The organism is Mycobacterium riyadhense, assembly GCF_963853645.1.
Lineage (GTDB): Bacteria > Actinomycetota > Actinomycetes > Mycobacteriales > Mycobacteriaceae > Mycobacterium > Mycobacterium riyadhense.
Map to the genome: position 1 here is coordinate 4,132,989 of NZ_OY970456.1, position 57,671 is coordinate 4,190,659.

General features: G+C 64.5%; 46 protein-coding genes and 2 tRNA genes (2 of these 48 cut by a window edge). 10 read left to right on the top strand and 38 right to left on the bottom strand.

The window, feature by feature from the left end:
* On the bottom strand, window positions 1–479 hold the beginning of the coding sequence (locus tag AADZ78_RS18205) for an NAD(+) synthase (RefSeq protein ID WP_085250756.1). Its footprint begins 1,564 nt before the window's first position; 479 of the gene's 2,043 nt are visible here — the first part of the coding sequence; it begins with the start codon at window positions 477–479; the stop codon falls past the left edge of the window.
* A gap of 67 nt (window positions 480–546) precedes the next feature.
* On the opposite strand from AADZ78_RS18205, the gene AADZ78_RS18210 reads away from it, so the two are divergent.
* Window positions 547–1,392, top strand: coding sequence for an NAD-dependent protein deacetylase (locus AADZ78_RS18210; protein ID WP_085250757.1), 846 nt, complete (start codon window positions 547–549; stop codon window positions 1,390–1,392).
* 80 nt (window positions 1,393–1,472) lie between these two features.
* Here the strand turns inward: AADZ78_RS18210 and AADZ78_RS18215 are convergent, their stop codons facing one another.
* The 5 genes from AADZ78_RS18215 to rplU all read right to left on the bottom strand — a co-directional run bounded on the left by AADZ78_RS18215 (window position 1,473) and on the right by rplU (window position 6,752).
* Window positions 1,473–3,269, bottom strand: a complete 1,797-nt coding sequence (locus tag AADZ78_RS18215; RefSeq protein WP_420873311.1) for an IS1634 family transposase — start codon at window positions 3,267–3,269, stop codon at window positions 1,473–1,475.
* A 227-nt stretch (window positions 3,270–3,496) separates the two neighbouring features.
* Window positions 3,497–4,615, bottom strand: a complete 1,119-nt coding sequence (gene proB, locus AADZ78_RS18220) for a glutamate 5-kinase (RefSeq protein ID WP_085253215.1) — start codon at window positions 4,613–4,615, stop codon at window positions 3,497–3,499.
* Entirely contained in the window at window positions 4,615–6,066 is a 1,452-nt protein-coding gene (gene obgE, locus AADZ78_RS18225; protein ID WP_085253214.1) for a GTPase ObgE, read from the bottom strand. Before obgE ends, proB begins: the two co-directional genes overlap by 1 nt.
* Before the next feature lie 90 nt (window positions 6,067–6,156).
* Complete coding sequence (gene rpmA / locus AADZ78_RS18230; protein WP_085253213.1) at window positions 6,157–6,426, bottom strand: 50S ribosomal protein L27; 270 nt, start codon at window positions 6,424–6,426, stop codon at window positions 6,157–6,159.
* Between the two features lie 14 nt (window positions 6,427–6,440).
* Window positions 6,441–6,752, bottom strand: a complete 312-nt coding sequence (gene rplU, locus AADZ78_RS18235) for a 50S ribosomal protein L21 (protein ID WP_085253212.1) — start codon at window positions 6,750–6,752, stop codon at window positions 6,441–6,443.
* 293 nt (window positions 6,753–7,045) lie between these two features.
* Here rplU and AADZ78_RS18240 point away from each other — a divergent pair, with 293 nt between their 5' ends.
* Window positions 7,046–8,344, top strand: a complete 1,299-nt coding sequence (locus AADZ78_RS18240; protein ID WP_204080106.1) for an integrase catalytic domain-containing protein — start codon at window positions 7,046–7,048, stop codon at window positions 8,342–8,344.
* A gap of 140 nt (window positions 8,345–8,484) precedes the next feature.
* Here the strand turns inward: AADZ78_RS18240 and AADZ78_RS18245 are convergent, their stop codons facing one another.
* The 9 genes from AADZ78_RS18245 to AADZ78_RS18285 all read right to left on the bottom strand — a co-directional run bounded on the left by AADZ78_RS18245 (window position 8,485) and on the right by AADZ78_RS18285 (window position 21,692).
* Window positions 8,485–10,629, bottom strand: a complete 2,145-nt coding sequence (locus tag AADZ78_RS18245; protein WP_085249490.1) for a PPE family protein — start codon at window positions 10,627–10,629, stop codon at window positions 8,485–8,487.
* 194 nt (window positions 10,630–10,823) lie between these two features.
* Window positions 10,824–13,631, bottom strand: a complete 2,808-nt coding sequence (locus AADZ78_RS18250; protein WP_085249491.1) for an Rne/Rng family ribonuclease — start codon at window positions 13,629–13,631, stop codon at window positions 10,824–10,826.
* A gap of 327 nt (window positions 13,632–13,958) precedes the next feature.
* On the bottom strand, window positions 13,959–14,369 hold the full coding sequence (gene ndk / locus AADZ78_RS18255) for a nucleoside-diphosphate kinase (RefSeq protein ID WP_085249492.1): 411 nt from the start codon (window positions 14,367–14,369) through the stop codon (window positions 13,959–13,961).
* Window positions 14,370–14,430: 61 nt separating this feature from the next.
* The gene (locus AADZ78_RS18260; RefSeq protein ID WP_085249493.1) at window positions 14,431–14,835 is read right to left on the bottom strand and encodes a DUF4233 domain-containing protein; all 405 of its coding nucleotides are present in this window, start codon (window positions 14,833–14,835) and stop codon (window positions 14,431–14,433) included.
* Window positions 14,832–16,274 (bottom strand): bifunctional tetrahydrofolate synthase/dihydrofolate synthase, encoded by a 1,443-nt coding sequence (gene folC, locus AADZ78_RS18265; protein ID WP_085249494.1) that lies wholly within the window; start codon window positions 16,272–16,274, stop codon window positions 14,832–14,834. Before folC ends, AADZ78_RS18260 begins: the two co-directional genes overlap by 4 nt.
* The gene (locus AADZ78_RS18270; protein ID WP_085249495.1) at window positions 16,271–18,931 is read right to left on the bottom strand and encodes a valine--tRNA ligase; all 2,661 of its coding nucleotides are present in this window, start codon (window positions 18,929–18,931) and stop codon (window positions 16,271–16,273) included. Before AADZ78_RS18270 ends, folC begins: the two co-directional genes overlap by 4 nt.
* A 79-nt stretch (window positions 18,932–19,010) precedes the next feature.
* Entirely contained in the window at window positions 19,011–19,640 is a 630-nt protein-coding gene (locus tag AADZ78_RS18275; protein WP_085249496.1) for a LysM peptidoglycan-binding domain-containing protein, read from the bottom strand.
* 101 nt (window positions 19,641–19,741) lie between these two features.
* Window positions 19,742–20,329, bottom strand: a complete 588-nt coding sequence (locus AADZ78_RS18280) for a DUF937 domain-containing protein (protein ID WP_085249541.1) — start codon at window positions 20,327–20,329, stop codon at window positions 19,742–19,744.
* A gap of 106 nt (window positions 20,330–20,435) precedes the next feature.
* The gene (locus AADZ78_RS18285) at window positions 20,436–21,692 is read right to left on the bottom strand and encodes a saccharopine dehydrogenase family protein (protein ID WP_085249497.1); all 1,257 of its coding nucleotides are present in this window, start codon (window positions 21,690–21,692) and stop codon (window positions 20,436–20,438) included.
* A 54-nt stretch (window positions 21,693–21,746) separates the two neighbouring features.
* Here AADZ78_RS18285 and AADZ78_RS18290 point away from each other — a divergent pair, with 54 nt between their 5' ends.
* Window positions 21,747–22,895: an FAD-dependent oxidoreductase gene (locus AADZ78_RS18290; protein WP_085249498.1), complete on the top strand. Its 1,149-nt coding sequence runs from the start codon at window positions 21,747–21,749 to the stop codon at window positions 22,893–22,895.
* An 86-nt stretch (window positions 22,896–22,981) separates the two neighbouring features.
* Here AADZ78_RS18290 and AADZ78_RS18295 read toward each other — a convergent pair whose 3' ends face one another.
* The 5 genes from AADZ78_RS18295 to clpX form a co-directional block, all read right to left on the bottom strand.
* On the bottom strand, window positions 22,982–23,578 hold the full coding sequence (locus AADZ78_RS18295; protein ID WP_085249542.1) for a transglycosylase family protein: 597 nt from the start codon (window positions 23,576–23,578) through the stop codon (window positions 22,982–22,984).
* 1,087 nt (window positions 23,579–24,665) lie between these two features.
* Window positions 24,666–25,256: a molybdenum cofactor guanylyltransferase gene (gene mobA / locus AADZ78_RS18300; protein WP_264033510.1), complete on the bottom strand. Its 591-nt coding sequence runs from the start codon at window positions 25,254–25,256 to the stop codon at window positions 24,666–24,668.
* Between the two features lies 1 nt (window position 25,257).
* Complete coding sequence (locus tag AADZ78_RS18305; RefSeq protein ID WP_085249500.1) at window positions 25,258–26,340, bottom strand: 2-oxoacid:ferredoxin oxidoreductase subunit beta; 1,083 nt, start codon at window positions 26,338–26,340, stop codon at window positions 25,258–25,260.
* A complete protein-coding gene (locus AADZ78_RS18310) occupies window positions 26,337–28,298 on the bottom strand; it encodes a 2-oxoacid:acceptor oxidoreductase subunit alpha (protein ID WP_139828565.1) in 1,962 nt (653 codons plus the stop codon). The genes AADZ78_RS18305 and AADZ78_RS18310 overlap by 4 nt, the downstream gene beginning before the upstream one ends.
* 296 nt (window positions 28,299–28,594) lie before the next feature.
* Entirely contained in the window at window positions 28,595–29,875 is a 1,281-nt protein-coding gene (gene clpX, locus AADZ78_RS18315; RefSeq protein WP_085249502.1) for an ATP-dependent Clp protease ATP-binding subunit ClpX, read from the bottom strand.
* A gap of 279 nt (window positions 29,876–30,154) precedes the next feature.
* On the opposite strand from clpX, the gene mmuM reads away from it, so the two are divergent.
* Window positions 30,155–31,033, top strand: a complete 879-nt coding sequence (mmuM, locus tag AADZ78_RS18320) for a homocysteine S-methyltransferase (protein WP_085249503.1) — start codon at window positions 30,155–30,157, stop codon at window positions 31,031–31,033.
* 63 nt (window positions 31,034–31,096) lie between these two features.
* Here mmuM and clpP2 read toward each other — a convergent pair whose 3' ends face one another.
* From clpP2 to AADZ78_RS18340, 4 genes are all read right to left on the bottom strand, one after another.
* Entirely contained in the window at window positions 31,097–31,732 is a 636-nt protein-coding gene (clpP2, locus tag AADZ78_RS18325) for an ATP-dependent CLP protease proteolytic subunit ClpP2 (protein WP_085249504.1), read from the bottom strand.
* Window positions 31,729–32,313 (bottom strand): ATP-dependent CLP protease proteolytic subunit ClpP1, encoded by a 585-nt coding sequence (gene clpP1 / locus AADZ78_RS18330; protein WP_085249505.1) that lies wholly within the window; start codon window positions 32,311–32,313, stop codon window positions 31,729–31,731. Before clpP1 ends, clpP2 begins: the two co-directional genes overlap by 4 nt.
* A gap of 118 nt (window positions 32,314–32,431) precedes the next feature.
* The gene (gene tig / locus AADZ78_RS18335) at window positions 32,432–33,853 is read right to left on the bottom strand and encodes a trigger factor (RefSeq protein ID WP_204081262.1); all 1,422 of its coding nucleotides are present in this window, start codon (window positions 33,851–33,853) and stop codon (window positions 32,432–32,434) included.
* A gap of 55 nt (window positions 33,854–33,908) precedes the next feature.
* Window positions 33,909–33,985, bottom strand: a tRNA-Pro gene (locus AADZ78_RS18340).
* A 144-nt stretch (window positions 33,986–34,129) separates the two neighbouring features.
* On the opposite strand from AADZ78_RS18340, the gene AADZ78_RS18345 reads away from it, so the two are divergent.
* Together AADZ78_RS18345 and AADZ78_RS18350 are read left to right on the top strand one after the other, a co-directional pair.
* Window positions 34,130–34,200 (top strand) — tRNA-Gly (locus AADZ78_RS18345).
* A gap of 31 nt (window positions 34,201–34,231) precedes the next feature.
* The gene (locus AADZ78_RS18350) at window positions 34,232–35,413 is read left to right on the top strand and encodes a serine hydrolase domain-containing protein (protein WP_085249507.1); all 1,182 of its coding nucleotides are present in this window, start codon (window positions 34,232–34,234) and stop codon (window positions 35,411–35,413) included.
* A gap of 6 nt (window positions 35,414–35,419) precedes the next feature.
* Here the strand turns inward: AADZ78_RS18350 and AADZ78_RS18355 are convergent, their stop codons facing one another.
* The 3 genes from AADZ78_RS18355 to AADZ78_RS18365 are packed head-to-tail and all read right to left on the bottom strand — an operon-like array spanning window position 35,420 to window position 37,387.
* Window positions 35,420–36,226 (bottom strand): Fpg/Nei family DNA glycosylase, encoded by an 807-nt coding sequence (locus tag AADZ78_RS18355; RefSeq protein WP_085249508.1) that lies wholly within the window; start codon window positions 36,224–36,226, stop codon window positions 35,420–35,422.
* A gap of 9 nt (window positions 36,227–36,235) precedes the next feature.
* Window positions 36,236–36,715 (bottom strand): ribose-5-phosphate isomerase, encoded by a 480-nt coding sequence (locus AADZ78_RS18360; RefSeq protein WP_085249543.1) that lies wholly within the window; start codon window positions 36,713–36,715, stop codon window positions 36,236–36,238.
* Window positions 36,716–36,763: 48 nt separating this feature from the next.
* Window positions 36,764–37,387: an Rv2466c family mycothiol-dependent reductase gene (locus AADZ78_RS18365; protein ID WP_085249509.1), complete on the bottom strand. Its 624-nt coding sequence runs from the start codon at window positions 37,385–37,387 to the stop codon at window positions 36,764–36,766.
* 118 nt (window positions 37,388–37,505) lie between these two features.
* Here AADZ78_RS18365 and pepN point away from each other — a divergent pair, with 118 nt between their 5' ends.
* Window positions 37,506–40,088 (top strand): aminopeptidase N, encoded by a 2,583-nt coding sequence (gene pepN / locus AADZ78_RS18370; RefSeq protein ID WP_085249510.1) that lies wholly within the window; start codon window positions 37,506–37,508, stop codon window positions 40,086–40,088.
* Between the two features lie 73 nt (window positions 40,089–40,161).
* Here pepN and AADZ78_RS18375 read toward each other — a convergent pair whose 3' ends face one another.
* The 3 genes from AADZ78_RS18375 to AADZ78_RS18385 all read right to left on the bottom strand — a co-directional run bounded on the left by AADZ78_RS18375 (window position 40,162) and on the right by AADZ78_RS18385 (window position 41,581).
* On the bottom strand, window positions 40,162–40,629 hold the full coding sequence (locus AADZ78_RS18375) for a DUF5130 domain-containing protein (RefSeq protein WP_085249511.1): 468 nt from the start codon (window positions 40,627–40,629) through the stop codon (window positions 40,162–40,164).
* Complete coding sequence (locus AADZ78_RS18380) at window positions 40,616–40,852, bottom strand: hypothetical protein (RefSeq protein ID WP_085249512.1); 237 nt, start codon at window positions 40,850–40,852, stop codon at window positions 40,616–40,618. Before AADZ78_RS18380 ends, AADZ78_RS18375 begins: the two co-directional genes overlap by 14 nt.
* Window positions 40,853–40,939: 87 nt before the next feature.
* Window positions 40,940–41,581, bottom strand: coding sequence for an HNH endonuclease (locus tag AADZ78_RS18385; RefSeq protein WP_085249544.1), 642 nt, complete (start codon window positions 41,579–41,581; stop codon window positions 40,940–40,942).
* 130 nt (window positions 41,582–41,711) lie between these two features.
* On the opposite strand from AADZ78_RS18385, the gene AADZ78_RS18390 reads away from it, so the two are divergent.
* From AADZ78_RS18390 to AADZ78_RS18400, 3 genes are read left to right on the top strand one after another with little or no spacing between them, the layout of a single operon-like run.
* Window positions 41,712–42,107, top strand: coding sequence for a globin (locus AADZ78_RS18390; RefSeq protein ID WP_085249513.1), 396 nt, complete (start codon window positions 41,712–41,714; stop codon window positions 42,105–42,107).
* A complete protein-coding gene (locus AADZ78_RS18395; protein WP_085249514.1) occupies window positions 42,107–43,690 on the top strand; it encodes a glycoside hydrolase family 13 protein in 1,584 nt (527 codons plus the stop codon). The genes AADZ78_RS18390 and AADZ78_RS18395 overlap by 1 nt, the downstream gene beginning before the upstream one ends.
* Before the next feature lie 3 nt (window positions 43,691–43,693).
* Complete coding sequence (locus AADZ78_RS18400) at window positions 43,694–43,945, top strand: type II toxin-antitoxin system PemK/MazF family toxin (protein WP_085249515.1); 252 nt, start codon at window positions 43,694–43,696, stop codon at window positions 43,943–43,945.
* A gap of 16 nt (window positions 43,946–43,961) precedes the next feature.
* Here AADZ78_RS18400 and AADZ78_RS18405 read toward each other — a convergent pair whose 3' ends face one another.
* From AADZ78_RS18405 to AADZ78_RS18440, 8 genes are all read right to left on the bottom strand, one after another.
* A complete protein-coding gene (locus AADZ78_RS18405; RefSeq protein ID WP_085249545.1) occupies window positions 43,962–44,633 on the bottom strand; it encodes a hypothetical protein in 672 nt (223 codons plus the stop codon).
* A complete protein-coding gene (locus tag AADZ78_RS18410) occupies window positions 44,630–45,046 on the bottom strand; it encodes an acyl-CoA thioesterase (protein ID WP_085249516.1) in 417 nt (138 codons plus the stop codon). The genes AADZ78_RS18405 and AADZ78_RS18410 overlap by 4 nt, the downstream gene beginning before the upstream one ends.
* Window positions 45,043–49,872 (bottom strand): NAD-glutamate dehydrogenase, encoded by a 4,830-nt coding sequence (locus AADZ78_RS18415; RefSeq protein ID WP_085249517.1) that lies wholly within the window; start codon window positions 49,870–49,872, stop codon window positions 45,043–45,045. Before AADZ78_RS18415 ends, AADZ78_RS18410 begins: the two co-directional genes overlap by 4 nt.
* Before the next feature lie 56 nt (window positions 49,873–49,928).
* Window positions 49,929–51,605, bottom strand: coding sequence for an energy-dependent translational throttle protein EttA (ettA, locus tag AADZ78_RS18420; protein WP_085249518.1), 1,677 nt, complete (start codon window positions 51,603–51,605; stop codon window positions 49,929–49,931).
* 68 nt (window positions 51,606–51,673) lie between these two features.
* The gene (locus AADZ78_RS18425) at window positions 51,674–52,147 is read right to left on the bottom strand and encodes a single-stranded DNA-binding protein (RefSeq protein ID WP_085249519.1); all 474 of its coding nucleotides are present in this window, start codon (window positions 52,145–52,147) and stop codon (window positions 51,674–51,676) included.
* A gap of 190 nt (window positions 52,148–52,337) precedes the next feature.
* Window positions 52,338–54,707, bottom strand: coding sequence for a glycerol-3-phosphate 1-O-acyltransferase (locus tag AADZ78_RS18430; protein ID WP_085249520.1), 2,370 nt, complete (start codon window positions 54,705–54,707; stop codon window positions 52,338–52,340).
* A complete protein-coding gene (locus AADZ78_RS18435; RefSeq protein WP_276063569.1) occupies window positions 54,704–56,419 on the bottom strand; it encodes an HAD-IB family hydrolase/lysophospholipid acyltransferase family protein in 1,716 nt (571 codons plus the stop codon). The genes AADZ78_RS18430 and AADZ78_RS18435 overlap by 4 nt, the downstream gene beginning before the upstream one ends.
* A 77-nt stretch (window positions 56,420–56,496) precedes the next feature.
* Window positions 56,497–57,671, bottom strand: partial view of a WS/DGAT/MGAT family O-acyltransferase gene (locus AADZ78_RS18440; protein WP_085249546.1) — the 3' portion only. Its footprint extends 298 nt past the window's final position; only the last 1,175 of its 1,473 coding nucleotides appear in the window; the start codon falls outside the window, past its right edge; its stop codon occupies window positions 56,497–56,499.

The following is a 57,671-nucleotide window of genomic DNA, read 5'->3' on the forward strand; positions in this document are numbered from 1 at the left end:
AGCAGGTCCGGGCCGAATGGAACCTCGGTGGCGCCGACACGAATGGTGCCACGCTCGTCGTCTCCGGGCGCAATCTGACGATGCTCGTAAAACTCCCGATAGGTGGGCAAGTACGACTTGGGGGCCACCCCGAGCGCGACACCGCGATGGATGACGACAGCGGTGTTGTAGATACGGTGCCCGTGGCGCAGTGGCGCGCCGACCACCAAAACCGGTAGTAGCCCGGCGGACGCGGCGACGATCTCGCGCAGCGCTGCTTCGACGGCGTCCAGCAGGGCATCCTGCAGCAGGATGTCCTCGATGGAGTAGCCCGACAGCGTCAGCTCGGGAAAGACGGCCAGCGCCACGCCGTCGTCGTGGCACTCGCGCGCCAGTCCCAGGACCGCTGCGGCATTGGCCGCGGGGTCACCAATCGTGGTGTGGTGCGTGCATGCGGCGACGCGCACGAACCCGTGCTGGTATGCGGAATAGAAGCTCATCGCCCTCTATTGTTGCGTGGCCGGGCCCAGACGCCGAATTTTCCGCCAAGGCCCCTATGCTCGGCTTGTGGATTCGCCCGAACTTGTCGCGGTGCTGACCGGTCGCCGCATCGCCGTGTTGACCGGCGCGGGGATCTCCACCGACTCGGGCATTCCGGACTACCGTGGCCCCGATTCGCCGCCCAGCAACCCCATGACCATCCGCCAGTTCACCTCAGATCCGGTGTTCCGGCAGCGGTACTGGGCACGCAATCACGTTGGCTGGCGGCACATGGACGACACCCAGCCAAATGCCGGGCATCGGGCGCTGGCCGCGCTCGAGCACGCCGGCCTGGTGACCGGCGTGATCACCCAAAACGTTGACCTGCTGCACACCAAGGCGGGCAGCGCAAATGTGGTCAACCTGCACGGCAGCTACGCGCAGGTGACGTGCTTGACCTGTAGCTACACCATCAGCCGAGCCGCGCTGGCCGAACGGCTCGAGGCACTCAACCCGGGATTCATCGAGCGCGCCGAGGCCGTTGGCGGGCTGGCGGTGGCGCCGGACGCGGACGCCGTAGTCGCCGATACCGCCTCGTTCCGCTGTCTCGACTGCCCGTCCTGCGCCGGCATGCTCAAGCCCGACATCGTGTACTTCGGCGAAACCGTTCCCAAAGAGCGTGTGGCTCAAGCTTATTCACTTGTCGACCAAGCTGACGCGCTGTTGGTCGCGGGCTCGTCGCTGACCGTGTTCTCTGGCTACCGATTCGTGCGTCACGCCGCGGCACTCGGCATCCCCATCGCGATCGTCAACCGGGGCCGCACCCGCGGCGACGACTTGGCCACCGTCAAGGTCGACGGCGGGTGTTCGGAGTTGCTGGTACTGCTGGCCAACGAGTTGCGGGAAGCACTTTCGGCGATACCCCGGCGCTAGCCCGAAGTTAAGGTTGTTGAACTAGGTGAATTCCCTGGTTGACCTGGGGATTGGCTGGTTTGGGTGGGTGGTGGTTCTGGCTACGCGGCGATGGTGAGGGGGATCGGAGCGTCAATGAGGTCGAAGGCGCGGCGCTGGGTGGGGGTGGGCTCGGTGAGTTTGTCGATTTCGATGTTGGTCTGGTGGTAGCGGATCCGGTCGCGGGTGAGGGTGGCCAGGTGATTGAGCAGGTCGCGGAAGCTTCGTACCGGGTTGCCAGCCGCGTCGTGTTTGGTGGAGGCTTTGGCGTGTGCGGCTGGGGAGCGCTGCGCGGGGGCGACGGGGTTGTCCCGATGCGGCGGTGTTTCGTCGGTGAATGTCAGTGGCGCCCAGGCCTTGCGCAGGTGCCAGATGAGGTAGCAGGCCAGCATGCAGATCAGCACGTGGGCTTTGACGCGGTCCTCGAGGCGGTGGTGGATGGGGCGTAGGTCGAGGTCGTCGGTCTTGATGATGCGAAAGTCGCGTTCGATGTTGGCGAGGTTTTTGTAACCCTCCACCACGGCGGCGGGGTCGAGGACCTTGGTGTTGACGCTGGTGCGCAGCACGTAGATGCCGTCGAGGGCGGCTTGGGCGTCGATGGCGGCCTGGTCGCGGTGGTAGGTGAACTCGGTGTCGGTGATCGTGAGGTGGAAGAGCTGGCCCACCTTGAATTTTCCGCTGACCTTGCCGACTGCGATGCCGATCTTGTCGGCGCCGGACAGGGTGGCTTTGGTGACGCGTTGGGCGATGTGGGCCAGTTCCTTCTCGGTGGCAGCCAGCAGGTCGTGGCGTTTGCGGGCACGTTCGGCGGCCAGGGCGGGGTTGCGGCAGGCGATCAGCCGTTCACCGGGGTAGTCGGGGTGGGTGATCTCGGCGAGGTCCTGGGTATCGAACAGGCTCATCTGCAGCGGCCCGTCGTCGCGGGCGAGTTTGGCGATCGCGGGTGCGCGTAGCGCGGTGATCCAATCGAAGGCGGTTGGGGTGTCGGGGTTGTCGTTGAGTTCGCGCAGCGCGTCGATGCGGGCGGTGGTGATCATGCCGCGATCGCCGACCAGCACCAGCCGCTGGATGGCGAGCTTGTCCTTGATCACCTGCACGATCTGGGTGAACGCGGTCGGGTCGGCGGTGGCACCGGAAAACACGCGCACCGCGACCGGGCGGCCCTCAGGGTCGGTGAGCACCCCGTATTCGATCTGCTCGCAGCCCTTCTTGCCGTCGCGGGAGTAGCCGCGCGCGGCCAGCTCGCAGCATCGGCCGGTCACCCACGAGGAAGTCAGGTCGAACAACGCCATCCGGCCCGGGTTCACCGACTCGTTTAAATGCTTTGCCGCCAGCTTCTTTTCGATCCTATCCTGTCGGTCGGCCAGCCAGTCCATCCCGGCGTAGATCTCGTCGGTGGAGGCCTCGGCCACCCCCAAATCGACGCCGAGGGTGGTGTTGGGCCACCACGACAGGGTGGACAGCTTCGACTTGGGCCGCACCACCCGCGAGATGATCAACGCGAGCACGATATCGCGGGCTCGGCACGGCGGGCCCAGCACTGCGGCCAGCTCGAGCTTGCGCGCCATCGCGGCCACCGCCGCCACGTCCCCGTGTGGCAGCGACCGGGACTTGCTGAACTCGGAGCCGGCCGGCACCAGCGTGTGGCCCTTCAGCGTCGCCTCGATCGCATCGACGGCCTGCGGCGGCAGCATCGACAGGTTGGCCACGGTCTCGTTGCGCACCTTGGCCCCGTCTCGGTAGGTGCGGCGCAACAGTACAGACTCATAGACGCGCTCGTGGCCTTGCTTATCCACGTGAGTCTTCTTAACTCTGACTACGTGAGCTTTGCCGGTATTGCGTGGCACACCAAGAATCATAGCTGGATTCCGCTGCATTGATAGAAACGACACGCATCTATTCGTGACTACATATGAGCACACAACAACGCCCATATTGTCAGTTCAGACCACCAATACTCAGTCAAAACCATCGCAACTTCGGGCTAGCAGGAGCAGGGCAGCTAGGCAACCTAGCCGGCGACCAGGGCACAACCGGTCAACAGGGCAACCTCGGCTTTCCCAGCTGACCCGTTACGACGCGCACATCACCGCGCTGCGCACACCGCAACCAGGTCGTCGGCGTGCACCGCGGGCCGGCGCATCTCGCCGGGCAACTCGGACGTGGACCGGCCCATCATGCCGGCAAGTTCGGTCGCGTCGTAGGCAACCACGCCACGGGCGACCATGGCCGCGTCCGGTCCCACCAATTCGACGACGTCGCCGCCGAAAAACCGGCCCGACACCGCCGTGATACCCGCCGGCAGCAGCGAGCGGCGTTGCCGCACGACGGCGCGCACCGCGCCCGCGTCCAGCGTCAGCGAACCCGCAGACTCGGCGGCGTAACGCACCCAGAACCGGCGCGCCGACATGCGCTCGGAGCGGGCGGCAAACACCGTCCCCACCGACGCGTCAGTGAGCGCGGTCGCGGCATCGGCGGCCGGCGCCAACAGCACCGGCACCCCGGCATCGGCGGCCAGCAACGCCGACGACACCTTCGACGCCATGCCACCGGTACCCAAATGGCTACTGCGGCCGGCGATTACACCCGCCAGATCCGCCGGCCCGGACACCTCGGGAATAAACCGGGCGCCGGCCTTCTTTCGCGGATCAGAGTCGTAGAGGCCGTCGATGTCAGACAGCAGGACTAGGGCGTCCGCACCCACCAAATGGGCCACCAACGCCGAAAGGCGGTCGTTGTCACCGAAGCGAATCTCGTTGGTGGCCACCGTGTCGTTCTCGTTGACAATCGCCACCGCATGCAGCGACCGCAACCTGTCCAGGGTGCGCTGGGCATTGGTGTGCTGCACTCGCATCGAAATATCGTGTGCGGTCAACAGCACCTGGCCCACGGTGCGGCCATACCGGGCGAACGCCGCGCTCCACGAATTCACCAGCGCGACCTGGCCGACGCTGGCCGCAGCCTGCTTGGTAGCCAAATCATTTGGGCGACGGGATAATCCGAGCGGTTCGATGCCGGCGGCGATAGCGCCCGAGGACACGATGACGACGTCGGAGCCGGCCTTCATGCGCGCCTCGATGGCGTCGGCCAGCCCGGCCAGCCGGCTGGCGTCGAACATTCCCGTTGCCGTGGTCAGCGCCGTGGTCCCGACTTTGACGACGAGACTGCGGGCGGTGCGGACGCTTTCCCGGTGCGAGGTGGTCATCAGACTCCACCGTTTTGAGGACCGCGTTCCCGGCGCTGCCGCCGGGCCGCCTTGCGTTCGGCGGCACCGACCCGCTCGTTGCGTTCCAGCCGCGCATCGCTGCCGCGGCCGGACATCGCGACGTGATCTCCGGCGGGGGTTTGTGGCTCCCAGTCGAAGGTCATCTCGCCGATGGTCACCGCGCAGCCGGGTTTGGCGCCGAGTCGCAGCAGTTCCTCCTCGACGCCCAGGCGAGCCAGGCGGTCGGCCAGATAGCCGACCGCTTCGTCGTTGTCGAAGTTGGTCTGGCTGATCCACCGCTCGGGCCGGGCGCCGGTGACCACGAAGCCGCCCTCCCCGTCCGGCTGGACCGTGAATCCGCTGTCGTCCACGGGCACCGGACGAAGCACCGGCCGGCGCGGCACCGGTTCTGGCCGCGCGGCGTTGTATTCGGAGACCATCTGCCACAGCCCGAAGATCAAGGGCTGCAGGTTTTCCCGGGTAACGGTCGACACGCAGAACACCGGCCAGCCACTTTCGGCGATCTCGTCGCGGACGAACTCAGCAAGCTCGCGCGCCTCGGGGACGTCAATCTTGTTGAGCACCACCGCACGCGGCCGCTCCGCAAGGTCGCCCAGCGTCGCGTCCCCGCGCAGCGTGGGCGTGTAGGCCGCGAGTTCTGCTTCCAGCGCGTCGATGTCGGAGATCGGGTCGCGGCCCGGCTCACCCGTGGCGCAGTCCACGACATGCACCAGCACCGCGCAACGCTCGATGTGCCGCAGGAAATCAAGGCCCAGACCGCGGCCCTGCGACGCGCCCGGGATCAAACCGGGAACATCGGCGACGGTGAACGCGTGCTCGCCGGCCGAGACAACGCCGAGGTTGGGGACCAGGGTGGTGAACGGATAGTCGGCAACCTTCGGCTTGGCCGCCGAAATCACGGACACCAGAGAGGATTTTCCGGCCGATGGGAACCCTACCAAGCCGACGTCTGCGACGGTCTTGAGCTCCAGCGTGAGATCGCGGGACTGCCCCGGCTCACCGAGCAGGGCGAAGCCGGGCGCCTTGCGGGCGCGTGATGCCAGCGCGGCATTGCCCAGTCCGCCCCGGCCACCGGCAGCGGCTTCAAACCTAGTGCCCGCGCCAACCAGGTCTGCCAGCAGCCGGCCATTTTCGTCCAGCACCACGGTGCCGTCCGGAACCTTGACTTCCAAGTCCGCGCCGGCGGCGCCGTCACGGTTGTTGCCCATCCCCTGCTTGCCTGACGGCGCCGTGATGTGCGGACGGAAATGGAAATCCAGCAGCGTGTGCACTTGCGGATCGACCACGAATACGATGCTGCCGCCCCGGCCGCCGTTGCCGCCGTCGGGACCGCCCAGCGGCTTGAATTTCTCGCGATGGACCGAAGCGCAGCCGTTACCGCCGGAACCCGCTCTCGTGTGGATGACGACCCGATCGACGAACCGAGGCATCGAGGTCCCTCTCAGCTGTCCCCTTCGCCGAACGTGCAGCCAGCGCGAGATTTGCCTCGAATTCCCGCGGTGAGTGCACGCTCGCGACCCTCAGTCGGTCGCCTGTCCGGCGCCGCCGACGATGCTCACGGTCTTACGTCCGCGCTTGACGCCGAACTCCACCGCCCCGGCCGCCTTGGCGAACAAGGTGTCATCGCCACCGCGCCCGACGTTGACGCCCGGATGGAATTTGGTGCCGCGCTGGCGGACCAGGATCTCGCCGGCCTTGACTACCTGGCCGCCGAACCGCTTGACGCCTAGCCGCTGAGCGGCGGAATCGCGACCGTTACGCGAGCTGGAAGCGCCCTTCTTGTGTGCCATGTCTGTCGCCTCCGCTATTTGATGCCGGTGACCTTCAGGATCGTCAGCTGCTGACGATGCCCCTGGCGCTTGTGGTAGCCGGTTTTGTTCTTGAACTTGTGGATCCGGATCTTGGGGCCCTTGGTGTGTTCGAGCACCTCGCCGGTCACCGCGACCTTGGCCAGGGCCTTGGCGTCGGTGGTGACTTTGGCGCCGTCGACGACCAGAGCGACCGGCAACGACACCTTCGCCCCGGGCTCGGATTCGAGCTTCTCGACCTTCACCACGTCGCCGACAGCAACCTTGTACTGCTTGCCGCCGGTCTTGACGATTGCGTAGGTCGCCATCGTTGCTCCTGCCTTAACTCTGGTCAGCCGTTGCTCGGTGCGTTGCGCGCGGGCAACCGGCGGTGCGCGTGGTGGGTCTTGGGGGCCGCGGGTCCGAGCCTAACGAACCAGCCGAGCCCCGCTGTCACCGGCTGAACAGCCTGTCGACAACTCACCCAGGCTACGTGACCAGGGCCTACAGGGTCAAACCGGCGGCTTGACTCACGAAAACTGCCCGCGAAACACCCTCGGTGCCTCAGATAAGAATGCCCGCGAAATGGTGACCCTCGTCAGGCATGGGAAGTGGGTTGTCGATGGCGTCTCGGGGCGAGATCACCACGAAGTACGCCAAGGCGTATGTGAAGGCGTCGAAAAAGGACAAGGGGCTGATTTTGGATCAAGTGATGTCGGTGACGGACTGGTCACGCGATAACGCCCGCCGGCGGCTTACAGGAGCGGCGAAACGGCGGGCCGGGACGGGCCGCGGGGTCGCTGCACGGCCCCGTAAGCCGCGGACCCCGAAGTACTCCTATGACGCGTTGAAGGTGCTGCAGAGGGTGTGGGCCGCTTCGGGTGGGCAGTGCGGGAAGTACCTGGCCGCCTCGATGGCGTTGCAGCTCGACGGGTTGCAACGGCACGGCGAGTTGGTGTTCGGGCGTGACCGCTACAGTCCCAAAGTGCGCCAGGAACTGCTGGCGATGAGTGCGGCCAGCATCGATCGTTATCTGAAGACCGCGAAGGCCAAGGATCAGATATCGGGTGTGTCGACAACGAAACCCTCACCGCTGCTGCGGAATTCGATCAAGGTCCGCAGAGCTGGGGATGAGGTGGACACGGAGCCGGGGTTCTTCGAGGGTGATACCGTCGCCCATTGTGGGCCGACCCTCAAAGGGGAGTTCGCCCGCACCTTGAATCTGACCGATGTGCACACCGGGTGGGTGTTCACCCGCACGATGCGCAACAATGCCCACACCCATGTGCTGGCCGCGCTGCGTAAAGCTGTCATCGAGATTCCTTACGCGGTAACAGGTTTGGACTTTGACAACGGCACCGAGTTTCTCAACAAACCAGTGATTAACTGGGCCGGAGACAAAGGGATCTACTTCACCCGCTCGCGCCCGTACAAGAAGAACGACCAGGCCACTATCGAGTCGAAGAACAACCACCTGGTCCGCAAGTACGCGTTCTACTACCGCTACGACACGCCCGAAGAACGCGCTGTGCTCAACCGCCTATGGCGCCTGGTCAATGACCGGCTCAACTACCTGACTCCGACCATCAAACCCATCGGATACACCAGCACTGCCGACGGGCGCCGCCGACGCTGCTACGACGCCCCGCAAACGCCGCTGGACCGGCTGCTGGCCGCCCAGGTGCTCTCCCCGGCTCAGCGGGCCGAGTTGATCGCCTACCGTGACAGCCTCAACCCCGCGGAGATCGGCCGTGAGATCGCCGACCTGCAGAACCGGCTTGTCCTGCTAGCCAAGCAGAAAACCGAGCAGCTCTACCTGGCCAGCATCCGCACCGCCCTGCCCGACATCCGCAAAGGCGTCCGGATCAAGGCCAGCCGAACCGCCCCTCGGTTTCGCGGGCATTCTTATGTGAGGCATTGACTAATTTTCGCGGGCATCTTGATCTGAGGCATTACAACCGGCGTTGACTCATCCTGAATGCCGCCGGGCCAAAGAGCTTGCGCCGAGCGGAAACCTCCGAAGGGGCCCGTGGCTAGCTGACCTGCAGCTCAGCTGGCCCGTTACGAATGTCCGTACCCCGAGTGGCCGTCACCCGTGTTGCCGCCGCCAGAGTTGCGGCTGCCATTGTTAGCGCTACCCGAATTCAAGGAACCGCCCGAGTTTCCGCTGCCCGAGCTCAGCTCACTCGTGTTTCCGGTGCCCGAGCTCGCCAGCCCCGAATTATTCTGACCCGAATTAAAGCTCGAGCCGTTTCCGGTGCCAGAAGTCGAACCGCCATTGTTGCCGGACCCCGAGGTTTCAGAACCAAAGTTACCACTACCCGAATTGCCTAGCCCTGCAACGTTATTGTTATTGAAACCGGAGTTCCCCGTACCGACGTTCCCCTGGCCGGAATTTGGCCCGGGACCATTACCCGTGTTACCGGTACCTGTGTTGAGGGCGCCCGAGTTGAAGTCACCGGTATTAATGGAACCGGAGTTACCGCCGCCAGTGTTGGTGTTGCCCGAGTTATTGTCACCCGTGTTAACGAAACCCGCATTCCCGCTGCCGGTGTTGAAGTTGCCTGAATTATAGTTACCCGTATTGTAACTACCCGCGTTTCCATTACCGGTGTTGCCATAACCCGCGTTGTAATCACCCGTATTATTAACGCCTGAATTGAAATTACCCGTGTTAAGATCGCCGCTGTTTCCGAAGCCGGTATTTAAACTGCCCGAGTTTCCGGAACCGGTATTGATGCTTCCCGAGTTAAAGGAACCGGTGTTTGTATTGCCCGAGTTGAAGCTGCCGACGTTGTCGGCGCCCGAATTAAAGAGGCCCCAGTTTCCGAAAAGCGAACCCGAGCTCCCGCTGCCCGAGTTCCCAAGCCCAGTGTTTACGAACCCCGAGTTTAGGGCACCCAAGTTTTCTTGACCCGAGTTTCCCGCGCCGTGGTTGCCGAAACCCGCATTAAAAAAGCCAGAATTGCCTTGGCCAGAGTTAAACAAACCGCTGTTACCCACGCCCGAGTTCAGGCCGCCGAATCCGATCTGATTATTGCCGGTGAGCCCAATGCCGATATTATTGTTACCGGTGTTTGCTAAACCAATGTTACTGTTCCCGGTGTTCGCGAAACCAAGATTATAGCTACCAGCATTTGCGAATCCCAGATTTACGCTGCCATGGTTCCCACTGCCAATATTGTTATTACCCAGATTTGCATCGCCAAAATTGAACCAACCCGAGTTTCCATTACCGATGCATGCAACGCCCGAGGTTCCATTTCCCACAATAAATTGACCAGAACTCCCACTGCCAAAAATGGCAACGTTTAAGAAGTCGCCCGCTTTCCCACTTCCGAATCCAAAGTAAAGCAGACCGTTGTTTCCGAAGCCCACGCTGAGAACGCTGACATTGCCACCGCCTAGACTCAATCCTCCGGAGTTGCCGCTACCGAAGTTAAGCACTCCGTAGTTTCCGTTACCGAAATTCAGATAGCTCCGTGACCTGGGGGTAACTATGAAGAATGCGCCGTTTCCGCTGCCGACATTTCCACCGCCAAAGTTTCCGCTGCCCAAGTTGAAGTCACCGAGATTTCCGCCGGCGAGGTTTCCGCTACCCGTGTTCCCGTTGCCCAGGTTGAAGTAACCGTTGTTTCCGCTACCCACGTTGAAGACGCCCTGGTTACCCACCGGCCACGACAAGGTTTGGAGCAACCGCTGCCACGGCGTCACCTGCGCGGCGACCGCCGAAGCTGCACCATGATAGCCAACCATCGCAGCCACATCCTGGGCCCACATCAGCTCGTACTCGGCTTCGGCCGCCGCGATCGCCGGGGCGTTCTGCCCCAACAGATTCGACAACGCCAGCGACACCAGCCGAACACGATTTGCCGCAACCACGCCCGGATGCACCATCGCCGCCTGCGTCTCCTCAAACACCCCAGCTGCCGCCCGAGCCAGACCAGCGGCTGCCTCCGCCAGCGTCCCCGAGGCGCTCAACCACGCCACATAGGGCGCAGCCACAGCGGCCATTGACAGCGACGCCCCACCCCGCCAAGACTCACCCACCACTGCCGAGGTCACAGACGCGAACGAAATGGCCGCGGACTGCAGTTCGACGGCCAACCCGTCCCAAGCAACTGCCGCCTCCAGAAGCGGCCCGGATCCCGCGCCGAGATGCAAAAGAGCGGAATTGACCTCCGGCGGTAACACCACAAAGCCCATTGCAAAGCTCCTCCCGCGCGTAGAGCTTGGCCAACCACCCGCAAACCAACGCTCGATCGGGTCGTCGCTAAACACTGCTGCTAAGCAGACGAATATAGCCACGATCCATCCAAGGAGTCACAGATTCCGCAAATGCCTGAACATGATCTGACACAAGCGCCACTCCGCTGAACACGGTAGAACCGCATGCAGGCTCAGTCGACGTGGATCGGCGGCCCCGCAGGCCTGCCCGCCGCACGCCGACGGCGGGAGGGCTCGGGAGCCAACGCGGCCTCGCCGCGCATGCCGGGGCCGTCCGCACTTTCCGCGATGTCGGTGTCGGAGCCTTCGTCATCGACGTCCGACTCGTCGAGGTCGTCCTCTAGGTCGAGGTCTTCGTCGACGTCGAGGTCGTCGTCATCATCGAGGTCCTCCCCGTCGTCGTCGAGCTCGTCCTCGTCTTCGTCGGTGTCCTCAGCGTCCTCGGCGTCCTCGGCGTCCTCGAAGTCTTCGGTGTCGTCGAGGTCAGCGGGAAGCTCCCCTTCGGTCTGCTCGTCGAGCTCCTCCGCGAGCTCCTCGGCGAACTCCTTGACGGCGACGTCGGCTTCCTCGTCACCGCGATCAGCCAACGACCCCGCGGCCATCGCCTTGAACATCGGATGCTCGCCCGGAGCGTGTACCGGAACCTTGACCACCGCCGGTTCTTCGGCTCGGGTCTTTTTCGACCGGCGACCCCGGCGTCCACCCGATTCAGACTTGCGTCCGGTCGCCGCGGCCGAATCGACAGGGTCGGCGTGCAGCAAGATCCCGCGACCGGTGCAGTTGGGACACGATGTCGAGAATGCCTCGATCAGACCCGTTCCCAACCGCTTGCGGGTCAGCTGTACCAGGCCCAGCGACGTCACCTCGGACACCTGATGACGGGTGCGGTCGCGGGCCAGCGATTCCGTCAGCCGACGCAACACCAAATCGCGGTTGGACTCCAGCACCATATCGATGAAGTCGATGACCACGATGCCGCCGATATCGCGCAGCCGCAGCTGTCGCACGATTTCCTCGGCCGCCTCCAGGTTGTTCTTGGTGACCGTCTGCTCGAGGTTGCCCCCGGACCCGGTGAACTTGCCCGTGTTGACGTCGATCACCGTCATCGCTTCGGTCCGGTCGATCACCAGCGTGCCGCCGGACGGCAGCCATACCTTGCGGTCCATCGCCTTGGCCAGTTGCTCGTCGATGCGATGCACCGCGAACACATCCGGTCCGGTCTCCCCCTCGGCACCCGCGGCCTGTTCGTACTTGCTCAGCTTCGAAACCAGATCGGGGGCAACGGAATTGACGTACTCATTGATGGTGTTCCAAGCTTCGTCTCCGGAGACGATGAGCCCGGCGAAGTCCTCGTTGAACAGGTCACGAATCACCTTGACCAGAACGTTGGGTTCCTCGTAGAGGGCCACCGCGGCACCCGCGGCCTTCTCCTTGGTCTCGGCTGCCTTGGCCTCGATCTGGTTCCAGCGCTCCTGCAGCCGGCCGACGTCAGCGCGGATGTCCTCTTCTTTGACACCCTCGGACGCGGTGCGAATGATGACGCCCGCGTCGGGCGGCACCACCTCGCGCAAGATCTCCTTAAGCCGTTGGCGTTCGGTGTCGGGCAGCTTGCGACTGATTCCCGTCGACGACGCACCCGGCACATAAACCAGGTAGCGACCCGCCAGCGACACCTGCGTGGTCAGCCGCGCGCCTTTATGCCCGACCGGATCCTTGCTGACCTGGACGACGACATAGTCGCCGGGTTTGAGGGCCTGTTCGATCTTGCGGTCGGCCCCGCCCAGTCCCGCGGCTTCCCAATTGACCTCACCGGCATATAGCACGCCGTTGCGGCCACGGCCGATGTCGACGAACGCAGCTTCCATCGACGGCAGCACGTTCTGCACGATGCCGAGGTAGATGTTGCCCACCAGAGAGGCAGAGGCGGCGGAGGTTACAAAGTGTTCCACCACGATGCCGTCTTCGAGCACCGCGATTTGGGTGTATCGCTCGCCTGGGTGCGGTGGCTCGGTGCGGACTCTGTCGCGTACCACCATTACCCGCTCGACGGCCTCGCGACGGGCCAGGAACTCGGCCTCGCTCAACACCGGTGGGCGGCGCCGTCCGGCGTCGCGCCCGTCGCGGCGGCGCTGCCGCTTGGCTTCGAGCCGAGTCGAGCCGTCGATGCCCTTGATCTCGGTGCCACCGCCCTCGCCGCTGTCCGAGTCGCCGGACTTACCGGCGCGCGGCGCACGTTCGTGCACAACGGTGTTGGGCGGATCGTCGGGCGCCGGCCCGTCGTCGTTATCTTCGCCAGCAGTCGACTTCCGGCGCCGCCGGCGGCGCCGACGACGATTGCCGCCTTCCGCCGAACCGTTCTCTTCCTCGCCGTTGTCGTTATCTTCGGAGTCGCTGCCATCGACGTATTCGGATTCGGCGGATTCCGCTCGTGGCCGCTGGTCAGCTTGGCCGTCGCCGTCGTCATCCTGACCCTGACCATCAGATCCGCCCTGCTCACCCCGTCCACGACCACGTCCCCGGCGGCCACGACGCCGCCGCCTGTTGGCCGGGCGATCGGTCTGCTCGTCGTCTGCTCCGAAGTCGTCGGCATCGTCGGCGGCGGAGTCGTCGCCAGCGTCCTCATCGGCTGCGACCGGTTGCGGAGAAACAAACAGCGGCATGTAGTGCGGCCGCTCTATGGCCGTCTCCGGCGCCCGCGACTCGGGTTCCGCGACTGCGGTAGGCGCTGGACTGCCGAAGCCCGGGATGTGCTCTAAGGGTTTGGCGAATAGCAGATCACGTACCCGCAGTGCATCTTCAGGGTCCACACCGGAGTGCACATTGCGAATCTGCACGTTGAGCTCGCTGAGCGCTTCCAGCACCTCACTGGTGGTGTTACCTAGCGCTCGGGCGAGCTGATGGACTCGCATGCGGCGGTCCGGCAGTTCGTCGTCCTGGGTCGACTCGTTTGCTGGGTTTGAAGATAGGGCATCGTCTACCACGTATTCTCCTCAAGCCCCCGGGCGCGTCCTATCGACGCGGCCACGCGAGGGCTTCGCTATGTGCCCGGGTTACTTCTCCCGAGCTTGTGATGGTCTCGCCCCGAGCGGCTCTGGGAAGAACACACTCGGCGCCGTACTGAATGACGGCTCGACATGCCGCGCCGCATCGCGGGTTGGCGATGGTCGCGCTTGTCTAAGTCTTCATTCGGGTGTCTGACGCCGGTTCGGCGACGTTCACCCGCAGCCAGTATCCCACATCGCCGTGCGGGTTCACTCTCGCCTTAGCTGGCTGCCCCGCAATCAACCGCAGGAGCCCGCTTTGCGGCGCTAAACGCCGGGAAACCAGAGCGCGATCTCGCGCTGGGCAGACTCGGCCGAATCAGAGCCGTGCACCAGATTGAATTGCGTTTGCAGACCGAAATCACCCCGGATGGTGCCCGGCGTGGCCTGGTTCACCGGGTCGGTGCCCCCGGCGAGCTGCCGAAACGCGGCGATCGCTCGCGGTCCCTCAACAATCGCCGCCACCACCGATCCCGAGGTAATGAACTCCAGCAGCGATCCGAAAAACGGCTTGCCCTCGTGTTCGGCGTAATGACGGCTGGCCAGCTCATCGCTGACCTTCCTGAGCTCCAGCGCCGCGATGGTGAGGCCCTTTTGCTCGATGCGCCTAATGATCTCGCCTATCAACTGACGTTCGACACCGTCAGGCTTGATCAATACCAGGGTCCGTTCGGTCACGGTGCACAACAATAAATGCCTACGGCTGCCAAGGCGAAACCTGTCCGAGAAAGCCGTCCGCTCAGGGCGGCGGCGAGAAGCCGCGTTCCTGGCGTCGCCGAACCTCGGCACGAAAATACGCAATCAGTGCCCATAACGCGGCGAACAACACACCCATCACGCCGACACCGGGGTAGACGGCGAAGCCGGATACCAGCACGAGCTGAACGCCAAGGTTCACCCAGATCGCCCAGGATCTGCGCTGCAGGCCGGCAAGGAGAACCAAAACTGCGGCAAGCCCGATCAAATAACTCAGCGATACCGGGCTCAACCCGCCACCTACCGCGCCCACTACCGGTATCGCCAGTAGCACCACGATCGCCTCCAACAGAAGCGTCGCGGCCATCACCGCACTAAAACTCTTCCAGGGGTCGGCCGGCGGCGCCGGTTCACCAGAGTCGCGCGCCTGTCCCGGCTGATCAGTCATTGCGGGTCACGACCGAACAGTGTGCGAGCAGCGCCAGCGGTGACCACCGAACCGGTGATGACAATCCCGGTACCCGAGAACGCGTCGCCTTCCTCAGCGGCGGCATCGACCAGCGCGGTCGCAGCGTCAATGGCATCGCGCAGGTTCGCGGCGGGAGTCACCCGGTCGGGGCCAAACCGTTCCTCGGCCGCCAATGCGAGTGCCTCGATATCCAACGCACGCGGTGATCCATTGTGGGTCACGACGACGGAATCGAACACCGGCTCCAGCGCGGAGAGGATTCCGTCCACGTCCTTATCGGCCATGACACTGAGCACACCGACCAGCATTCGGAAGTCGAACTCGGCGGCCAGTGCCTGCGCCAGCGCGTTCGCCCCGGCCGGATTGTGCGCGGAGTCGATGAACACCGTTGGCGCGCTGCGCATGCGTTCCAGTCGTCCTGGACTGGTGACGGCGGCAAAACCGGCTCGGACAGCATCGACGTCGAGCTGACGCTGGGCACCCGCGCCGAACAACGCCTCGACCGCGGCAAGTGCGACTGCCGCGTTATGCGCTTGGTGTTCGCCGTGTAGCGGCAGGTAGATGTCCGAGTACACTCCGCCGAGGCCTTGTAGTTGCACCACCTGCCCACCGACTGCGACCTGTCGGCCCAACACGGCGAACTCCGAATCCTCGCGGGCGACCGCCGCTTCGGCGCGAACCGACTGGGCCAACAGCACCTCCATGGCCTCGGGCGCCTGACGCGCGATCACCGCGACCGTGTCCGGCGAACCGCCAGGCGCTCGAGCGATGATGCCCGCCTTCTCACCGGCGATCTGCGCGATGGTGTCACCAAGGTATTCGACGTGGTCGACGCTGATCGGCGTGATGACCGCCACCGGCGCATTGATCACGTTAGTGGCGTCCCAGCGCCCGCCCATGCCTACCTCGACCACCGCGACGTCGACGGGCGCGTCCGCAAACGCGGCGAACGCCATCGCGGTGAGCACCTCGAACTTGCTCATCGCCGGTCCATCGGCGGCCTGCGACTGCTGGTCGATCATCTGCACGAACGGCTCGATCTCCCGGTACGTCGCTACGTACTGCGCCGGGCTGATGGGTTTGCCGTCGATCGAAATGCGTTCCACCGCCGACTGCAGGTGTGGGCTGGTGGTTCGTCCGGTGCGCTGATGCAGGGCGGTCACCAACGCGTCGACCATTCGCGCCACCGAGGTTTTGCCGTTCGTGCCGGCGATGTGGATCGACGGGTAGTTGCGTTGCGGCGAACCGAGCAGGTCCATCAGCGCACTAATTCGGGTGAGACTCGGTTCGATCCGGGTCTCCGGCCAGCGCTGGTCCAGCAGATGTTCGACCTGCAATAGCGAAGCGATCTCGTCCGGAGTTGGAGCCACGTCGGTACCACGACGGGGCTCCGGCGGGTCGAACGCCTCGAAATTCATTGCAGCGCGGCCAGTCTGGCGTGTATCCGGTCGGTTTCCTCTTGCGCCAGCCGCTGACGGTCGCGGATTTTGGCGACGACGGCCTCCGGCGCCTTGGCTAGAAAGTCCGCGCTGGCCAGTTTGGCTGCCGTTGACGCAAGCTCCTTTTGCGCTGCGGCCAAGTCCTTTTCGAGACGACGCCGCTCCGCGGCCACGTCGATGGCGCCGGAGGTGTCGAGTTCGACGACGACCGTGTGGTTCATCTTGGGGCCGAGTCTCACCTCTAATGACACCGACGGGCGGAAATCCGGCCCCGGTGCGGTGAGCCACGCCAGCGATGTCACGGCGGGCACCTGAGCGCTCAGATCGGCGGCGTCGACACCGGACAGCCGGGCCGGCACCTTCTGCCGGTCCGCCAGGCCTTGATCGCTGCGGAACCGCCGCACCTCGGTGACCAGCTTCTGCATGTCGCTAATCCGTTGCGCGGCAACCGGGTCCAGCACCATGCCCGAAGACTGTGGCCACTCGGCGATAACCAGAGACTCTTGGCCACTCAGCGCCTGCCACAGCGCCTCGGTGATGAATGGGATCACCGGGTGCAGCAACCGCAACAGTGTGTCGAGTCCCGCGGCCAGGACGGCAGTGGTGTGGGCGAGCCCGTCGGCAAGTTGCGTCTTGGCAAGTTCGACATACCAGTCGCAGAACTCGTCCCACGCGAAGTGGTAGAGCGACTCGCAGGCGCGGCTGAACTCATAGGAGTCGAACGCCGAATCAACCTCGGCACGAACCTCTTCCAACCGTCCCAGAATCCAGCGATCGGCGTCGGTCAATTCGGCCTGTTCCGGCAACGGTGCCAGCGCGGCACCGTTCATCAGTGCGTAGCGGGTAGCGTTGAAAAGCTTGGTGCCGAAATTGCGCGACGCCCGCACGGCATCCTCGCTGACGGCCAAATCCCCGCCCGGACTGGCGCCGCGGGCCAACGTGAACCGCAACGCATCGGCGCCGAACTTTTCCACCCAGTCCAGTGGATCGATCACGTTGCCCTTGGACTTGCTCATCTTTCGGCCGAACTCGTCGCGGATCAGCCCGTGCAGGAACACGTCGGTGAACGGCACTTGCGGACCCCGGCGGCCGTCCAGCGTAATGGCGTCGTCACCGCCGACGAAGGTGCCGAACATCATCATCCGCGCGACCCAGAAAAACAGGATGTCGTAACCGGTGACCAGAACGCTTGTCGGGTAAAACTTTTCCAGCTCCGCGGTCTTGTCCGGCCAGCCCAACGTGGAGAAGGGCCACAGCGCCGACGAGAACCAGGTGTCCAGAACGTCGGGGTCCTGTTCCCAACCCTCCGGGGCCGTTTCATCAGGGCCGACGCAGACTTTCTCACCATCGGGTCCGTACCAGATCGGGATGCGGTGACCCCACCACAGCTGCCGAGAGATGCACCAGTCGTGCATGTCGTCGACCCAGGCGAACCAGCGTGGTTCCAGGCTGGCGGGGTGAATCACGGTGTCCCCGTTGCGCACCGCATCGCCGGCGGCCTTTGCCAGCGACTCCACCCTGACCCACCACTGCAGTGACAGCCGTGGCTCGATCGGCTCGCCGCTGCGCTCGGAGTGTCCGACGCTATGCAAGTAGGGGCGCTTCTCCTCGACGACCCGGCCCTGCGCCGCGAGAGCCTCGCGCACCGCGACCCGAGCTTCGAAGCGGTCCATGGCGTCGAATTGCGTTCCGGTGTCCACGATCCGGCCCTTGGTGTCCAGGATCGAAGGCATTGGCAATTGGTGGCGCATCCCGATTTCGAAGTCGTTCGGGTCATGAGCGGGTGTGACTTTGACTGCGCCGGTGCCGAATTCGGGATCTACGTGATCGTCGGCGACGACGATCAGCTCCCGGTCCACAAAGGGATGGGGCAAGCTGGTGCCGACCAAATGGCGGTAGCGCTCGTCGTCGGGATGGACCGCGATCGCGGTGTCGCCCAGCATCGTCTCAACCCGGGTGGTGGCGACCACGATGTGTGGTTGCGAGTCGTCGAGCGAGCCGTACCGGAACGACACCAACTCGCCCTCGACGTCCTGATAGTTGACCTCGAGATCCGAGATCGCCGTCTCCAGCACCGGTGACCAGTTGACCAGGCGCTCGGCCTGATAGATCAGCCCGGCGTCGTAGAGCCGCTTGAAGATCGTCCGCACCGCGCGCGACAGGCCCTCGTCCATGGTGAATCGGTCGCGGCTCCAGTCCACTCCGTCACCGAGGCGGCGCATCTGGCCGCCGATGGCTCCGCCGGACTCGCGTTTCCAGTCCCAAACCTTGTCGACGAACAGCTCCCGGCCGTAGTCCTCCTTGGTTTTGCCGTCGACGGCGAGCTGCTTTTCCACCACACTTTGGGTGGCAATACCGGCATGGTCGGTACCCGGTTGCCACAACACCTCGTAGCCCTGCATGCGCTTGCGGCGGGTCAGGGCGTCCATCATGGTGTGTTCCAGCGCGTGGCCCATGTGCAGGCTGCCGGTCACGTTGGGAGGTGGCAGCACGATCGAATACGGGGGCGTGCTACTGCTCGGGTCCGCGGTGAAGTAGCCGGCTTCCAGCCACTTCTGGTAGATCGCGCCCTCCATCGCGGCCGGATCCCACGACTTGGGCAGCTGGTCGTCGGTGGGGCGGTGGCTGGCGGTCACCGGTCAATTCTAGGAACCGCCGCCTACCGGCGTGTAAGCGCCCGAATCCGCAGGTGATCCGGCGGTTAAGGACTCGCGATCAAGGTATCGTGAGCACCTGGCCGGGGTAGATCAAGTCCGGATTCGGAATGCCGCTGGCATCGGCAATTACCTGGTATTTGCTGCCATCGCCGTAGAAGCGCTCCGCGATGGCCCACAAGGTGTCACCCGAAACGACGGTGTAGGTCCGCGCGGCGGGTTCCGGCGCGGCCGGCTCCGGCGCAGCCTCGGTCTCCGAGACGGCTTCTGCGGTTAGCCCTGGTGCGGCTTGCTCGACCGGCTGGGCCGACTCGGCGGCAGCGGCTTGCTCCGCGGCAGCGGGCTCGGGCGGCGGGGCATCAGTCTCCGTATGCGTCGACCATGCCGGGCCATCAGCCGCGTAGAGCACCAGGTTGCGGTCATCCTGAAGCACGAGTTTGACGTCCTTCTTGCCCTTTGTGTCGGTGTGCCAGACGGGTTTGTCTGCCGTGTAGACGACGAAGTTTCCGTCGCGCTGCACTTCGGCACGCACCACATCCTGGCCGTTGGTCGACGTGGCCCACAGCGGCGTACCACGGGAGGCCAGCACCAGGTTGCCATCCTCTTGCAGGGTGAGGGTGTAGGCCCCGTTGTGAGAAACCAGCGATTCCCCCCGCACCAGCTTCTGTCCTTCAGTCAGCGTGTCTTGCATAGCGTTCCCTCTCGATCCCTCTCGTTAACCAGTCCGGCCAGCTCAAGCCGAACGCATTCCCCGATAACGACGAGCTAGACGCAATCACGTTGCCGCGCTTGCTATTTCTTTCCGCCGAGCAAACCGCCCAGGATGTCCCCAAGCGCACCGCCCTTGCCGCCCTTGCCTGCCAGGACGCTGCCCAGGATGCTCCCCAACGATTTGTCGCCCGAGCCACCAAGGATGCTGCCCAGCACTTCACCCAGGCCGCCTGACGCCTTTTCCTGCGAGGCGGAACTCTCCGCCGCGCCGGTGGAGCTAAGCCGTTTTCCGATGTACGCCAACACGATCGGGACCAGGACCGGCAGCAACCGCTTGAGCAACTCACTATCGCCGGCCCCGCCATCGGCCAGCGCCGATGCCACCTGGTTGGTGTCATTGCCGCCGAAAAGCGTCGCAACCGCCTGGTGCCCGTCGCCCTCGTCAACCTGGTCTAAGCCGGCGTCGAGCAGGCCGCGGTCGGCGTGGCCACTGGCGGCGGACACGATCCTGCCGGCGTGTTCGGGATCTTGGGAGTTCTGCTGCAGTCCGCTCAACAGCACCGGCACCAGCGTGTGAACCGCGGCTTCAACCTCACCTTCGCCAGCGCCGAGCTTATTGGCTATTTCAGCCGTGGGAATCTGGGCGTACAAATCGTCAAGACCGGCCATCGGTTCACCCACCTTCATTGCTGGGTTGTGATGCTGGGATGTAAGCCAGGTCACCTACGACACTAGACTCACACGGCCGCGGGCGACACCCCTGCGAAGGAACGGATCAGTTCAGCCGCTCGGTCCGCAGCGACACACCCGCGGCCGGGAAGCGTGCCAGCAACGCATCACCCATCGCGGCGGCGGGCGTCAGCACACCATGCAATTCGGAGAGCTTGTCGCGGTCGAGCGCGAGCGCAAGACCGCACTCACCCAACAGCACCGAGGTCGCCTTGTAGCCGGGGTCGCCGCGCTGTTCCATGCGCGCCATATAGCGTGCACCGGTGGTCGTGGTGGTATACGTCTCGACGCGGTAGTAGCCGCGCTCCCGAGTCCTCGCGCTCGGACCGGTGCCGGGTTTGGGCACAACGCGCTCCACCAGCCGGCGAGGTAGCAGCCGGAAATAACGGTTGCCCAACCCGAACATCGCGTTGCCGAACCCGGTGACGATGGCCGCCGCCACGGGCGCCACCGGCGACGACCCTACGCTCAGGGTTTCGGTGTAGCGGAATCGCTTTCCGTACGCCCAGTCAAGTAACGCGTTGCTGCGTCGTACGATCCGGGTGTTGAAGGGCGCCATCAGGAACCCTGCTGTCCACAAGCCCGTCAGTTCGGGCGCAAGTTGCCGACCGCGACGCAATGGCAGATCAGGCTGCGCGCCCAGCTCGGGCTCTGCGGCACGGTCGCTGCTCAGCGTGTACGGGTCGGCCATCCGCTGGCGCGCGTCAGGGTCGCGCGAGGCGGTGCTCATTATTTCCAGCAACGAGGCGATGGTGCCGCCGGATGCCCCGCCCCACATCGAGCGCACCACGAAGTTGGTGTCTGTCAACTCGCCCGCGCTGCCGTCCCGTGCCGCGCGGTACAGCGCGTACACGCTCAGATCCGAAGGGACCGAGTCGAATCCGCAAGAGTGCACGATACGGGCACCGGTGTCGGCGGCCTGCTTGTGGTACAGGTCGATGGCTTCCCTCACGAACATCGCCTCGCCGGTCAGGTCGGCGTAATCGGTGCCGGCGGCGGCACACGCGGCCACCAGCGGCAGCCCGTAGCGCGTATACGGCCCTACCGTGGTGATGACAACCCGGGTGCGGGCGGCCATCTCGTTGAGCGTGGTCTGCGATCCGGCGTCCGCGGTCAGCACCGGCCAGGACCGCGCGGATTCCCCGAGCATGTTGCGAACGGCGAGTAAGCGTTCGCTCGACCTGCCTGCCAGCGCGATTCGCGCATCTCCCCCAGCCCGCGCCAGGTACTCGGCGGTCAGCTTCCCAACAAATCCAGTCGCGCCGTACAGGACGATGTCGAACTCACGCGGCGTTAGGGTCACACGCCCGACGCTACTCCGAGGGTCTCGGCCGTCCCGCGCGACTACGTTGACCCCATGGCGCACAGCATCGTCATCATCGGAGCGGGCATCGCCGGCCTGGCAACCGCGGTAGCGCTGCAGCAGCGCGATTGCAACGTCAGCATCATCGAAGAGCGCACCGACACATCGACCGGCACCGCGATCAGCATCTGGCCCAACGCGCTCGCAGCGCTCGACGAACTCGGCTTGGGTGACGCGATCCGCGCGGCCGGCGGCCGGATCACGGCAGGAGCGCTCCGCTGGCGCGACGGCTCGTGGCTGCGCCACCCTGCGTCCGAAACCCTGATCGCCACGCTGGGCGAGCCGTTGGTCGTCGTGCAGCGATCGAGCCTGCGGGACATCCTGACCGCGGCCGTGCGCGGCGGGACCATCGAATACGGCCTGGCGGCCAAGGGACTCCGCGCCACCGTCGACGGCGTGCAGATCAGGTTGTCGGACGCGACGGTCCGCGAGGCGGACGCCGTGATCGGTGCCGACGGCATCGGCTCGATGGTGGCCCGCCACCTCAACGGTCCGCTGGCCCACCGCTACGCGGGCTGTACGGCGTGGCGCGGGATCGCCTCTTACGCCATGGATCTGGAGCTGGCCGGCGGGACGCTTGGACCCGGAGTGGAAACCGGCCACGTCCCGGTCGGGCCCGATCGCACCTATTGGTACGCCACCGAACGTGCACCCGAGGGCCGCCTGGCACCTGAAGGCGAGTTGCCCTACCTACAGGGCAAACTGGCCGGATGGGCCGAACCCATCCCGAGCGTTCTGGCCGCGACCGCACCCGCTGACGTGTTGCGTAACGACCTCTACGACCGCACGCCGGCCCGGCATTGGACACGAGGACCCGTGGTGCTGGTCGGCGACGCGGCCCATCCGATGCGCCCGCATCTGGGCCAGGGCGGCTGCCAGGGGATAGAAGACGCCGCGATCTTGGGGGCATTCGTGGAACGAACCACCGACCTGCCGACAGCCTTCGCCCGGTTCGCCACCTACCGCCGGCCGCGGATCGCATCGCTCGTACGCGAGTCGGCATTGATCGGCCGGGTTATCAACCTGCGCCCGGCATTTCTCAGTGCGGCGGCCACCCGCGCGTCCGTGCTGGTGCCGGAGGCCATGTTCACCCGGCATCTGGCAGCCGTGGCGTCACGGTCGGCGTTCGTTTTGCCCGCCTAATCCCGCCGAGCAGACGCAAAGGCACCCTTTTTGGATGCCAAAAGGGTGCCTTTGCGTCTGCTCGGCGGGGAGCGGCCGGCCGGTGATCAGCCGCGTCGGCCGCAGACCGGCCACGCGCCGATCCCCTGCGAATGCAACACATTCTCGGCCACCCGGATCTGCTCTTCCCGGCTTGCGGCACTCGCAGATCCGGTGCCACCGTTGGCGCGCCAGGTGCCGGCGGTGAACTGCAGGCCGCCCGAGTAACCATTTCCGGTGTTGATTGACCAGTTTCCACCGGATTCGCATTGCGCGATCGCGTCCCAGTTCACGCTGTACGCCTTGACGGGCGCGGGCGCGGGCGCGTCACCGGGCGGCGGGGCGTCCGGGGCCGGCGGGACGTTGGGATCAAAATCCACCGGCTCTGGTGCAGGCGCCGGCGGCAGGTCGACTGGCGCGACCTCGGCGTCTGGTGCGGGAGGTGGCGGCATGTCCGGGTCAAAGCCCACGAGCTGCGGATCGAGCTGTGGATCGGGCGCGTCGGCGGGCGGGGCCGGCGGCACGTTCGGGTCATAGCCCACAGCATCCGGCCCGGGGGCCGCGTTTGGGTCGGCGGCATCCGCGTAGGCGATACCAGTGGACGGCACGGTCACGAGCGTCCCTGTGATCGCGGCGACGATGAGCGTCTTACGGACGGTCTTCAACATTGTTCCTTTCGCGGTGCGCGCGCGCCAAAGCCAGCCCACAGGTGTGGGTTGGTGCCTGATGCGTTTCGAAATTGCTGCTTTGGGACGTGCCGTCTCGTTTCGGCACGACAGCGGAGGGCTTGATCTGCCCGGCGTGGCTGCTCGCCGACCGCCTGCGGGGCGGCTCAACGTATTCAGCGCCGTCCCCAGCTCCGCTCACACGCGGGTCCGTGGATTCAATTGTTTTATCGCCCGGTTCGGGGCTAAGAGCACAGTACGATAACGATTCGAATTAGTCACTCCGCCGACCAGATATATCAGTTCTATAACGCGCCGATCACAACGCACCATCGTGATTTGTTCATGCAGGTCAACTACCGATTTTTGTCCCACGCCAAACTTTCGCGCAGACAACGTTATCGTGAGCCGAATCACGCGAATATTGTGAGCTGCACCACGAATTTGCCGGGCGGTCATCGAGGATCACCAGGCATAACGCCTCGGCGGTGTCCTAGGTCACAGCAGCCAACCCAGACTCGACGTCTAGTAGACCTTGAGCCAAGGCTACCGAGCGTGCTCAGCTAGTTCTTCAAATACGCAGTGCCACAGCACTATTCATCAATAAGCTGGAAGCGCACCGCTGGCGCGCGTTGAGGCAGAAGCAAACATCGTTATCGCTGAAAGATGCGCTTTTGCACTCGATTTCATCGCGCGCCCCACATCGCAGGCCGGGGCCGCCGTAGCGTCCGCAGCCGAGCGGCACCAGCACCGCTACCGTCGTGCAACCGGTTAGGCATTCCGCAACGCCTTTGCTACGTATCAGCTGAATTTCTCCGATTTGCGCATAGCTGGAGTACAACTCGACTCAAACGAAGATCTTCGGTGCCGATCGAGTACCAAATACATTGTGTTCCAACAGAATACGCAGGCATCATCACGTGGGACTCGGCTTTCCTCTCCTCGGCAACGTAATGGCGACCCAAGTCCAGTCGCCGCAAATAACGTTTTCATTAGAAAACAGAAAGAGTGAGAAATATGCGACCACTGATAAACAGAAGTCAAAAATTTAGGACACAACGCGCATCAATTAATTGATGCGATGGTTTCAGCGCCCCGGCTGCACCGGTACGCGCAGATCAGCAGCCGAATTCATATTGGTCAGCGGCCGGGAATCCGACACCACAATCTGCTGGGCGTCGGACGCGTCGATGAGGGCGCTCATCTTGCGCTCGCCGGCGGCGACCAACGCATCGACCCGGCCGGCAAGATCAGTCCGGTACACCGCCGCCAGGTAATGGGTGCGACCGTCCCACGGCAACACCACCTCGGCGTCGGTCTCCTCGGCGAGACGGACCAGCTCGTCGATCAGGTCGACAGTCAGAAACGGCATGTCGACTGCGCAGACGAACGCGAACCGAGCACCCGCCTCCGCGGCCGCACGCAATCCACGCCCAGTCGCCGGCAACGGCCCCAGCCCCCGCACCTCGTCGCGCACGACGGGAACCTCCAGGGCCGGCAACGGTTGACCCGGGGCCGCCATCACGAAAACATGTTCGCAGCGCTGCCCGACAACGCTGACGACGTGTTCGACCAGCGTGGAGGTGCCCCCTGGCACCTGCATGGTGGCTTTATCGTGGCCCATACGCCGGGATTCGCCGCCAGCGAGTACCACTCCGGCCAGTGACAGTGCAGCCACGTCAGTCGACGTTCCAGGTGTCGCGTCCACGCAGCAACGATTGCAGTGCGGCACGGTCAGACGGGGCCGAACTCCTGGCGGCGCTGACTTGTGAACGGGCCGCGTCATCATAGGTGGGCCGGCTGATATGGCGGAAGATTCCGAGCACGGTGTGCTCGAGGTTCTGGTCGGAAAGCCGTGACAGGGCAAATGCGTAGGCCGCGTCGTCGGCGTGCGCATCGTGCACCACAATCTCTTCCACGGCGACGTCGGCGGTTTTGGCCACTTCGAGGCTGAAGCCGGACTTCACCACGCAGTATTCGTCGTTAGCACCGAAGACGATGGGTTGGCCGTGGCGGACATTGATCACCCGCTCTTCGGCGCCCTCCTTGCGCAGCGCGTCGAACGAGCCATCGTTGAAAATCGGGCAGTCCTGCAGGATTTCGACCAGGGCGGCACCGCGATGCTGGGCGGCCGCGCGCAACACCTCCGAGAGGCCGGCACGATCGGAGTCCAATGCCCGGCCGACGAACGTCGCCTCGGCACCAAGCGCCAATGACACCGGGTTGAAGGGGTGGTCCAATGAACCCATCGGTGTGGACTTGGTGATCTTGCCGACCTCGGACGTCGGCGAATACTGGCCTTTGGTCAGACCGTAGATCCGGTTATTGAACAGCAGCACCGTGATGTTGACGTTGCGCCGCATCGCGTGGATCAGGTGGTTGCCACCGATCGACAACGCGTCACCGTCGCCGGTGACCACCCATACCGAAAGATCGTCGCGGGCCAGGGCCAAACCGGTCGCGATCGCCGGCGCACGGCCGTGGATCGAGTGGAACCCGTAGGTCTCCAGGTAGTACGGGAACCGGCTGGAACATCCGATGCCACTGATGAACACGATGTTCTCGCGGCGCAATCCGAGTTCGGGCAGGAAGTTTCGGATGGTGTTGAGGATGACGTAGTCACCGCAGCCAGGGCACCAACGCACCTCCTGATCACTGGTGAAGTCCTTGCCCTTTTGCGGCTGATCGGTCGTGGGCACGCCGTCGTTCTTGGTCAACCTCGGAGTCACACCAAGGTCTATGCCCGCCAGATTGCCGGTCATGCGATAGCTCCCGCTCCAACCGTGGCCGCCCCCAGTTTGGCGACCATTGTCTTGTCTTGCTCAATCTCGGCCAACGTCCCGCCCAGCGCGGCGCGGATAACCCGGCCCACCTCGTCGGCCAGGAATGACAGGCCCTGAACCTTGCTGACCGATTGCACATCCACCAGGTACTTGCCGCGCAACAACAACGCCAGCTGACCGAGGTTCATCTCCGGGCACACCACCTGCGGGTACCGCCTCAGCACGTCGCCCAGGTTTGCCGGGAAGGGCCTGAGATGCCGCAGATGAGCATGGGCGACCTTGACGCCCTTGCGCCGCGCCCGTCGGCAGGCTTCTCCGATGGGGCCATACGAACTGCCCCATCCAATCAGCAACAGCTCGGCGTCTCCGGTCGGATCGTCGACTTCCAGATCCGGTACCCGGATGCCGTCGATCTTGGCCTGGCGTATCCGGACCATGAGGTCGTGATTGACGGGCTCATAAGAGATGTCGCCGGAGCCGTTGGCGGCTTCCAGCCCACCGATGCGGTGTTCCAGACCGGGTGTGCCTGGGATGGCGAATTGACGGGCCAGGGTTTCCGGGTCGCGAGCGTAGGGCTGGAAGGGCTCGTCGGGCTTGGCGAAGGTGTGCTTGATGGGTTCCAGGGTGCTGACGTCCGGGATTCGCCATGGCTCCGAGCCATTGGCGATGGCGCCGTCGGACAGCACAATCACCGGCGTGTGGTACGACACTGCGATACGCACCGCCTCGATGGCCGTCGCAAAGCAGTCCGACGGGGACCGCGGCGCCAGCACCGCCACCGGCGACTCGCCATTGCGGCCGTACAGCGCCTGCAACAGGTCGGCTTGTTCGGTCTTGGTGGGCAGCCCGGTCGAGGGCCCACCCCGCTGCACGTCGATAACGATCAGCGGCAGTTCGGTCATCACGCCGAGGCCGAGCGCTTCGGACTTCAGCGAAATGCCCGGACCCGACGTGCTGGTGACACCCAGCGCGCCACCATAGGCAGCACCCAGCGCCGCGCAAATGCCGCCGATCTCATCTTCGGCCTGGAACGTGGTGACGTTGAAGTTTTTGTGCTTGGACAGCTCGTGCAGGATGTCCGATGCCGGCGTAATCGGATAGCTGCCGAGCACAACAGGAAGGTTGGCGAGCTGACCGGCGGTGACGATGCCATAGGCCAGCGCGGTGTTGCCAGAGATCTGCCGGTACTCGCCGGCGGGCAATTTGGCGGGCGAAACCTCGTAGGTAGTGCCGAAAGCCTCGGTGGTCTCGCCGTAGTTCCAGCCCGCCTTCAGCGCCAATACGTTGGCCTCAGCGATGTCGGGCTTGCGGGCAAACTTCTCGCGGATGAAGTTCTCACTGGTCTGGATCGGCCGCCCGTACATCCACGACAACAGGCCAAGCGCGAACATGTTCTTGGCACGCTGGCCGTCCTTCTTCGATGCGCCGATCGCCTCGACCGCACCCAACGTCAGCGTGGTCATCGCGACGGCATGGACGACGTACTCCTCCAATTCGTCGGACTCGAGCGGGTTGGTTACGTAGCCCACCTTCGTCAGGTTGCGCTTGGTGAACTCGTCCGAATTCGCGATCACCATTCCGCCGCGCGGTAGGTCGCCAATATTGGCCTTCAGAGCCGCCGGGTTCATGGCGACGAGCACATCGGGCCGGTCACCGGCGGTCAGAATGTCGTAATCGGCAATTTGAATCTGGAAAGACGAAACCCCGGGCAGGGTGCCTGCTGGGGCGCGGATCTCCGCGGGGTAGTTCGGCTGGGTGGCAAGGTCGTTACCGAAAAGTGCTGCCTCCGAAGTGAACCGATCGCCGGTGAGCTGCATCCCGTCACCGGAATCACCGGCGAAACGAATAACGACATTTTCCAGGCGCTTCCGACCGGACCCGGCACCAGAAACCCCGTGATGAGACTCTGACCCGGCCTCCCTGCCGTTCGGATCCACGTCTCCGCCTTCCATCTGTTATCCGGACAGGCACTCCGCGTTGCGAGTTTCAGGTTACGCGCCGTCGGAGTGACTCCCCCGCCCTCACGCTTTTGTGTCACTGGCGGTACCAATTATGACACTTATTTTTCGATGTATGGCCGGCTCCGCAGCCCTGCTACCGGCGAGTAGCCAGCTAAAGCCGAAGTCAGCGCGGGCCGGTGGAGGCAACCAAACCAAACTGTGGTATTGGTCACTTCCCGAACGTGATCGCTAATCACGCTTCCCGGCGACAGCCGCCGGGGCCGGCTCGATAGCTAGGCGCTCTTGTCGCGGCGCTCGGCACGCGAGGGCTTGCGCGGCACGATCGTCGGCAGCACGTTGTCCTGCACCGTCTCCTTGGTGACCACAACTTTGGCGACATCGTCGCGGCTCGGGATGTCATACATCACGGGCAGCAGGACTTCTTCCATGATCGCCCGCAGGCCGCGAGCGCCGGTGCCGCGGTGAATCGCTTGGTCGGCGATGGCTTCCAGCGCGTCGTCAGAGAACTCCAACTCCACTCCGTCCATATCAAACAGCCGGATGTACTGCTTGACCAGAGCGTTCTTGGGCTCGGACAAGATCTTGACCAACGACTCCTTGTCCAGGTTGGTCACCGACGCCACCACCGGGAGCCGGCCAATGAACTCGGGGATCAAGCCGAACTTGATCAGGTCCTCGGGCATCACGTCGGCAAAGTGGTCAGTGGTGTCGATCTCCGCCTTGGAACGAACCTCGGCGCCAAAGCCCAAGCCGCGCTTGCCGACGCGCTCGTAGATGATCTTCTCCAGTCCGGCGAACGCACCCGCGACGATAAACAACACGTTGGTGGTGTCGATCTGGATGAACTCCTGGTGCGGGTGCTTGCGGCCGCCTTGCGGGGGAACGGATGCCTGGGTGCCCTCCAGAATCTTCAGCAGCGCCTGCTGGACGCCCTCACCGGAGACGTCGCGGGTGATGGACGGGTTCTCGCTCTTGCGGGCGATCTTGTCGACCTCGTCGATGTAGATGATGCCGGTCTCGGCGCGCTTGACGTCGTAGTCGGCGGCCTGAATGAGTTTGAGCAGAATGTTCTCGACATCCTCACCGACGTAACCGGCCTCGGTCAGCGCGGTGGCGTCGGCGATGGCGAACGGCACGTTGAGCATCTTGGCCAGCGTTTGGGCCAGGTAGGTCTTGCCGCAACCGGTGGGCCCGAGCATCAGGATGTTGGACTTGGTCAGCTCAACCGGCTCACAGCGAGAGTCACGACCCTTCTCGCCGGCCTGGATCCGCTTGTAGTGGTTGTAGACCGCCACGGCTAACGTCCGCTTCGCGGTGTCCTGCCCGATGACGTAGCCCTCGAGGAATTCCCTGATCTCGACGGGCTTGGGAAGTTCATCGAGTTTGACATCGTCGGCGTCGGCGAGTTCCTCTTCGATGATTTCGTTACACAGGTCGATGCACTCATCGCAGATGTACACACCGGGACCCGCTATGAGTTTCTTGACCTGTTTCTGACTCTTTCCGCAGAACGAGCACTTAAGCAGGTCACCGCCGTCTCCGATGCGCGCCATGATGCTTCAGGGCCTACTTCCTGGTTGGTTCCTTGTCGCCTGTTCGTCTTGCTGTGCCGCGTGTAATCCCCGACGCTACCCGCTTATTGCGGCCCCGTGCGACCGTTAGCGGCGAATAGCTTCGTTGATATTCGCGGGATTTCCTGTCTCTTCGTCTGAATGAAACATATAGCCCGACGGGTCCTGTCACTCGTCGAGACGCGCAATGCGTGTCTCTGGCGTGTCGCGGTCGTTACGCCATCTTGAGCTGGCCCCCGGAAATCACCCTACAGTGACGGTGTGGAGTTGGTCGGCGATTTCGTGCTGATCAGCGATGGCGGTCTGGCCACCGAGCTCGAGGCGCGCGGTGAAGATTTGTCTGATCCGTTGTGGTCGGCGCGGTTGCTGCTGGACGCCCCGCACAAGATCACCGAAGTGCATGCCGCGTACTTTCGTGCCGGCGCCAAGATCGCCACCACCGCCAGTTACCAGGCGTCGTTTGACGGCTTTGCCGCCCGCGGGATCGAACCAGACGAAGCCGTCGGGCTGCTGCGCCGCAGCGTCGAACTTGCGACGGCTGCCCGAGACGAGGTCGCCATCGACGGCCTCTTGGTCGCCGCCTCGGTCGGGCCATACGGCGCCGCGCTCGCCGATGGGTCCGAATACCGCGGACGCTACGGACTGTCGGTCGCGGCGTTAACCCGATGGCACCGGCCGCGGTTAGAAATCTTGGCCGACGCCGGCGCGGACGTGCTCGCTCTGGAAACCATCCCCGATGTGGACGAAGCCGAAGCACTCGTGGATTTGGTACACCAGCTCGGCGTGTCGGCCTGGCTCAGCTACACCATCGACGGGACGCGCACCCGCGCCGGGCAATCACTTGCCGACGCGTTCGCGGTGGCCGCCGGCGTCCCCGAGATTGTCGCGGTCGGCGTCAATTGCTGCGCACCCGACGATGTGCTGGCGGCCATCCACATGGCGAATATCGGCAAGCCGGTAATCGTCTACCCGAACAGCGGCGAACGCTGGGATGGCCGCGCTTGGACGGGGCCGCGCACGTTCACGATGGAACTCGCTCGACAGTGGGCCACCGCGGGGGCCCTCATCATCGGGGGCTGCTGCCGAGTGGGCCCGACAGACATTGCGGCCTTGGCGGCCGCCGTGTGCCCGCGAGCGTAACCGGGCTGCGATTTCTGGTGCGAAGTTTCGCAGTGTGGTTACGCTCGCGAGAATCGCGAGCTGTTAGGCGGTCTGCGCCGACAGCTTCCGGTACTCGAGAACGGTGTCGATGATGCCGTAGTCCTTGGCCTCTTCGGCGGTCAGGATCTTGTCTCGGTCGGTGTCTTTCCGAATCACGGCGGCGTCCTTGCCGGTGTGGCGGGCCAGCGTCGTCTCCATCAACGTGCGCATCCGCTCGATCTCGGCGGCTTGGATCTCCAGGTCGGAGAACTGCCCCTGGATCACGCCCGACAACGACGGCTGGTGGATCAGCACACGCGCATTGGGCAGTGCCATGCGCTTGCCCGGTGTTCCGGCGGCAAGTAGCACCGCGGCCGCCGATGCGGCCTGGCCCAGGCACACCGTCTGGATGTCGGCCCGCACGTATTGCATGGTGTCGTAGATCGCCATCAGGGAGGTGAATCCGCCACCGGGCGAGTTGATGTACATGGTGATGTCGCGGTCGGGGTCCAGGGACTCGAGCACCAGCAGCTGCGCCATGATGTCGTTCGCGGACGCGTCGTCGACCTGGACACCGAGGAAGATGATGCGTTCCTCAAACAGCTTGTTGTACGGATTGGACTCCTTGACGCCGAAGCTGGAGTGCTCGATGAACGACGGCAGGATGTACCGCGCCTGGGGCTGGATCTGAGGGTTCATTGCACTTCTCCATTGACGTGGGCGCGGGTGATGATGTGGTCGACGAAACCGTATTCCAGCGCTTCGGGGGCGGTGAACCAGCGGTCACGGTCCGAATCCGCCTCGATGCGCTCGATCGGCTGGCCGGTGAACTCGGCGTTGAGCCGGAACATTTCCTTCTTGATGACGGCGAACTGCTCGGCCTGGATAGCGATGTCGGCCGCGCTACCGGTCACCCCGCCCAGCGGCTGGTGCATGAGGATGCGGGCGTGCGGCAGTGCGTAGCGCTTGCCCTTGGTGCCCGCCGCCAATAGGAACTCACCCATCGAGGCGGCCATGCCCATCGCATAGGTTGCGATGTCGCACGGCGCCAGGACCATGGTGTCGTAGATCGCCATCCCGGCGCTGATCGATCCGCCCGGGGAGTTGATGTAGAGGCTGATGTCCTTGTTCGCGTCTTCGGCGGCAAGCAACAGAATCTGTGCGCACAACCGGTTAGCGATCTCGTCGTTCACCTCTGACCCCAGGAAGATGATGCGCTCGGAGAGCAAGCGCTCATAGACCGAGTCGGTGAGGCTAAGACCCTGCGAGTTGGAGCGCATGTCAGTCACGACTGGGTTACCTGCTTTCTCGAAAGTTCTATATGCACCGACACTAACCAACTGCGTCGGCTGTTTGGTGGTCACGCACCCCCCGAAATAGGCGCGTTCGCTCACAGCGTCAAGTCGTGGCCTCATCGGTCTTGCCAGCCGACTCGGATTCGTCTGCCTCCGCACCCTTCTCATCGGCTTCGTCCAACAAGTCCGTCACGTCGTTTTCGGGTGGCTTGCCGAAGAACTCACTGGTATCGATCGGGTTGCCGTCCGTATCGGTGACCGTCGCCGCCTGGGCCACTGCCTTGATGGCCAGCTCGCGGCGCACGTCGGCGAACATGGACGGTAGCTGGTTGTGCTCCTGTAGGTAGCCAAACAGCTGCTGCGGCTCGATGCCATACTGCCGAGACGTCGTCACCAGTCGTTCCGTCAGGTCGTCCTGGCCGACCTGGATCTTCAGGTCGTCGGCCAGAGCATCCAACAGCAGCTGCCTCTTGACGTCTTTCTCTGAGGCGGCCCGTGCCTCGGCATCGAACACCTCGCGCGACGAACCTTGCTCGACGAGCAATTCATTGAACCTGGCCTCGTCGTGGTTGAGACCGCTGAGGGCGCTGTGGATGACGCTGTCGTATTGGGCCTGCACATACGACTCCGGTAACGGCACGTCGACCCGCTCAAGCAGAGCATCCATGGTGGCGTTGCGAATCTGCTCCGCCTGCTGGGCGCGCTTAGCCTGGCGCACTTGTTCACCGAGGTTGGCGCGCAGTTCCTCGATGGTGTCGAATTCGCTTGCCAATTGCGCGAACTCGTCGTCCGGCTCCGGAAGTTCGCGTTCTTTAACGGACTTGACCGTGACGGTGACCTGCGCTTCGTCGCCGGCATGCTCGCCGGTTGCCAGCTTGGCCGTGAAGACTCGGGATTCGTCAACCGATTGGCCTACGAGCGCATCGTCGAGACCCGCGATGAGCCGGCCGGAGCCGACCTCATGGGACAACCCCTCGGCGGCGGCGCCCGGCACGTCCTCACCGTCGACGGTGGCGGACAAGTCGATCGAGACGAAGTCGCCGACCGCTACCGGCCGATCCACCCCGGTCAGCGTGCCGAATCGAGCCCGCAGTGCCTGCAGCTCGGCGTCGACGTCCTCGTCGCCGACCTCGATCGGATCCACCGAGACCGTCAGCGCACTCAGGTCCGGGAGGGTGATCTTGGGCCGAACGTCGACCTCGGCGGTGAAGGCCAGGTCCTGGCCATACTCTTTCTTGGTCACTTCGATGTCGGGCCGGCCCAGCGGCTGGATCTCGGACTCGGCCAGCGCCTGCCCATACCGGCTGGGCAATGCATCGTTGACGATCTGGTCGAGCATCATCTCCCGCCCGAAACGCGCCTCGAGCAGCTTGACGGGTGCCTTGCCGGGTCGAAAGCCCGGTAGCCGCACCTGCTTGGCGAGCTCCTTGTAGGCCCGCTGGAAATCGGGCTCGAGCTCGGCGAAAGGCACCTCCACATTGATGCGAACCCGGGTAGGGCTCAACTGCTCGACGGTGCTCTTCACGGGTGTGCTCCTTGTGTCGTTTCGGGCGGCCGTAGCCGCAGCTGCAACGCCGGGCTGGTCGGGGTGACAGGATTTGAACCTGCGGCCTTCCGCTCCCAAAGCGGATGCGCTACCAAGCTGCGCTACACCCCGCACTGACCTCGCGATCCTACGGCCCGCCGGGTCCAGCCTCGCACACACCTCTCGTGGAGCTTGGGTCCTCACAGAGCGGTCACATAACAGCGTCGATTAGATTTGATCTGCGCCACCACGTACAGTCTCGCTCGACTAATACACGCGGGCGTAGCTCAATGGTAGAGCCCTAGTCTTCCAAACTAGCGACGCGGGTTCGATTCCCGTCGCCCGCTCGAGCTGATCGTGTGCTCAAAGAAAGGCACCATGAGCGACGTCGATATCCAAGGCTCATGCGTGTCAGATTTCGACAGCGTGCGTGCGGCGTTTGAGCGCAACTTCGCGCTGCGCAACGAGGTAGGCGCGGCCGTTGCGGTGTGGGTGGACGGGGAGCTCGTCGTCAATTTGTGGGGCGGCTCGGCTGATGCTGCCGGATCGCGACCCTGGCGGGAAGACACCCTGGCCACCGTGCTGTCCGGTACCAAAGCCCTGACGGCCACCTGCATCCACCAACTCGCCGATCGCGGTGAGCTTGATCTGCACGCGCCGGTTGCCCGCTATTGGCCCGAATTCGGTCAATCGGGCAAGGAAGCCATCACCCTGGCCATGGTGCTGGGCCACCGCTCCGGCGTAATCGGACCGAACAAGCGGATGCGCTGGGAGGACGTCGCCGACTGGGACTTCGTCTGCGACCAGCTGGCCATCGCGAAACCCTGGTGGAAACCGGGCACCGCGCAGGGCTACCACATGACCACCTTCGGTTTCATCCTCGGCGAGGTGTTCCGCCGAGTCACCGGTCGCACGGTCGGGCAATACCTGCGCACCGAGATCGCCGAACCGATCGGCGCCGACGTCCACATCGGCTTGCGGCCGTACCAGCAACGCCGGTGCGCGGATCGAGTGGACAAACCACACGCCCGGCAGTTGCTGGCCGACGTCGCCGCCCCCGGCCACCCGACCAGCCTGGATGAACATCCGAAGGCCGCGCTGTCGGTCTCGATGGGTTTTGCCCCCGACGACGAATTGGGCTCCAACGACCTCACCCTGTGGCGTCAACTCGAGTTCCCGGGCACCAACGGGCAGGTGTCGGCGCTGGGATTGGCGACCTTCTACAACGCGCTGGCGTGCGAGAAACTGCTCAGCCGTGAGCACATGGACCTGGTGCGGGTTTCACAGGGAGGCTTCGACACCGATCTGGTGCTCGGCCCCCGGGTCGCCGACCACGGGTGGGGCCTGGGCTACATGCTCAACCAGCGCGGCATCAACGGGCCCAATCGGCGCATCTTCGGTCACGGCGGGCTGGGCGGCTCGTTCGGGTTTGTCGACTTGGAGTACCGCATCGGCTACGCATATGTCATGAACCGGTTCGATCCCAGCAAGGCCAACGCCGACCCGCGCAGCGTCGCGCTCAGCAACGAGGTCTACGCGGTTCTGCGTTGCCACCAGTGACACCAATCACACTTGGCAACTCGGGCACCAAAACACATTCCTGCCGTCCAGCGCTGCGGTACGGATCGTCTCGCCGCATACCCGGCACGGCTCGCCGGCGCGCCGGTACACGTAAGTGCGGGGCCGTCCGGGCCGGTACGAGGGCGGGCCGTGGTCGTGCTCGCGGCGCACCACGATGATCTTGCCGCCGCGCAAGCCGATCTTCATCAGCGCCACCAGATCGGTCCATGCCGCGTCGAATTCGCCATCGGAGATCCTCTGCCCCGTCCGATACGGGTCGATGCGGTGCCGAAACAGCAACTCGCTGCGATAGACATTGCCTACGCCGGCGATGACCGTCTGGTCCATTAAAAGTGCCCCAATTGGCCTGCGGGACTTGGCGATCCGCGCCCATGCCCACGAAGGGTCTGCGTCACTGCGGAGCGGGTCGGGTCCCAGCCGGGCCACTACGTGGCTGACTTGGCCCTCATCGATGACCTCGCATACCGTCGGGCCGCGCAAGTCGGTGCCGTATTCGGCGCCGACCATCCGCATCCGCACCTGGCCGACCGGTTCCGGAAGCGGTGTGTCGGCGGAGCGTGCCCACTCGGTGAAGGTGCCGTACAGCCCGAGATGCACATGCACGATCGGACCATCCGCGTAGTGATGGAAAAGGTGCTTGCCCCACACGCTAGTGCGCCGCAACACCCGACCGTCCACAGCGGCGGCGGAATCGGCAAATCGGCCCTGCGGACTGGAGACCGCCACCGGCGCGCCGGCAAACCGGCGCTGGTGCAGCCGGGCCAGGCGGTGCAGGGTATGCCCCTCGGGCATGGGTGTCTTTCAGGCCTGCGCGCCGGGCACTGGCGGCGCTTCGTGGGTGCGTTCGTATTGGGCGAGAATGTCGATACGCCGTTGGTGGCGTTGGGCTTTCGACCATGGCGTCGTAATGAAGGCGTCGACGATGGCCAATGCTTCGGCGACTGTGTGCATGCGCCCGCCGATGCCAATCAACTGGGCGTTGTTGTGTTCGCGGGCCAGCGTTGCGGTTTCCACGCTCCACGCAAGTGCGCAACGGGCTCCAGGGACCTTGTTGGCGGCGATTTGTTCGCCATTGCCCGATCCCCCCAGGACTATGCCCAGGCTGCCCGGGTCAGCCACCGTGCGCGTCGCGGCCGCGATGCAAAACGCCGGGTAGTCGTCATCGGCGTCGTAGCTAAAGGCGCCGCAATCGATTGGCTCGTGTCCGGATTTCTTCAGGTGCTCGAAGATCTGCTGCTTGAGCTCGAATCCGGCGTGGTCAGCACCTAGGTAGACGCGCATGCCGGACATTGTGCCCGACACCATCGCAACTCCGGCCGAGCGCCCGGCTCAGTCGAACTCGGGCGGCTCGGTGCGGGTTCGCTTGAGCTCGAAGAAGTGTGGGTAGGACGCGAACGTCACCGAGGCATCCCAGAGCTTGCCGGCCTCCTCACCGCGGGGGATCTTCGAGAGCACCGGCCCGAAGAACGCCACCCCGTTGACGTGGATGGTCGGCGTGCCGACGTCGTCGCCGACCGCATCCATCCCTGCGTGGTGGCTCTTACGCAGGGCGTCATCGTAGGCGTTGCTGGTAGCGGCGGCCGCCAGCTCTGCGGGCAGACCGGCGTCGGCCAGCGATAGCTTGATGACCTCGTCGAGATCCTTGTTGCCCTCGTTGTGAATCCGGGTGCCCATGGCCGTGTACAGCGGATCCAGGACGCCGGCCCCGTGGGCCTGCTCGGCGGCGATCGCCACCCGCACCGGCCCCCATGCTTTCGCCAAGCCTTCGCGATATTGCTCGGGCAAGTCTTCGCGGTTTTCGTTAAGTATGGCGAGGCTCATGACGTGGAAGTTCACCTCGATGTCGCGAACCTGCTCCACCTCGAGGATCCAGCGCGAGGTAACCCAACACCACGGGCACAGCGGATCGAACCAGAAATCGGCGACGGACTTCTCAGGGGCCTGGTCGGGCATTGCGCGGTCCTCTCGTTGACGGTCGAACAACCGCTCAGCACAACCACCGCGGCCCCGCGGCTGTTCCCGAATCGGCGCACTGGCCGGCTCGGTAGCCGGCACCACTAAGTTGTAGCCCGTGGCCCTTCCAAACCTCACACGCGACCAGGCTGTCGAACGCGCAGCCCTGGTCACCGTTGACAGCTACCAAATCAGCCTCGATGTGACCGACGGTAACGGCGCTCCGGGCGAACACACCTTCCGGTCCACCACCACCGTGGTTTTCGAAGCGCTCGCCGGCGCCGACACGGTCATCGACATCGCCGCCGACGCCATCCGTAGCGCCAGCCTCAACGGTCATGACCTCGACGTCTCCGGGTACGACGAATCGATCGGGATTCCGCTGCGCGGACTGGCCAGCCGCAATGTCGTCATCGTCGACGCAGACTGCCGCTATTCCAACACCGGCGAAGGCCTGCATCGCTTCGTCGACCCGGTCGACGGCGAGACCTACCTGTACTCGCAATTCGAAACCGCCGACGCCAAGCGCATGTTCGCCTGCTTCGACCAACCCGACCTCAAAGCCACCTTCGACGTGCGAGTGACGGCGCCCAAGCACTGGAAGGTGATCTCCAACGGCGCGACCACGAACGTCGCAAACGGTGTGCATAGCTTCACCACCACACCGCGGATGAGCACCTACCTGGTAGCGCTGATTGCCGGGCCATATGCCGCCTGGAACGACACTTACCGCGACGAACACGGCGAAATCCCACTGGGCATATATTGCCGGGCCTCGCTGGCCGAACACATGGATGCCGACCGGTTGTTTACCGAGACCAAGCAGGGATTCGGCTTCTACCACAAGCACTTTGGCTTGCCCTATGCGTTCGGCAAGTACGATCAGCTGTTCGTCCCGGAGTTCAATGCCGGAGCGATGGAAAACGCCGGCGCGGTGACGTTCCTCGAGGACTATGTCTTCCGCAGCAAGGTCACTCGGGCTTCGTACGAGCGACGCGCGGAGACGGTGCTGCACGAAATGGCCCACATGTGGTTCGGCGACCTCGTCACCATGAGCTGGTGGGATGACCTGTGGCTCAACGAGTCCTTCGCCACCTTCGCGTCGGTGCTATGCCAAAGCGAGGCGACCGAATACACCCAGGCGTGGACTACCTTCGCGACCGTCGAGAAATCGTGGGCGTACCGCCAGGACCAGCTGCCGTCAACGCACCCGATTGCCGCCGACATTCCCGACCTGGCGGCGGTCGAGGTGAACTTCGACGGAATCACTTACGCCAAAGGCGCTTCGGTGCTCAAGCAGCTCGTCGCCTACGTGGGCCTGGAGCACTTCCTGGCCGGGCTGCGCGATTACTTCCGCGCTCACGCATTCGGCAATGCCACGTTCGACGACCTGCTGGCCGCACTGGAAAAGGCGTCCGGCCGCGACCTGTCGAATTGGGGTCAGCAGTGGCTGAAGACCACCGGACTCAACACCTTACGTCCGGATTTCGACGTCGACGCCGACGGCAAGTTCACCCGGTTCGCGGTGACCCAAAGCGGCGCCGCGCCCGGAGCCGGCGAGACGCGGGTGCATCGGGTGGCGGTCGGCATTTACGACGAAGACGTTTCCGAGGGAACCGGCAAACTGGTTCGGGTGCACCGGGAGGAACTCGATCTCGACGGTGCACGTGCGGAAGTTCCTGCGCTGGTTGGTGTTTCACGCGGCAAACTGATCCTGGTCAACGATGACGACCTGACCTACTGCTCGCTGCGGCTCGACGCCCAGTCGCTGCGGACCGCGCTGGAACGCATCGCCGACATCGCTGAGCCGCTCCCGCGCAGCCTAGCGTGGTCAGCGGCCTGGGAGATGACCCGCGAGGCCGAATTGCGCGCTCGCGACTTCGTGTCGCTGGTGACCGTCGGGGTGCACGCCGAAACCGAGGTCGGTGTCCTGCAGCGATTGCTGCTGCAGGCGCAGACAGCGCTGGGCTCATACGCCGAACCAGGGTGGGCCGGCGAACACGGCTGGCCGCAATTCGCCGACCGGCTATTGGAATTGGCGCGCGCCGCCCAACCCGGATCGGATTACCAACTCGCGTACATCAACGCGCTGTGTTCGTCGGTATTGCCGCCCCGGCATGTCGAGACGCTGGCGAGTCTGCTCGATGCTGACCCCGCGGAGCTGGGACTGGCCGGTTTGACGGTGGACACCGACCTGCGGTGGCGCATCGTGACCGCGCTGGCAACCGCGGGCGCCATCGACGCCGACGGACCGGAGTCACCCAGGATCGACGCCGAGGTGGAGCGCGACCCGACAGCTGCCGGCAAGCGCTATGCCGCCCAGGCCTCCGCGGCGCGCCCGCAACTCGACGTCAAGGACAAGGCATTTACCACTGTGGTCGAGGATGACACCCTGGCCAACGCTGTTGGGCGCGCGATGATCGCGGGCATTGCGGCGCCGGGGCAGGGTGAGCTGCTCAAGCCCTTCACCGCGCGGTACTTCGAAGCAATCCCCGGGGTCTGGGCGCGGCGATCTAGTGAAGTCGCGCAGTCGGTCGTGATCGGCCTCTACCCCTACTGGGACATCACCGAAGAAGGCATCGCTGCTGCCGATGAGTTTCTGACAGCCCCGGAAGTACCCCCGGCGCTGCGCCGGCTCGTGCTGGAAGGCCAAGCCGCGGTGAAGCGGTCGTTAAGGGCCCGCCGGTTCGACAGCGGTTAGACCGCGAGCGTGCGTGTCCCGCCACTGACGCGCCGCGTCAGGCGTACAGCTGCGCACCCTCGCGCGGCAGGCACTAGGCCGGCGAGATTCCCGCGCTCAACACCCGGATCGCGCTGACCAACCCGTCGACCAAGTGGCCCTGCTCGAACGCCGACGACGCCGCGGCAACCCCAAGCGGCGCCGCCGACTCCGCGCCGCGACCCCGCACCGCAGAGCCGTAGACCACCTCGATGGCGCACTGGTCGGGCGAGACGGCAAGCAGCACCGCGTTATCCGGCGTCGGCACCTTGCCCAACAATTCGCGGGCCCGCGCGGCGGTATCGGTGCCCAGGTCACCAAGGTAGATGGCGAACCGCGCCTTCGACGCCCGCGAGCCGTATTTCAGCGCATCGTCGATGGTGACGAGGTCTTTGATCGGGAACGGGTAGTGGACCGATAGGTCCCCAGGCTCGGTAACCCCGGAGACCCGTCCGCTGGTGGTGAGCACCCAGCCTTTGGGCAGCTCGCCGGGCTCGATCGTCGCAACTTCACCACGTGCCACTTGCGCCACCTCCCACGGTGAACTCTGATCCGCCGTGTCCGCCGTGCCCGCCATGGGAGTTACCGACATCCTCGTCGGTTGCGGCCCACAGGATCGGCGGATGCGTCCACGGCTCCGACAGTTCGTAGGTTGTCGGGTGCGGTCCCTTGCGGGACCAGATCAGCCCCGCCAGCACTACCACCAGCAACAACGGAATTCCGACGAAGAAGAGGTGGATCTCCATAGCGCTCACGTCCCAAACCGTATCCCACCGGAGACGCTCACGGCGCACCCAGGACACGATCCGAGCAGAGCCGGGTAGTCAGGCCCGTTAAGCCGCGCCCTCACCCAGGTATCGCGCCCAAGACGGGTCCAGTTCTTTGACCGTCGACAGCAGTCGCCAATGCTGTCCCGTCGGCGGCAGCGGCGCACGGCGCAACGCCCAGCCGAGTTCGGTGAGCAGCTTGTCGCCTTTGCGGTGGTTGCAGGTCGAACAACACGCGACACAGTTCTCCCACGAGTGGTCACCGCCGCGGCTGCGTGGCACCACGTGGTCGACCGTGTCGGCCTTTGCACCGCAATAGGCGCAGCAGAAACGATCGCGATGCATCAGCGCTGCGCGGGTCATGGGAACCCGAGCGCGAAAGGGAACCCGGACGTAGGACCTCAGCTGGATCACCGAGGGCACCACGATCGACCTGGTCGCCGAGTGGATAACGGGCCCGGCTGGATCGTCGTGCACCACGTCGGCTTTACCGCAGATCACCATGACGATCGCGCGCCGCATCGGCAACGCGGTGAGGGGCTCGTAGGTGGAATTCAGCAGCAGCACCCGGCGGCGATTCCAAATCGATGAGTTCTCGTGGCGGTTAGGCGGATGGGTTTCGACGCTGTGCAGGCATGATGCGGGCCCGGTTACGCCTGCCGCGGCACCGGAATTGCGGTGGCTGCGGCGCTTCTTCACATGCGCCATGAATCCTCCGCCGAACAGTCCACCATGATTTGCTGCTGACTGCACGCCAAATGCCGAAGCCACGCCGTGTCGATCCGGTGAACAGCGGGGGCTGACCGTCGGCCGCGACAAATGGCCCACAATGGAGGGGATGGATCAGAAGACGGAATCTTTCTATGACGCTATCGGCGGCGCCGAAACCTTCCACGCGATTGTTTCGCGCTTTTATGAGCAGGTCGCCGAGGACGAGATACTGCGCCAGCTGTATCCCGAAGAGGATCTGTCGGGCGCCGAGGAACGCTTGCGGATGTTCCTCGAGCAGTACTGGGGTGGTCCGCGAACCTACTCCGATCGGCGTGGCCATCCACGCCTGCGGATGCGGCACGCCCCATTTCGGATCACACCCATCGAACGCGACGCCTGGTTGCGATGCATGCAGACCGCTGTCGCCTCGATCGACTCGGAAACCCTCGACGACGAGCACCGCCGCGAGCTGCTCAACTACCTCGAAATGGCCGCCCATTCTCTCGTCAACTCCGCGTTTTGATGGGCGGCGAAGAAGCGTGGTGGCAGTCCGCGGTGTTCTACCAGGTGTATCCCCGGTCGTTCGCCGATAGCGACGGCGACGGCGTCGGCGACCTGGACGGGCTTGTCGGCCGGCTGGAGCACCTGGAGCGTCTCGGTGTCGACGCGCTGTGGATCAACCCGGTCACCGTCTCACCGATGGCCGACCACGGCTACGACGTCGCCGATCCCCGCGACATCGACCCGCTGTTCGGTGGGATGGCCGCGTTCGAGCGACTGATCGCCGCGGCACACCGGCGCGGCATCAAGATCACGATGGACGTGGTCCCCAATCACACCAGTTCGGCGCATCCGTGGTTCCAGGCGGCGCTGGCTGCCCGCCCGGGCAGCGCCGCGCGCGATCGCTACTTCTTTCGCGACGGCCGCGGGCCCGACGGGATGCTGCCGCCGAACAACTGGGAATCGGTGTTCGGCGGGCCGGCCTGGACGCGGGTGGTTGAACCCGACGGCAAACCCGGCCAGTGGTATCTGCACCTCTTCGACGCCGAACAGCCGGATTTGAACTGGGATAACCCGGAGATCTTCGACGACTTCGAGAAGACGCTGCGATTCTGGCTGGAACGCGGCGTGGACGGTTTCCGCATCGACGTGGCGCACGGGATGGCCAAGCCGCCGGGCCTGCCGGACACCCGGGACGCCACCGCGGTGTTGCGCCACACCGACGACGACCCACGTTTCAACCGACCGAACGTACACGCGATCCACCGCGACATCCGCGCGGTCATCGACGACTACCCGGGCGCGGTGACGGTTGGCGAGGTATGGGTCACCGACAACGCCCAATGGGCCCAATACCTGCGACCCGACGAACTGCACCTCGGCTTCAATTTCCGGCTCACGCGAACAGAATTTGTTGCCGCCGAGATTCACGCGGCGGTGCAGAACTCGTTAGAGGCCGCGGCGCTGGGAAACGCCAGCCCAACCTGGACCCTGGCCAACCACGATGTGGGCAGGGAAGTCACCCGGTACGGCGGCGGCCAGATCGGTCTGCGCCGGGCGCGGGCGATGGCGATGCTGATGCTCGCCCTGCCCGGCGCGGTCTTCATCTACAACGGCCAGGAGTTGGGTTTGCCCGACGTGGACCTGCCTGATGAAGTACTGCAGGACCCGACCTGGAAACGCTCGGGACATACCGAACGCGGCCGCGATCGCTGCCGGGTGCCGATGCCGTGGTCCGGCGATGCTCCCCCGTTCGGGTTCTCCGCGTCCGCCGACACCTGGTTGCCGATGCCGGCAGAATGGGCGGACCTGACCGTCGATAGGCAGCTCAAGGATGCCGACTCGATGTTGTCGTTCTTCCAACGCGCACTCGAATTACGCAGGGAGCATAGCGAATTCGAAGGCAGCCTGATCGACTGGCTGGCGGCGGACGACGATGCGCTGCTATTCCGGCGGCGCGGCGGCGGGCTGGTCTGTGCGCTGAACGCGGGTGAGCGTCCGATGCAGCTGCCGGCGGGAGAACTTCTTCTGACCAGTGCACCGCTGGCCGACGGCAAACTGCCCCAGGACAGCGCGGCCTGGCTGGTAGCGACGCACCAGCATTAACACATCCAACTGGCTGATCTCGACAAGACCCTGCCCGTCGTGATCCTGACCCGCGAACTCGTCAGACCGCACCTCGCCCGGCTAACCATTGCACCCATCACCGCAACCTTTCGCGGTCTGTCCACCGAGGTCGTTGTCGGCCCGGCCAACGGGTTCCAACAGACGTCGGTAATCAGCTGCGACAACATCGCTACCATTCCAACCAACGAACTGGCGCTCGCACAAGCGATCCGCGCGGCATTCGACCTCGAATAGGGCCGCAGGGCACACGTCAGCGCAGCACCAGCGCCGGATGACCGCGACGCCGGTACACCGAACCGTATCGAGCGTCTACCCGCAACCACGCCGGCAGCACCCGGACCCTGATCATCTCGTCGGGGTCGATCGCCGCCGGCGACTGGGGCAGGAAACCCATTGCGGTCAAAGCGAACACGCAGCGCATCGGTAGCCCAACAACGACGTCGTCCGAGCTGACCTGAATGACCTCCTGGTCGAGCAGCGACACCGGCGGACCATGGGAACCGCTGTGCTCCTTGGCAAGTTGCGCGCCACGCTGCGCCAGGTCCAGCATCACCCGGGCCGGCACGTCATCGACGTGGACGAACCCGGATTCCGGGGGCAGGGCACCCCGCCACGCCGAGTCCATCGCGAAGCCGGGATCCACATAACCTGAGCTGTCCATCGCTGCCAGTCCGCGTGCCAATGCGTCCGCGCCGACCGACATGTCGTCGGGGCGCACCTTGCCGGCCACCACCCGGCTGGCTAGAACGTCGAAACCCGTTGCCACCCAAGCCGTCAACAATCCGGCCGACCGCGCGCGGATTCGGATGATCGCGGCATCGTCGAGCCGCATCGCGTGCTCGACGAACGTGGCCAGATCAGTGCGGTGGGCCGCCCTGGTCTCTGGACCCAGCCACAAGCCGCGCTCCGCGACCCCCTTTATGTCCGCAGCCACCGTTGCAAGTACTCCCGATGGCGTGGCGACAATCGCACCAGCCGCTGTTCCTCGATGTGGACGGCGGCCAGCTGCGACTCGGCGACGACGGCGGGCTTCGAGTTCGGATCGGCATTGACCGACCGCACCTCGTAACCGAGCGTGAAGTCCACCGCTCGCAGCCGCTTGGTCCAGATGGTCACCTGCAGCGGCGAATCGGCCAGCCGCAGCTGATCCTTGTAGGTGACCCGCACATCGGCGATCAGCAGGCCGATCGTCGTGATGTCAGTGGCGAAAGCGTCTTTGAGAAACGGAACGCGTGCCTCTTCCAGGATCGTGACCATGGTGGCGTGATTGATGTGCTGGTACATGTCGATGTCGGACCAGCGCACCGGCACCGGTGCGACGAATCCGTTGCTCACCCTGAAGATCCTCGTCCGCTGGTGCGTGTCATCCGACGGATCTGGCGTGCCGCGACTGACAGTGTCGCGAGATCCTTTGCACCGCTTTCCCGGATCTCGTCGAGCGTTCGGCGTGCCCGCTCCACCCTTGACGCGCTGATGTGTTCCCACTCGGCGATCTTTTGTTCGCCGCTCTCATCGGGCTCCCCCACGGCTAGCACGTCGAAACAAAGCGACCGCAACGACGCGTAGATGTCGTCACGAATCGCCAAGCGCGCCAACGAATGCCAGCGGTCGTTTCGGGGTAACTCGGATACCGCGGTGAGCAGCGCGTCGGTTCCCAGGCGGTCCATCAGGGCGAAATAGGTATCGGCGACTTCGGCGGTATCGATTTCAGTGATGTCGCCGATGTCGATGATGTCGAGCAGGCTGTAGCGGTATAGGCCGGTCGCGACCCGGTATGCCAAGTCGTGGGGCGCACCCATTGCCGCAAATTCCGCGGCCTCCTTCTCAACGATCGCCTCGTCGTCGCCGCGCAACCACTCCGACATCCGTGGCGTCAGCGCCTTGACCTTCGCAGCGAATCGGTTGATTTCGGCGCCAACGGCCAGCGGCTGCGGGCGATAGTTGAGCAGCCAGCGTCCAGCACGGTCGATCAGGCGACGGGTATCCAGTGTCATCCGGTCCGACAACGCGACAGGCAGGTTGGCCGCGCGGATTCGCCGCCAGATGTGGCCCACCCCGAAGATCGCATCGGTGGCAGCATAGGTGCGCACCGCGTCGATCGGCGCGACACCGACGTCTTCGGTGATCCGAAACGCGTAGCTGATGCCGGCGGTGTCCACCAGATCGTTGATCAGCATGGTGGTAACGATCTCGCGGCGCAGCTGGTGCGCCCGGATCTCCGGGGTGAACCGATCGCGCAGCGGCGTCGGGAAGTATCGGGGCAGCCGCGAGGCGAAGACGTCCTGATCCGGCAGCTCGGTCTTCAGTACTTCCTCCTTGAGACCCAGCTTGACGTGCGCCATCAATGTCGCGAGCTCGGGTGAAGTGAGCCCCATCCCGGCCTCGGCTCGCCGGGCAATCTCCTTCTCCGACGGCAGGGCCTCCAATTCGCGGTTGAGGCCGTGCTCCACCAGCTGCCGGATCTGATCGGCGTGTACCGGCAGCAGGCTGCCCGCGTTGGCGCGACTGGTACCCATCAGGTCGTTCTGGTCCTCGTTGTCGGTGAGCACCAATTGCGCGACCTCGTCGGTCATCGACTCCAGCAGTTGACTGCGTTCGTCGGCCGTCACCTTGCCAGCGGTGACCAGCGAGTCGATCAGGATCTTGATGTTGACCTCGTGGTCCGAGCAGTCCACGCCGGCCGAGTTGTCCATCGCGTCGGTATTGATGTGGCCGCCGGACAGGTCGAATTCGACGCGTCCCCGCGCCGTCACCCCGAGGTTGCCGCCTTCGCCAATAACCTTGGCGCGCACCTGGTTTGCGTTGACCCGTACCGGGTCATTGGCGCGGTCGCCGACGTCGGCATCGGATTCCGATTCGGCCTTGATGTAGGTGCCGATGCCACCGTTGAAGAGCAGATCCACCGGTGCCTGCAGAATCGCCCGAATCAGGTTGGGCGGGGCCATCTCTGCGACGTCGCCGTCGATCCCGAGGGCGGCCCGGACCTGCGGGCTGACCGGGATGGTCTTCTGCTCGCGGCTGTACACCCCGCCGCCCTCGCTGATCAGCGACTTGTTGTAGTCGTCCCAGCTGGACCGGGGTAGATCGAACATCCGCCGGCGTTCCTCCCACGACACCGCGGCGTCGGGGTTCGGATCGAGGAAGATGTGCCGGTGATCGAAGGCCGCGAGGAGTCTGATGTGTTTGCTCAGCAGCATCCCGTTGCCGAACACGTCGCCGCTCATGTCGCCGACGCCGACGACGGTGAAATCCTCCGTCTGGGTGTCCACGCCGATCTCCCGGAAGTGTCGCTTGACCGCTTCCCAGGCGCCTTTGGCGGTGATGCCCATGGCCTTGTGGTCGTAGCCCACGGACCCGCCGGAGGCGAATGCGTCACCCAACCAGAAGCCGTAGGACTTGGCAACATCGTTGGCGATGTCGGAAAACGTGGCGGTGCCTTTGTCCGCGGCCACGACCAGGTAGGCATCGTCACCGTCGCGCCGCACCACCTCGGGTGGTGGGTGGACGGCTTTGGTCGCGTGGTCGACGTTGTCGGTGACGTCGAGCAATCCAGAGATGAACAGCTGGTAACAGGCGACGCCTTCAGCCCGGATGGCATCGCGGTCGGCCGCGGCGTCGCCGGTGGGCAACGGCGGCCGCTTGACGACGAACCCGCCCTTGGCCCCGACCGGCACGATGACCGCGTTCTTGACCGCTTGCGCCTTGACCAGACCGAGGATTTCGGTGCGGAAGTCGTCGCGCCGGTCCGACCAGCGCAGGCCGCCGCGTGCCACCGGACCGAACCTCAGATGCACGCCTTCGACGCGCGGCGAGTACACAAAGATTTCGAATTTGGGTCTCGGTAGCGGAAGCTCGTCGATCAGCGGTGCATTGAGCTTGACAGCCAAAACGTTGCGGCCGCGGGCCGAACCGTCGCGTGTGACAAAGTAATTGGTGCGCAACGTGGCCTGAACCAGCGACGCGAACGCACGTAGGATGCGGTCGGTGTCCAGGCTGACCAACGCGTCGATATCGGCAGCGACAGCGGCGGCCGCCGCTTGCGCATCACGGCTCACCGGTGAACCCGATGGCCTGGGATCGAAAAGCGCTTCGAACAATGCGACCAGTGATCGCGCGGTGGAGGGATGCTCGTTGAGCACCGATTCGATGTAGGACTGGCTGTAGGGGAAGCCCGCCTGCCGTAGGTATTTGGCGTAGGCGCGCAGGAGCACCACCTGCTGCCAGGTCAGTCCCGCGCGCATCACCAGCTCGTTGAACCGGTCTATCTCGACGCGGCCATGCCAGATCGCAGTGACCGCGTCGGCGAATCGCTGTGCGCCAGCGTCCCGCTCGGCTGCCGTCGCGGCCATCGGAATCGTGGGATGCGGGGAGATCCGGAACTGATAGATCCATACCGGCAGCCCGTCGGGCCGGGTGACGGTAAACGGTCGCTCTTCGAGCACCACGACGCCCATGCTCTGCAGCATCGGCAGCAGCTGACTCAACGAGGCGGTGCGCCCACCCAAAAACCAGGTCAGCTGGGCAACTCCGTGCTCGTCGCGCTCGGAGAACACCAGCTTGACCGAATCATCGGTGAGCTCGTTGACGATGGCGATGTCGCCGATCGCATCGGCTGGGGCGACGGCCTGCTTGTAGGCCTCGGAGAACGCGCTCGCGTAATGCTCGGCGTCGGCATAGGAGACCGAGCCGCTGGCCGCGGCGCCGATCAGCCGGTCGGACCAGGTTCGCGCGGCTTCGCTGAGCAACGCCTGGATCCGGATACGGTTGGCTTCGGAGACGTCGACCGGGGCCGAAGCTTGACCATTCTCGGGTAGTCGCACCATGAAATGCATGAGCGCCCAAGGTGATTCACTGACACGCGCGGTGAACTCCAGTCGGGTGCCACCGAACTCGCGGACCAAGATGTCCTCAATCTGCAAGCGAACGGCCGTGGTGTAGCGGTCCCGGGGCACATAGACCAGGCACGAAACGAAGAACTGCAGCCGGTCGGCGCGCAGGAACAACAAGGCGCGTCGTTGTGATCCCAGATCCACCACGGCCTTGGCCATCACCAACAGCCGCTCGGCGCTGAGTGTGAAAAGCTCCGGGCGCGGGACGGTCTGGATCACGTCGAGCAGCAACTGGCCCGGATGACTGGGGTCGCTGCCGGCCAATGTGAGCGCTTCGCGTACTCGTCGCGAGATCGCCGGGATTTCCAGGACGTCGGCGTTCATGGCGGCGACGGTGAAGAGCCCGACGAAGCGATGTTCAAACACGCGGCCGTCGCGGTCGTTCTCGCGGACCGCGATCGCGTACGGGTACGCGCCATAACGCAGATAGCTTCCGACGGCGGCTTGGGCCAAGACCAGCAATTTGGTCTCGTCGGTCAGCCGGGGCCGGGTACCCGACCGAGCACGCAGCACACCCAAACCAGTCGTTGCGTCGCCGGAGACCAGACCATCCTCAACCCGGGTCCGCTGGTATCCCAGCAGTAGAAAATTCCCGTTTCCCAACCAGCGCAGTAGCGCCGCGACCTCCTGGCGGTCAGGTGCTGAGTAACGGCCTTCGATGTCGCTGTCGACATCTGCGGCCAATTCGGCGAGGGTGGCGATCATTGCCGACGCATCCGTGGCGACCCGCTGGACGTCGGCGAGGACCTTGGGCAGCAGCCGCTCGACCTCGGCGAGGGCCTTACGATCGACGGCCGGCGAAAGCTGGACGTGTATCCAGGCCTCGCCGACGTATGGCGACGCGCCGTCCGCCCTCGGTTCCACCCGCTGCAGTTCCCCGGTTGAACTGCGGCGGACCTCGAACACCGGTGTCATGATCGCCGTATAGCCGACGCCGAGCCGATGCAGCAGCACCGTGACGGAGTCCATCAGCATGCCGCCGTGGTCGGTGACCACCTGCAGCGCGGGCCCGAAACCTTCAGGGTGATCCGCCGGGTAGACGGCGACACCGCTTTCGCCGGGGAGACGATGTTGGCCCAGGCGATAGTGCGCGGCCAGCATCGCCGGTGTCACCAATGCGGCGGGGGCCCCCGTGGCGGCTTGCGATCCGACGTCGTCCGGCCCCCGATAGCTGTCGATGTAGGCCTTGGTGATCCAGTCAGGGACATTGCCGCTCTGGTTAAACGTGGTCCACGGCTCGACATCTTGTGTAGCTCGGGGATCGATCGTCATGCCGACTGCTCCCAACTCACGACGGATACCAGCGCGGGGCGGTGGCAGAGCTGACACTAGCCCCTTGTCAGCTTGCGGTGGGTCACTCGGTGCGGGCGGGCCGCGTCGACTCCGAGCCGTTCCACTTTGTTCTCCTCGTAGGCGCCGAAGTTCCCCTCGAACCAGAACCACTTGGCCTCGTTGTCGTCGTCGCCCTCCCACGCCAGGATGTGCGTGCACGTCCGGTCGAGGAACCAGCGGTCGTGCGAAATCACCACCGCACAGCCCGGGAAGTTCACCAGGGCGTTCTCCAGCGAGCTCAGGGTCTCGACGTCCAGGTCGTTGGTCGGCTCGTCCAGCAGGATCAGGTTGCCTCCCTGCTTGAGCGTCAATGCGAGGTTCAGCCGGTTGCGCTCGCCGCCGGATAGCACGCCGGCCGGCTTCTGCTGATCGGGCCCTTTGAACCCGAACGCGGACACATAGGCCCGCGACGGCACCTCGGTTTGACCGACCTCGATGTAGTCCAGGCCGTCTGAGACGACTTCCCACACCGTCTTCTTTGGATCTATCCCCGCGCGGGCCTGGTCGACGTAGCTCAGCTTGACGGTCTCGCCCACCTTTACGGTGCCGCTGTCCGGCTGCTCGAGCCCGACGATGGTCTTAAACAGGGTAGTCTTGCCGACCCCGTTGGGACCGATGACGCCGACGATGCCGTTGCGGGGCAGGGTGAAAGACAGGTCCTTGATCAGGGCGCGTCCGTCGTAACCCTTGTCGAGGTGGTCCACTTCAACCACCACGGAGCCGAGGCGGGGCCCGACGGGGATCTGAATCTCTTCGAAGTCGAGCTTGCGGGTCTTCTCGGCCTCGGCCGCCATCTCCTCGTAACGCTGCAGCCGCGCCTTGCTTTTTGCCTGGCGGGCCTTGGCACCCGATCGGACCCAAGCCAGCTCCTCCTGTAGCCGCTTTTGCAGCTTCGCGTCCTTGCGGCCCTGCACCGCGATCCGCTCTGCCTTCTTCTCCAGGTAGGTCGAGTAGTTGCCTTCGTAGGGGTAAGCGCGACCGCGATCGAGCTCCAGGATCCATTCGGCGACGTTGTCCAGGAAGTACCGGTCGTGGGTTACCGCCAGTATCGCTCCGGCGTAGCTCGCAAGATGTTGTTCGAGCCACTGCACGCTCTCTGCGTCCAGGTGGTTGGTCGGCTCGTCGAGCAGCAGCAGGTCTGGTTTGGACAGCAGCAGTTTGCATAGCGCGACGCGGCGACGTTCACCACCGGACAGGTTGGTCACCGGCTCGTCGGGCGGCGGGCAACGCAGCGCGTCCATGGCCTGCTCCAGCTGAGAGTCCAGGTCCCACGCATCGGCGTGGTCCAGTTCCTCCTGCAGCCGGCCCATCTCCTCCATCAACTCGTCGGAGTAATCGGTGGCCATCAACTCGGCGACCTCGTTGAAGCGGTCAAGCTTGACCTTGATCTCGCCCATGCCCTCTTCCACGTTGCCCCGAACCGTCTTCTCCTCGTTCAGCGGGGGCTCCTGTTGCAGGATGCCGACGCTGGCGCCGACGGCCAGGAATGCGTCGCCGTTATTCGGCTTGTCCAGACCGGCCATGATCCGCAAGACGCTCGACTTACCGGCCCCATTCGGGCCGACGACACCGATCTTGGCTCCGGGGAAGAAGCTCAACGTGACGTCGTCGAGGATCACTTTGTCGCCGTGCGCCTTGCGGACCTTCTTCATCGTGTAGATGAACTCAGCCATGCCTCGGTAGTGCCTTTCTGGTCTCGCGGAAATATCCCGCCGACCATCCTAGGCACCCGCCAGCAACGCTAGGCCGACAGTGGCAGCGCAGCCGTGTCGTCAGACTCGGCGCCGTCATGAGCATCGCCGTTGTGGTCCACGGTGTCGGCCGTAGCTACCGTGGCATCCGCGGTAGTCGGACCGGTGTAGCCCGGCTTCTCGATCCGCACGATCGCCCGCGACAGATCTGGTCCCACCGACATCGCGCGCATCTCCAGCGATGAGCGGCGATTGCCATCGCGGTCCTCGTATTCGCTTGTGTACACGTGGCCCACCGCGATCACCGGTGCACCCTTGCCCAATGCGGCGCCCACGCCGGTGACCAACTTGCCCCAGCAATTGACGTTGATGAACAGCGAGTTTCCGGGCTCCCATCCCCCATCAGCGGTCCGTCGGCGGGAATTGCTGGCCACACGGAACTTGATGACCTCTTGACTGCCGACCTGTCGACGCTCGAGGTTGTTGACGATGTGGCCGACGACGGTAAGCGGCGTTTCAAACATTGACTCAATTCCTTTCATTCACAGGTAGCGCTCGTGTCTGGTGCTCATTGAGCGCCGGGTCACCGACAAGCCGAAACCGGGCAAGCGGGTAAGGATCGGACGTTGTGGATAAAGGCGCGACTGTGGATAAGCGCTAGGGCTCGCGAGCGTAACGTCGCTGCGAAAACTCCAGCACGAAATCGCGGTGGCGTTACGCTCGCGGATTTTCACTTCCGCGGCTGGCTTGCCGCCCATGACGCGCTTTGAATTCGCGGGCGACGAACTGATTACGCGCCACCTGCCCGACATAGTCGAAATCTCGCAGAATGTCCCGCAATTCCCGGCGGAATGCAATCCGACGCTCGGCGAGGTCAGTTGCCGGTGCGATCAGATCGTGATCGATGGCGACCTGGCGCGCCGTGGCGAACAGCAGTGTCGACACCGACTCGCTGCTACGGACCCGGCCCTGCGCCACGTATTGTCGGCCGACGCCGAGCGCCAAATCGGTCAGTTCCTTCTGACCGATGTTCGCCGGAGCATCCCGCAACACGTCGGCAACGATCTCATACGCCTCGAAGAACACCCGCAGCATTGCCTCGGACATCAACGGCCGCTTGGCATACAGCATCGCGTCGATCTCTTCGCCGCCGGCGGCAACTTGGGTCTCCCAATCCTCGTGCCATGCCATCTCTTCGGCGATGTTGGCCCGAAATGCCGCCGAATCGGCGAAATAGAAATCGAACTTCAGCAGATCGCGCAACCGCATCGCCTGCTCCCAGAAAGCGGCGATGCGATCACCGTCGATATGCCGAGCATGTGCCAGCGCGAGTTCGACGATCGAGGTCTCCAGAAACGCGTGAATCACCGAATTCCGATAGAACGCCGCGGCATGCTCATCGGCCGGAGCGATGTACCACACGGGCTCACGCCCGCTGTCCACGCGGGTGACCGGGTGCCCGTTGGACAATGCGTCGACCGCCGCGCGTACACCTTCGCGCGATCGCAGCCGCAACGCACTGGTTGATACCGGCGTCTGCTTGCGATCGAGGTAGTCGAGGGAGTCCTGCAAGGTGTGGTGCAGCTGATCGAGCGTCAGCGCCACTCCGCGGGTGGTCAGCAGCAGCGCAGACACCAAACCCGTCGCCGTCACCGGGGTGGACTGCAGAATCCGCCACGCAACTTCAAACGACATCTTCTGCAGTGCAAGGCGTTTGGCGTCGAGATCCTGCGTCAACGAACCGTGCGGCGCGCCGAGATACTCTCGCATCGAGACCGCTTCGGGGAAGCGGACATAGATCTTGCCGTAGTTGCGCTCACCCTGCGCCTTGATGAAGCTATACAGCCAACCGAAGCCCTCGGGCTTCTTCTCGGCGCCTTGCGCGTAGGCGGCATACTCGGCGATCTCGTGCAGCTGGTCGAAGCAGATCGAAACCCCTTGCAGCAGGATGTCGTCGCTGCGACCATCCAGGTAGGCGTCTGCGACGTAGCTCATCAGTCCGAGCTTGGGCGGCAACATCTTTCCGGTTCGCGACCGAGTGCCCTCGATGGACCAACTTAGATTGAACCGCTTTTCGACGACGTAGCCCACATATTCCTTGAGCACGTATTTGTACAGCGGGTCGTCGCCGATATTTCGCCGAATAAAGATCATGCCCGACCGCCGCATCAGCGGACCCATGACTCCGAACGACAGGTTGATGCCGCCGAACATGTGCACCGGCGGCAGCCGGTTCTCCTGCATCGCCACCGGTACGACCGCGCCGTCGATGTAGGACCGGTGCGAGAACAGCAACACCGCCGGGTGTGCTTCCAACGCAGCGCGCATGGCCGCAACCTGATATTCGTCGTAATCGATTTCCGGGTCGAATCCGCGGCTGACCATCCGGCCCAGGACGGAAATCATGTCGACCGAAACCTGGCTCCATCCGGTCGCCAGTTCGTCGAGTATCTTCCCCGCCCGCTCCACCGTGGCGTTGGGGATTCGTTCCAGGCCGGCACGAAAACGCGCTGACGCCAAGATCTCCGGCTTCACCAGCCTCGGAGACTTATATTGCGGTCCAAGGATCCGATATTCGGCGCGTGCCAGCGCTAGCAGCGCTCGACGGGTGACAAACTGGGCGAAATCACGGGTGCTTTCGGCGACGGTGGTGTCGCGCCACTGCTGACGCAGTTCGGACACTTTGGCCGACTCGCCCGCCACCACCCGCGCGCGCCGGGGGTCGGTGCGCAGGATGCGGCGCTGCTGACGTGCGTTGGGGTGGTAGGGATCTCGGCCCGGAAGTAGCGCGGCCACCTTGTCCGCCTTGCTGCGGTCCGCGGGCGGCAACCAGAACACCCGCACCGGCACGATCGAGCGATCCTCACCGCCCTCGAGCTGCTCAACGAGCGCTGTCAGCGCCGCCGGCGACGCGCTACGCGGCGGCAGCTTCAATACGTCGAACTTCGCCTCTAGATTGCGGGCACGCTGCTGGCCCAGCCACTCCATGACCAATTCCATTTCCACGGGAGTTTCCATGGCGGCGAGCACCAGCGCGTCTTCCGCGGTGAGGACCGCGCTGGTGTCGGCGGCGGGTTTGGTCACGGCCGTCCTCTGGGCCTAGCGGATTCGGTTGCGCCGGTTTCGTCAGCGGCGGGTTGTTGCGCCGCACCGTCTTTCACAGCGATCTTGGACTCGTTCGGGTTCTTCTTCACCTGGGTCGTTGAGGCCACGGTGGGCTGCGCCTTGCGGGAAGGTGTTTTGGTGGCCTTCTTTGCGGGCTTGGGCGCGGCCTTCTTCGCTGCGGCTTTCGACGCAGCCTTCGGTTGTGTCTTTTTCGCAGCGGTCTTCTTAACCTGAGCCGTCGCTTTTTTCGCCGCCTTTTTCTCGGCGTAAAGGCCGACCTTGGGCAACTCATCGATCGGCCAGTTCCGCAGCGTATCCAAATACAGTTGCCGCACTTCGGCGATGCGATCCGGGAGGTTGTCCAGGGTCCAGCCGTCGACGGGGATCGGCGGGAACACCGCAACGTCGACCGTGCCCGGATTGATTGTGGTGGAGTTTCGGGAGGCGACGACCTCCGCGTTGCGGATCACGATGGGGACGATGGGAATCCCCACCGCCATCGCGATGCGGAACGGCCCTTTCTTGAATGGCCCGACTTCGGTGGTATCCAACCGGGTGCCTTCGGGGGCGATCACGATGGACAGCCCGTTCTTCGCGCGGTCCTCGACCGTATGCATCGTCTCCACCGCTGCGACCGGATCGTCACGGTCAATGAACACGCCGTCCAATAGCTTGCCCATCGTTCCCATGATCGGGTCGTTCTGCAGCTCCTTTTTGCCCACACCGACCCAGTTGTCGCGCACCAGCGCTCCGGCAATGACCGGGTCAACCTGGTTGCGGTGATTGAAGATAAACACAGCCGGACGCCGTGCGGTGAGGTTCTCTTTCCCGATGACATTCAGATGCACGCCGCTGGTCGCCAGCAGCAGCTGGGAAAAGGTGGAGGTAAAGAAATTCACGCCGCGCCGTCGGCTACCGGTGAGCACTCCGATCCCTACCGCACCGGCCGCAACGGGAAACATGGTGGAAAAACCGGCGAGTGTTCGCAGTTGCCGCCGCAGGCCCACGCCGCCGCGGCTGTTGAACTTCAAGATCGGCCAGCCTCGGCGTTTGGCGACGGCGGCCATTTTGCCTTCAGGGTTGGTCGGCCGTGGATTGCCGACTAGGTACATCAGCGCGACGTCCTCGTCACCGTCGGCGTAGAAGTAGCTGTCTTTGAGGTCGATATCGTGCTCGGCCGCAAATCGTTGGACCGCAGCGGCTTTGCCCGGACCCCACAAGATCGGCTTGACCACACCACCGGTGAGCATTCCGTCTTCGTTGGTCTCGAACTTGTTGGTGAGCATGTTGGTAATGCCGAGAAACCGTGCGACCGGGCCAACTTGAATCGTCAGGGCCGACGAGCTGAGTACCACGGTGTGCCCGCGAGCGACGTGAGCCCGCACCAGCTCTCGCATTTCCGGGTAGATCCGGGACTCGATCCGCTGGGCGAACAGCCGCTCGCCGATCTCCTCCAAGTCGGTCAACAGCCGTCCGCGCAACGCCGAGGAGGCCTTGCCGATGAGGTCTTCGAACTCGATGCGCCCGAGCGTATGGTTCAGACCGGCCTGAACCATGCTGAGCAGCTCCCCCACCCCCATGTCGCGGCGCCGGAGCCGCTCCTGGGTGAGGATAACGGCCGTAAAGCCGGCAACCAACGTCCCATCCAGGTCGAAAAACGCGCCGATCGTTGGTCCAGGTGGACTAGCCATGATTTCAGCCACTGAGCCGGGCAGCCGCAGGTCTTGGACCGGCTTATTCGTCCCGCGCTCTTCGCCTTCGGAGACGCTCACGAGCCCGACGCCGATCCAGATGCCGAACCCGCCGGGGCCGCAAACGAAGCCGGCACCGCGCGCGGTGCCGGATCACCGGCCAGCGCGAGGATTTCGTCGAATCCCTCCAACAGGCACTGGCCGAACAACTCGTCGTTGCGCACCGAGGCCCGGTCGTAGCGCACGGTGATGGTGCACCAGCCGCCCCGCGATATCAGCACCACCATCATCGCAACCCCCGGCAACGGTCCAATACCGTACTGCCGCAATATTTTTGCTCCGGCGATGAAGGTGTCGCCGGGATACACCGGAACATTGCTGGCCTGCACGTCCGACCCGATTACCGAGCCGCTGATCCCCTCCAGCACCGCGGTGGGCAAAACACTCAACACCGGCGCCATGGCCCCGATGACGTTCATCGCAGGCTCGTCGCGGCGCTGGGTCATCTGCGCCCGGATCTTCTTCATCCGGGCAACCGGATCTGCAGTGCCCAGTGGAGCCGCGATATTGACGCCGGTGAACCGGTTACCGCCGGCCGCGTCCGCGTCGGCCCGCAGGTTCACTGGTACCGCCATCGGCAGGGTGCTGATCGGGACACCAAGTGCCGCATGGTAACGGCGCAGCGCGCCAGACAAGCCTGCGAGGTAGGCGTCGTTGATCGACCCACCACCGGCCTTAGCGGCCTTGTGCAGGTCGGCGAGCCGAATGTCGATCGCCTCGGTGCGGGTGGTTAGGCTGCGCCGGCGCAGCAGCGGCGACGGCTCCGCGGCCCGATTGATAACCCGCATGCTCGAGAGCGCATAGCCGACAATGCCCGACACGGCAGACGCAGGATCCAAAACCACGCGCCCGGCCACGGAAACCGCCCCGGATAGCGCGCCCAGAACGCCACCGACGATGGCGATTGGCAAGTGGTTGATGCCTTGGCGCATCAGGTCGTTGGGCGAAAGATCCTCCGGGATGGGCTGTGGCGGCGTCGCCCTGGGCGGTGGATCCCGCTCCAGGTCATAGATTTCGGCGAACATCTCGACACCACCGACACCGTCGGTGACCGCGTGGCTCACGTGCAGCAGGGTCGCGGCTTTGCCGTCCGGCAAACCCTCGACCAGGGTGGCCGTCCACAGCGGTCGCGAGATGTCCAGTGGTGACTGCAGGATCACCTCGGCCAGGTCTAATATTTCGCGCAGTGTGC

Excerpts from the sequence above, each read along its gene's own strand:
- rpmA (WP_085253213.1), bottom strand. The coding sequence starts at position 6,426 with ATGGCACACAAGAAGGGCGCTTCCAGCTCGCGTAACGGTCGCGATTCC.
- AADZ78_RS18385 (WP_085249544.1), bottom strand. The coding sequence starts at position 41,581 with ATGGCGCATGTGAAGAAGCGCCGCAGCCACCGCAATTCCGGTGCCGCG.
- AADZ78_RS18355 (WP_085249508.1), bottom strand. The coding sequence starts at position 36,226 with ATGCCCGAGGGGCATACCCTGCACCGCCTGGCCCGGCTGCACCAGCGC.
- AADZ78_RS18360 (WP_085249543.1), bottom strand. The coding sequence starts at position 36,715 with ATGCGCGTCTACCTAGGTGCTGACCACGCCGGATTCGAGCTCAAGCAG.
- AADZ78_RS18425 (WP_085249519.1), bottom strand. The coding sequence starts at position 52,147 with ATGTTTGAAACGCCGCTTACCGTCGTCGGCCACATCGTCAACAACCTC.
- AADZ78_RS18280 (WP_085249541.1), bottom strand. The coding sequence starts at position 20,329 with ATGGCCGGTCTTGACGATTTGTACGCCCAGATTCCCACGGCTGAAATA.
- obgE (WP_085253214.1), bottom strand. The coding sequence starts at position 6,066 with ATGCCTCGGTTCGTCGATCGGGTCGTCATCCACACGAGAGCGGGTTCC.
- AADZ78_RS18290 (WP_085249498.1), top strand. The coding sequence starts at position 21,747 with ATGGCGCACAGCATCGTCATCATCGGAGCGGGCATCGCCGGCCTGGCA.
- AADZ78_RS18275 (WP_085249496.1), bottom strand. The coding sequence starts at position 19,640 with ATGCAAGACACGCTGACTGAAGGACAGAAGCTGGTGCGGGGGGAATCG.
- AADZ78_RS18395 (WP_085249514.1), top strand. The coding sequence starts at position 42,107 with ATGGGCGGCGAAGAAGCGTGGTGGCAGTCCGCGGTGTTCTACCAGGTG.
- clpX (WP_085249502.1), bottom strand. The coding sequence starts at position 29,875 with ATGGCGCGCATCGGAGACGGCGGTGACCTGCTTAAGTGCTCGTTCTGC.
- AADZ78_RS18390 (WP_085249513.1), top strand. The coding sequence starts at position 41,712 with ATGGATCAGAAGACGGAATCTTTCTATGACGCTATCGGCGGCGCCGAA.
- ettA (WP_085249518.1), bottom strand. The coding sequence starts at position 51,605 with ATGGCTGAGTTCATCTACACGATGAAGAAGGTCCGCAAGGCGCACGGC.
- AADZ78_RS18415 (WP_085249517.1), bottom strand. The coding sequence starts at position 49,872 with ATGACGATCGATCCCCGAGCTACACAAGATGTCGAGCCGTGGACCACG.
- AADZ78_RS18245 (WP_085249490.1), bottom strand. The coding sequence starts at position 10,629 with ATGGGCTTTGTGGTGTTACCGCCGGAGGTCAATTCCGCTCTTTTGCAT.
- AADZ78_RS18350 (WP_085249507.1), top strand. The coding sequence starts at position 34,232 with ATGAGCGACGTCGATATCCAAGGCTCATGCGTGTCAGATTTCGACAGC.
- folC (WP_085249494.1), bottom strand. The coding sequence starts at position 16,274 with ATGAATTTCGAGGCGTTCGACCCGCCGGAGCCCCGTCGTGGTACCGAC.
- AADZ78_RS18365 (WP_085249509.1), bottom strand. The coding sequence starts at position 37,387 with ATGCCCGACCAGGCCCCTGAGAAGTCCGTCGCCGATTTCTGGTTCGAT.
- AADZ78_RS18215 (WP_420873311.1), bottom strand. The coding sequence starts at position 3,269 with ATGATTCTTGGTGTGCCACGCAATACCGGCAAAGCTCACGTAGTCAGA.
- AADZ78_RS18380 (WP_085249512.1), bottom strand. The coding sequence starts at position 40,852 with ATGGAGATCCACCTCTTCTTCGTCGGAATTCCGTTGTTGCTGGTGGTA.
- rplU (WP_085253212.1), bottom strand. The coding sequence starts at position 6,752 with ATGGCGACCTACGCAATCGTCAAGACCGGCGGCAAGCAGTACAAGGTT.
- AADZ78_RS18260 (WP_085249493.1), bottom strand. The coding sequence starts at position 14,835 with ATGACTGATCAGCCGGGACAGGCGCGCGACTCTGGTGAACCGGCGCCG.
- AADZ78_RS18240 (WP_204080106.1), top strand. The coding sequence starts at position 7,046 with ATGGCGTCTCGGGGCGAGATCACCACGAAGTACGCCAAGGCGTATGTG.
- proB (WP_085253215.1), bottom strand. The coding sequence starts at position 4,615 with ATGACCACCTCGCACCGGGAAAGCGTCCGCACCGCCCGCAGTCTCGTC.
- clpP1 (WP_085249505.1), bottom strand. The coding sequence starts at position 32,313 with ATGCGCTCCAACTCGCAGGGTCTTAGCCTCACCGACTCGGTCTATGAG.
- clpP2 (WP_085249504.1), bottom strand. The coding sequence starts at position 31,732 with ATGAACCCTCAGATCCAGCCCCAGGCGCGGTACATCCTGCCGTCGTTC.
- AADZ78_RS18435 (WP_276063569.1), bottom strand. The coding sequence starts at position 56,419 with ATGGCTAGTCCACCTGGACCAACGATCGGCGCGTTTTTCGACCTGGAT.
- AADZ78_RS18305 (WP_085249500.1), bottom strand. The coding sequence starts at position 26,340 with ATGACCGGCAATCTGGCGGGCATAGACCTTGGTGTGACTCCGAGGTTG.